Source organism: Actinoplanes awajinensis subsp. mycoplanecinus (genome assembly GCF_001509495.1).
Classification (GTDB): domain Bacteria; phylum Actinomycetota; class Actinomycetes; order Mycobacteriales; family Micromonosporaceae; genus Actinoplanes; species Actinoplanes palleronii.
On the sequence record NZ_LLZH01000145.1, the window covers coordinates 57,466 to 113,655 of the forward strand.

Below are 56,190 nucleotides of genomic sequence, written 5' to 3' on the forward strand. Positions count from 1 at the left end.
TACGACGCGACGTCGAAGATGCTGCTGCTCGGCCCGGCGCTGCAGATCACCGACAAGAACGTCGACCAGTTCAACTACTGAGCCGAAGCGAAGAGATGACCGACGAGAAGCCCAGGCTGCGCCTGACCGGGATCGCGAAGCGGTTCGGCGCGGTGCGCGCGATCCTGCAGGCCGATGTGACAGTACGGGCGGGCCGCGTGCACGCCCTGGTCGGCGAGAACGGCGCCGGCAAGTCGACGATGATCAAGATCGTGTCGGGGGCGGAGACCGCCGACACCGGCACGATCGAGTTCGACGGCGAGCCGGTGCGGATCGGCAGCACCACCGACGCGATCGGTCTCGGTATCGCCACCGTCTATCAGGAGCCGCAGCTGTTCGGCGAGCTCACCGTCGCGGAGAACATCTTCCTCGGCCGTGAGATCAAAAAAGCCGGCCGGGTCGACTGGGCGGAACAGAACAGGCGGGTGGTCGAGCTGCTGGAGCGGCTCGGCCTCCCGGCCCGCTACGCCACCGCCACGGTCGGCACGCTCTCGGTCGCCGAGCAGCAGCAGGTCTCGATCGCCAAGGCCCTCGCGGCCGAGGCGAGCGTGCTGATCCTCGACGAGCCGTCGGCGATCCTCACCGACGCCGAGATCGAGGTGCTCTTCGGCGTCGTCCGGCGGCTGACCGCGGACGGGGTGGCGGTCGTCTACATCTCGCACCGGCTGGACGAGCTGTTCCGCATCGCGGACGAGGTGACCGTGATGCGGGACGGCCGGACCATCGGCACTCATCACATTCAAGATCTTTCGGTACGACGGATAGCCGAGCTCATGGTCGGCGGCATCCTCTCCGACGAGCGCCCGCACCGCGTGGTCCCGGACGGCCCGCCCGTCCTCGAGCTGGACGGATTCGGCCGCACCGGCCGCTTCCACGACGTCGACGTGCGGGTCCGGGCCGGCGAGATCGTGGCGCTCTACGGCCTGGTCGGCTCGGGCGTCTCGGAGATCGCCGCCTGCGTCTACGGCATCGACCGGGCCACCGCCGGTGCGCTGCGGTTCGAGGGCGAGCCGGTGTCGCCGCGCTCGCCCCGCGACGCGCAGCGGCTGGGCATCGCGCTGCTCCCGGCGAACCGCAAGGTCGAGGGCATGTTCGGCTTCCAGTCGATCGCGTTCAACATCTCGGCCGGCCACCTCGAGCGGTTCTCCCGCTTCGGGGTGTTCCTGGACCGCGGCCGGGAGCGCAGCGTCGCGCTCGATCTGATCCGCCGCCTGGCGGTGAAGACCCCCAGCGAGCGGCAGCCGATCAGCGCGATGTCCGGCGGCAACGCGCAGAAGGTGGTGCTCGCCCGGCAGCTCGTCGAGCGGCCCAAGGTGCTGGTGCTCGCCGAACCGACCCAGGGCGTCGACGTGGGCGCCAAGGAGGAGATCCACCGATTGATCACCGAACTGGCCGAGGAGGGCACCGCGGTCCTGGTGGTCACGTCGGACCTGCCGGAGGCGCTGCGGATCGCGGACCGGATCCAAGTGGTCCGCGGCGGCACCACGACCGAGGAGTTCGGCCCGGACGCCTCGCAGGTCGACCTGCTGGCCGCCGCTGCGGGAGGAACGGCATGAGCACCGTCACCGCGACGATCCGCCACCGGGTGCTGCCACCCCGGCTGACCGGCCAGGAGATCGTGCTGGCCGGCGTACTGGTCGTGCTCTGGGCGGCGCTGGCGGTCAGCACCCCGGCGTTCCTGACCGCCGGGTCGATCCAGCCGTTGCTGGTGGCGACCGCGCCGATCGCGCTGGCCGGCGTCGGCATGACCATCGTGATCATCACGGGCGGCATCGACGTCTCGGTCGGTGGCGCGATCATGGTGTGTTCGGTGCTGACCGCGAAGGCCCTGGTCGGCGCGGAGGTGAGCCTGCCGGTCGCGGTGCTGCTGTCGGTCGCGGTGGGCGGGGCGCTGGGCCTGGTCAACGGCGTGCTGATCGCCTACGGCCGGGTGCACGCCATCATCATCACGTTCGGCACCGCGAACCTGTTCATGTTCCTCGGTCTGCGGATCTTCGGATCCGGGACGGTGAACGGTATCCCGGACACGCTGGCCTTCTTCGGCCGCGGCGCGGGCGGCCGCACCCTGGGCGTCCCGCACGCCTTCCTGATCACCGTGCTGATCACCGCGGCGGCCTGGTGGTACCTGCGGCACACCGCGGGCGGCCGGCACTTCTTCGCGATCGGCGGGGACGCGCAGGCGGCCCGGCTGGCCGGAGTGCGGGTGCAGCGCCGGGTCCTGCTGACGTACCTGATCACCGGGTTGCTCGTCGGGCTGGCCAGCTGTTTCGTGATCGCGCAGGGCACGTCGACGCTGGACCAGTCGGTCGGCTCCGGCAAGGAGCTCGCGGTGATCGCGGCCGTGGTGATCGGTGGCACCTCGATCATGGGTGGCCGCGGCTCGGTGCTCGGCACCCTGCTCGGCGCGCTGCTGGTGCAGTCGGTCGCCTCGGGCGTCACCCAGCTGGGCTGGCGTTCGCAACTGTCCGACCTGTTCGTCGGCGTCTTCATCATCGTGGCCGTCGGAGCGGACCTGCTGCGCACCCGGGCGAGGAGAAGCCGATGACCGCCGTGGCCGCGCAGAAAGAGGGCACCGGCGCCCGGATCCTCCGCGTCCTGCTCACCCAGCGGATCGCCCTGCTCGCGGTGCTCATCGTCGCGGTCGTGGTGACGTTCTTCATCCAGGACGCGGGCGGCTACCTGACCGCCTCCTACGACTTCGACTACATGTCCGCGTCGCTGATCAGCGCGGTCCCGCTGGCCATGCTCGGCCTGGCCGAGTTGCTGGTCATCCTGTCCGGCCGGGGCGGCATCGACCTCTCGGTGGGCGCGATCGTCTCGCTGGCCGGCATGGTCTTCGGCTTCGCGTACGGCGAGTGGGGCTGGCCGCTGTGGGCCGCGATCATCCTGACCGCCGGGTTCGGCGCGCTGTGCGGAGCGGTCAACGGCTTCCTGGTGTCGTACATCGGCTTCCCGGCGCTGATCGCCACCCTGGCCACGTACTACGCGTTCAAGTCGATCGCCATCGTGATCAACGATCAGGAGCCGATCAGCACCGCGCCGATCCAGAAGCTCTTCTCGATCAGCAAGTCGGTCGAGCTGCCGCTGTTCGGGCAGTACGTCCCGGACATCCCGCTCGGCATCTTCACGTTCCTGCTGCCCACCGTGGTCGCGGTCTGGCTGCTGCTGGCCCGCACCGCGTACGGCCGGCGGCTCTACGCGATCGGCACGAACGACGTGGCGGCCCGCTGGTCCGGTCTGCCGGTCCGGGACACCCGCTTCAAGGCGTACGTCTACGCCGGTCTGCTCGCCGGCCTGGTCGCGGTGGTGACCGTCGGCCAGTTCGCGAGCGCCCGGCCGGACGCCGGCGTCTCCGGCAACGGGATGGCCCTGCCCGCGATCACCATCGCCGTCCTCGGCGGCGTGGCGATCACCGGCGGGATCGGCCGGGTCGCCGGCGTGGTGCTGGCCACCCTGCTGATCGTCTGGCTGAACGCCGGCATCCTGCTGGCCTTCATCGGCAACGAGGGCTCGCAGTACCAGCTGCTCGCCCTGGGCGCGGTGCTGGTCTTCGCCGCCCTGCTCAACGGACTCACCAACCGCCGCTACGGAGGAACGTCATGAACCTGGACGGCCTGGACGACTTCACCGTCGAAGTGCCCAGCTGGGCCTACGGGAACTCGGGCACCCGGTTCAAGGTCTTCGCCTCGCCCGGAGTGCCGAGGAACCCGTACGAAAAAATCGCCGACGCCGCGCAGGTGCACCGGACCACCGGCCTCGCGCCGCGGGTCTCCCTGCACATCCCCTGGGACGTCGTGGACGACTGGGGTGACCTGCGGGCCTACGCCGAGAAGCAGGGTGTGCGGCTCGGCGCGGTCAACGCGAACCTGTTCCAGGACGACGACTACAAGCTCGGCTCGCTCTGCCACCCCGACCCGGCGGTCCGGGACAAGGCGGTCCGGCACCACCTGGACTGCCTGGAGATCATGCGGGCGACCGGCTCCGCCGACCTGAAGATCTGGCTGCCGGACGGCCTGAACTATCCCGGTCAGGACTCGCTGCGCGGGCGGCAGGACCGGCTCGCCGAGTCGCTGCGGCGGATCTACGACGCGCTCGGCGAGGACCAGCGGATCCTGCTCGAGTACAAGTTCTTCGAGCCGTACTTCTACAGCATGGACATCCCGGACTGGGGCACCTCGCTGCTGCACTGCCTGGCGCTGGGCGAGCGGGCCACCGTGGTGCTGGACACCGGGCACCACGCGCCCGGCACCAACATCGAGTTCATCGTGATGCAGCTGCTGCGGCAGGGCCGGCTCGGCGCGTTCGACTTCAACTCGCGGTTCTACGCCGACGACGACCTGATCGTCGGGGCGGCCGACCCGTTCCAGCTGTTCCGGATCATGTCGGAGATCGTGGCGGCCGGCGCGCACCGGCCGGAGTCCCGGGTCAACTTCATGCTCGACCAGTGCCACAACATCGAGGAGAAGATCCCCGGGCAGATCCGCTCGGTGCTCAACGTCGAGCAGGCCCTGGCCAAGGCGCTGCAGATCGATCAGGACGCGCTCGCCACGGCGCAGCGCGAGGGCGACGTGCTGGGCGCGAACGCGGTGCTGATGGACGCGTACGAAACCGATGTGCGCGGTCCGCTCGCGGACCGGCGCGAGGCCCGCGGTCTGCCGCGCGACCCGGTCGCGGCGTTCAAGGCCTCCGGGTACGCGGCGACGGTGACCGCCGAGCGGGTCGGCGGAACGCAGGCGGGCTGGGGCGCCTGAAACCTAGACTCGGCGCATGCCGGAGGACGACGAGCAGCGGCTGGCCGGAGTACGCGCCCGGATCGCGGCGATCACCGACCCGGATCCGACACCGGCCGAGCTCGCACTGGTGCTGCGCCTGCTCCGGTCGTTCGCGGCGAAGACACCCGGCGCGGTCGAGCAGCTCACCACGCTGCTGGCCGGCCGGGCGGACCCGGGCGGCATCCGCGACCGGGCGCACGCCCTGAAGGGCTCGGCGGCCAACATCGGCGCCACCGGGCTGGCCGCGGTCTGCGCGGCGCTGGAGGATCAGGCACGGGCCGGCACGGTCGCCGACCCGGCGGGCACGGCTGATCGGATCCGGTCCGAGGCCACCGGGGCGCTGCGCGCGGTGTCGGCACTGGCCGAGGAGTTCGCTCAGCGGTGCCCGGCGTAGGCGGTCGGCTTGTAGCTCGCCTTGTACGGCACCGCGGCGAGGACCTCCTCGACCAGCTCCACGGCGCGGGCGAAGGTGGTCAGCCGGTCCAGCATCAGCTCGGTGATCACGGTCTCCTTGCCGATCAGGACCAGGCCGTTGGTGGCCACCACGTCCTCGACCAGCCGCATGCCGACCTCCAGCTCGGTCACCCGGACGCTGCGCACCGAGTCCTTGACCGCGCGGACGCCCTTGAGCCGGCGCAGCGCCGCGATCACGTGCGGGTACTGGTCGTGGCGCTCCTCGATCACGTTGATCGCGTTGACGTCGGTCACCCCGCGGGTCTGCAGGCTCTCGTACGCGGTGGCCGTCCGCAGCACCGCGATCGCGTCCTCGACCAGCGCGGAGCGGCCCTCCGGACCGGCCGGCGCGCCGCTCAGGCCGCCGACGATGGCGAGCACCTCCTCCATCATCGGGATGTCGCCGAGCAGCCGCAGCGCGATCCGCGGCATGTTGTCCACCGCCGCCTGCTCGTCGGCGTTCAGCGGCAGCCCGCGTTCCATCTTCTGCATCGTGGCGGCGGGCACGGTGACCGCGCCGAGCTGGGAGGCCATCGCGGCCACCTCGATCTCCCACAGGCCGTCCATCTGCAGGATGTGGCAGAGCTCGCCGACCAGGGTGCTGATCCGACCGGCCCGCTGGAAGGCCGGCGGGTTGGACAGTTCGAGGACCCCGAACAGCGCCTGCACGCTGGTCCGCAGGGTGCGGTCGAGCAGCACCCGGTCGGCCATCGCCTCGTCGTGCTTGGTCACCGAGTCGCGGATCGCGCTGCGCAGCGCGTCGGTGTCGGCCGGTTTGGGGAGGTAGCGGTACACCCCGCCGGAGTTGATCGCGGCGACCGCGGTGGCCATGTCGCCGTACCCGGTGTGCAGCACCCGGGTGGTGTCCGGGTACTCCATCTGGACCCGGCGCAGCAGTTCGATGCCGTTCATCCCGGGCATCCGCATGTCGCTGATCACCGCGGCGGGCGCGCCCTGCTCGGACAGAACCTGCAGAGCCCGGTCACCGTCGGGGGCGGTCAGCACCCGGTACTCCCGGCCGAGCTGGAGCGAGAGCGTTTCGAGCACGGTCTCCTCGTCGTCGACGACGAGCACGACGGGCTTCTTGTCGTCGGCGTTCGCAGACTTGTACAGCTCAGTGCGCATGAGTCCTCCTCCGCCTGGCCAGGCACTAGTGATGTGCCGCGTTATATCGACTCTGCGTGACCGGCTTTGAGCGTTCAGTAACGGGGTAATCGCACGGACCGGAAGTCCTCATCCGGGCCACCCGGGTGTCGAAGACTTCCTTACCTGCACCTCGGCCCTGGGAGAGACGGATTCTGATGAGCGCAGTCGGCGATGAGACCCGTGTTGCCGCGGTGCGGAGTTATCACCTGCTCGACGCACCCCGCCCGGCGGTCCTGGACGAGTTGACCCGGCTGGCCGGCTCGGTCTTCGAGACACCGATGTCCACGGTGACGATGGTCGCCGCGGACCGGCAGTGGTTCGCCGGCAGCACCGGCATGCCCAGCGCCGGTGGCCCGCTGACCACGTCGTTCTGCGGTGTCGTGGTGGATCAGCGGATGCCGTTGATCGTGCGCGACGCCTTGTCTCACCCCGAGTACCGGGCCTGGGCGAACGTGGTCGGCGCGCCGAACATCCGGTTCTACGCCGGTGTGCCGCTGATCGACGAGGACGGCTTCACGCTGGGCACCATGTGCGTGCTCGACAACCGGCCGCGCGAGGCCGGCGACCGGCAGCTGGAACTGCTGCACACGATGGCCGGCCAGGCGGCCGGGCACCTCTCGGCGATCCGCAGCCGGCTGCTGCTGGCCGCGGTGGGTGACGAGTTGTCCCGGGCGATCAGCCGCGAGGAGGACTTCGTCGCGACCGTGTCGCACGAGCTGCGCACCCCGGTCACCACGATCCAGGGGTACCTGGAGCTGCTGGTGGAGAACGAGGAGCTCACCCCGTACCGGAGAATGATCGAACCGATCCAGCGGAACGGCGAACGTCTGGTCCGGATGGTCGACCACCTGCTCGCGGGCACCCGGCCGGCGGGCACCCCGCTGCCGCTGCTGCGGGCGCAGACCGACCTGATCGCGGTGGCCGAGACGGCGATGGCGACGTGCCGGCAGCTGGCCCAGCAGCGCGAGGTGACGTTGCGCCTCGAGCTGCAGCCCGGCGCCGACGACTTCCCGGTGCCCGGTGACCTGACCCGGCTCAGCCAGGCGGCCGAGCACCTGGTCCGCAACGCCCTGCTGTTCAGCCCGGCCGGCGCCGCGGTCCGGATCCGGGTCGACGAGACCGGCCTGTCCGTGATCGATCACGGCGCGGGCATCCCGCCCGACGAACTGCCACACGTGATCGAGCGGTTCTACCGTGGCCGGTTCTCCCGGGACCAGGCGGTTCCCGGCGTCGGCCTCGGCCTGAGCATCGCCGAACGGATCATGAAAGCGCACGACGGCGAGCTGACCGTCTTCTCGGAGGGTTCCGGAAAGGGCACCACCGCCCGGATGACCGTGATCTGCTGATCTTGTCCAGCGATCCGGCCCAGCACGGGGGTTGACCATGACGGTGCTACGGCGTCTACGGCTGGCGGGCCGGCTCGCTGCGGCGTTCGGCGTGGTGCTGGCCCTGCTCGGGGTGGCGGTCGCGATCGGCGCGATCGGCCTGAACCGGCAGTCCGACGCGGCCACCGCGACCCGGGGCCTGCTGAAGCTGCAGCACCAGGTGGACGAGCAGAAGTACTACGACGGTGACATCTCCGGCTGGCAGATCGCCTACGTCTGGGACACCCTGCGCCTCGGCCCGAAGGTCGCGGTCGCCCCGGCCACCGAGAACCGGGCCGGCTTCCTGGCCGACAAGCAGAAGCTGCTGGACCTGCTGAACGGCACCGACACCGCCTCGATGACCGCTGACGAGCGCACCGTCTTCGAGGGCCTGAAGACCACCTGGACCGCGTACTTCGACGCCGACCTGGAGGCCGTCGCGGAGTACGCGAAGGGCGACATCCCGGCCGGCGACAAGATCATCCTAGGGCCGGGCTACGAGCTGTACTTCAAGATCGTGGAAGGCACCGACGCGCTGGTCGCGTCGGTTACCGGCCGGGCCGAGAAGGCCACCTACACCGCCGAGCAGCAGGCGGCCACCGCCCGCAACTCCCTGATCATCGCGTTCGCGCTGGCCGTGGTCGCCGCGGTGCTGCTCACCGTGCTGGTCACCCGGAGCGTCACCGGCCCGGTCGGACGGCTGGTGCAGAACCTGCAGGCGATGGCCCGCGGCGACCTCACGGTCCGCGCCGACACCGACGGCGCCGACGAGATCGCGCTGATGGGCCGCGCCCTGGACGAGGCGATCATCGGGATCCGCACCACCGTCGTGGAGATCGCCGACAGCGGTGGCCGGCTGACCGAGGCGTCGGAGACCATGCGCCGGGTCAGCCACGAGATCGACGACGCGGTGGCCGAGGCCGATCAGCAGGCCGGGCTGGCCGCGCAGAGCGCCTCCGGGGTGTCCGGCAACGTGCACACGGTCGCCGCCGGCACCGACCAGATGGGCTCGGCGATCAGCGAGATCTCCCGCAACGCCGGTGACGCCGCGCAGGTCGCCTCGGACGCGGTCGCCGCGGCCCGGGCCACCAGCGCCACCATCAACCGGCTCGGCGACTCGTCGGCGCAGATCGGCGACGTGATCGCCACCATCACCGCGATCGCCGCGCAGACCAACCTGCTCGCCCTGAACGCGACGATCGAGGCGGCCCGGGCCGGCGAGTCCGGCAAGGGCTTCGCGGTGGTCGCCAGCGAGGTCAAGGACCTGGCCCAGGAGACCGCCCGGGCCACCGAGCAGATCTCCCAGCAGATCGCCGCGATCCAGAGCGACACCGGCCACGCGGTCACCGCGATCGACGAGATCAGCCGGATCATCGAGCAGATCAGCGACTACCAGACCACGATCGCGTCCGCGGTCGAGCAGCAGAGCGCCACCACCGCCGAGATGAACCGCGGGGTCAGCGAGGCGGCCGCCGGCGCCACCGACATCGCCGGCAACATCGCCAGCGTCGCGCACAGCACCGCGGCCAGCCGGGCGGCGGCCGGCCAGGCGGCCCGCACCGCTCAGGACGTGGAGACCCTCGCCGACGAGCTGCGGTCCGCGGTCCAGCGCTTCCGCTTCTAACCGGTGGCGGTGGTCAGCAGTTCCAGCACGCCGGTGGCGACCAGCGTCCGGCGCACGATCCCGCGCGGGCGCACCACCTGGAAGATCACGCCCCGGTCCCGGGCCGCGATCTGGGCGTTGATCAGCGCGTCGATGCCGGTCGAGTCGCAGAAGGTCAGCCCGGCCAGGTCCAGCACCAGCCGGAGCAGGCCGGGAGCGGCCAGCTCGGCGCTCACCTGAGCGGCCACCTGGTCGACGGTGGCCAGGTCGAGCTCACCGTGGAAGGCCATCCGCACCAGGCCGTCGACGCCGTCCCGGACGATTCTCACGCGGCGACTCCCCGGGACGGCGCAAGACCCGGGCACTGCCGCAGCGCCACCCGGACCTGCTTGCCGCCCTCGTGGTGACGCACCGTCCAGCTGTCGGCGAGGGCCTCGATCAGCGCGATGCCGCGCCCGCCCACGTCGTCCGGGTCGCGCCGCCGGGGCCGCACCGGGGAACCGTCGGCGACCGAGACCACCACGCGACCGTCCTGCGCCTCGACGTGCAGGGCGACGCAGCCGCCGCCGTACCGGACCGCGTTGGTGACCAGCTCGCTGACCACCACGGCGGCCGCGTCCAGCCAGTCCTGGTCGCTCAGACCCCAGCCGCTCAGGACGGCCACCACCGCCCGCCGGGCCGCGCCGGGCGCGCCGTGGTGCAGTGGTACGTCCAGATGGGCCGTCAACGCGCTCATGCATTACCCCGAGGCTCGCCGATATGCGGCCCGCACAGTACCCGGGCTCCCCCGATCACGAAACCTGAGTGGCCGATTGTCTGTTTTCACCAATTAAGGACTTTATGTCGCTCTAGAGTCGGGCCATGGCAGCGGTGCTGGTCGTCGAGGACAACCCGGAACATCAAGCGGTGCTCGCCGAGATCGGCCGGCGGCTGGGCCACGAGGTGACGCTCGCCGACGACGGCCGGGCCGGGCTGGCCGCCGCGCTCGCCGACCCGTTCGACCTGATCATCGCGGACGTCGACATGCCGCACCTGGACGGCGTACGGATGTGCCGCGCCCTGCGCGCCGAACCCGCCACCGCCGACGTGCCGGTCGTGCTGATCACCGGGTACCTGCCGCCGGGCGACACGCTGCTGACCGAGGCCGGCGCCACCGCCGTGGTGGCCAAGCCGTTCAGCGTCAAGGGCCTGACCGAGACGCTGCGCCAGTGCCTGCCGCTGCCGCCGGACGGCCCGTTCCTGGCCGAGCTGATGCGCGGGCTGGACGCCGGCGCGGTGGCCTGCGACCGGCAGGGCCGTACGGTCTTCGTCAACCAGGCGGTCCGCGACTTCTTCGGCGACGAGTGCGCCACCGTGCCGATCCGCGAGTGGCCGGCCCGGTTCCAGCTGCGCCACCACGACGGCGCCCCGCTGCTGCCCGAGGAGTTGCCGCTGGACCGGGCGCTGCGCGGCGAGCAGGTCTACCACGCCGACGTACGGGCCTGCGACCGCGAGCACCGGCTGCGCTGGTTCGCGATCAACGCGCGGCCGGTCCGGGACGCCGCCGGGACGCTGCTCGGCGCGGTCGCCGCGATCCACGACATCACCGGCGAGCACCAGCAGATCCAGTACGAGAAGTGCAAGGCCGAGGTGCTCCAGGCCCTGGTGCACGCGCCGGGGGTGGAGCCGGCCGGCGCGGCCGTGATGCGCAGCCTCTCGCACTGCCTGGACTGGCCGTGCCTGCGGCTGTGGATGCTCGACGAGGTGTCCGGGCGGCTGCGGCCGGTGGTCACGCACACCGCGCCGGGCGCCGAGGTGGCGCCGCTGCCGGCCGTCCTGGAACGCGGCCAGGGGCTGGCCGGGCTGTGCTGGGAGCGCGGCGAGACGGTCTGGGTGCCGGACATCCGGGCCGCCGAGTCGCCGATGCTGCCGTGGGTGGCCGAGGGCACCGGGTACCGGGCGGCCGGGGCGGTGCCGGTGCTCAGCGCCGAGCAGGTGGTCGGGGTGCTGACGTTCTTCACCCCGGACCGGCAGGACCCGGAGCCGGCCCTCGCGGTGCTGCTGACCGGGATCGCCGGGCTGTTCGGGGCGTACCTGGAACGGCGGCGCTCGGACGAGCTGGCCAACCAGCTGGCGGCCAGCATCGGCGAGTACATCGCGCTGGTCGGGCACGAGCTGCGGACGCCGCTGACCTCGATCGCCACGTACACGGATCTGATCGTCGAGTCCGGCGACGAGACCACCATCGGCGAGATCCGCGACCTGCTCGCGGTGATCGAACGCAACAACGCCCGGCTGCGTTCGCTGGTCGAACGCCTGCTCGACCTGTCCGCCCTGGAGTCCGGGCACGCGAGCCTGACCGTCGGCGCCGTCGACCTGGCCGCCGTGCTGCAGGCCGCGGTGGCCGCGGTGACCGCCGAGGCCGGCGAGCCGGGCGCGCGGGTGCTGACCGACCTGCCGGACACCCTGCCGATCCGGGGTGACCAGGCCCGGCTGCGGCAGGTCGCGGAGAACCTGATCGGCAACGCGGTCAAGTACAGCCCGCACGACTCGACCGTCACGGTCACCCTGACCGCGGACGAGGACACCGCGGTGCTCGCCGTCGCGGACGCCGGGATGGGCATCCCGGACGAGGAGCGCAACCGGCTCTTCGCCCGGCTCTACCGGGCCACCAACGCCCGGCACAGCCGGATCCCGGGCGCCGGGCTCGGGCTGGCCCTCAGCCGCGCCATCGTCGACCTGCACCGCGGCACGATCACCTTGGAGGCCGGCGACACCGGCGGCACGATCGCCACCGTCCGCCTCCCCCGCGCCCCGACCGTGGCCCCGACCGGCTGACCGGCTGGCTCTCCGGGGTGTCTCCTACGCACCGAGACACCCCTGGCGACCAGCCATGGCCTGGTCATTCGTGCGAGTGATTGCCCAGCAGCTTGGTGGCCAGCACGGCGGCCTGGGTGCGGCGCTCCAGGCCCAGCTTCGCGAGCAGGCTGGACACGTAGTTCTTCACGGTCTTCTCGGCCAGGAACATCCGGCCGGCGATCTCCCGGTTGGTCAGGCCCTCGGCCACGAACTCCAGGATCCGCCGCTCCTGGTCGGTCAGCCCGGCCAGCTCGCGCGGCTGCTCCACGCCGTTGCGGATCCGCTCCAGGACCCGCTGGGTGACCGCCGGGTCGAGCAGCGACTGCCCGCCCGCGACCCGGCGCACCGCGTCGACCAGGTCGGTGCCGCGGATCTGCTTCAGCACGTACCCGGACGCGCCCGCCATGATCGCGGCGAACAGCGCCTCGTCGTCCTCGTACGAGGTCAGGATCAACCCCTTGATCGTCGAGTCCACCGCGCGCACGTCGCGGCACACGTCGATGCCGTTGCCGTCGGGGAGCCGGGCGTCCAGCACCGCGACGTCCGGCCGCAGCGCGGGGATACGCGCCGCCGCCTCACGCGCGGAGCCGGACTCGCCCACCACCTCGATGTCGCCACCGGACTGGAGCAGATCGATCAGGCCACGGCGGACGACCTCGTGGTCGTCGAGGAGAAAAACTCGGATCATGAATCCTTTCTATCCCCGCCTGGCCCTGACACACAGGGTCTTAGGTCCCGGGTCGCCCCGGACGAGTACCGGATAATCTCGGACCGTGGTCGAACCGTCTCCCCCCTCGCTCGGTCTGAGTCCACTGTCCCGCGTCCGGCTGGACGAGTTGTTGCAGGAGATGCTCGACCGGGTCGGCGACGTGGTGAACAGCCGCGAGCGCCTGCGTGCCCTGCTCGACGCGGTCGTCGGCATCGGTTCCGACCTCGATCTGCGCAGCACCCTGCAGCGGATCGTCAAGGCCGCCTGCGCGCTCGGCGGCGCGAGGTACGGCGCTCTCGGCGTGCTCGGCCCGGATCACCGCAGCCTCTCCGACTTCATCACCCACGGGATCGACCCGGCGGTGCACGCCACCATCGGCGACCTGCCGCACGGCCGGGGCGTGCTGGGCGTGCTGATCACCGATCCGAACCCGGTGCGGTTGCCGGACATTCGGAAACACCCGCATTCGTACGGATTTCCGGCGAACCATCCGCCGATGCACAGTTTCCTCGGTGTCCCGGTGCGCACCCGCGACCACGTCTTCGGCAATCTGTACCTGGCCGAGAAGCAGGGCGCCGCGGAGTTCAGCGAGGACGACGAGGAGATCGTGGTGGCCCTGGCCGCCGCGGCCGGCGTGGCGATCGACAACGCCCGGCTCTACGAGCTGGCCCAGCGCCGGGAGGCCTGGCTCGCCGCCACCGCCGAGATCACCGGGGTGCTGCTCGGCACCGTGCACCGCACCGAGGCGCTGCGGCTGATCGCCCGCCGGGCCCGCGAGGTGGCCGGCGCCGAGCTGGTCCTGGTGCTGCTGCACGAGGAGGGCAACGCGCGGTACCGGGTCGAGGTGGCCGACGGCGCCGACCCGGCGTGCGCCGACCTGACCGGCAAGGTGCTCCCGGCCGACAGCCCGGTGGTGCGTGACTTCGGCGCCGACCGGTACCGGCAGATCCCCGACCTGCGCGCGGCCGCCGAGTGGCCCGGCCCGGTCCCGGCCGGCCCGGCGCTGGCCGCACCGCTGGCCGGGTCGGACAGCCCACAGGGCGTGCTGATCGTCTCCCAGTCGCCGGCGCACGCCGCGCTCGGCGAGCCGGACGACCCGGTGCTGCTCTCCACGTTCGCCGGGCAGGCCGCGCTGGCCCTGGAACGGGCCCGGGCCCAGGAGGAGCGCGAGCTGTTCGCGGTGCTCTCCGACCGCGAGCGGATCGCCCGGGACCTGCACGACGTGGTGATCCAGCGGCTCTTCGCGACCGGCATGCACCTGCAGAGCGCGATCGGCCCGCACACGGTCCGGCCCGAGGTGGCGAAACGGATAAACGACGCGGTCGACGACCTGGACGCCACCATCCGCGACATCCGGCGGTCGATCTTCGAGCTGCGCGCGCCGATCGGCCCGTCGCTGCGCGGCGAGCTGTGGCAGGCGGTCGACGCCGCCGAGACCACGCTCGGGTTCCGGCCCGACCTGGAGACGTCCGGGCCGGTGGACAGCGCGGTGCCGGACGACGTCGTACCGGAGCTGCTGGCCGTGCTGCAGGAGGCGTTCGCCAACGTCGCGCGGCACGCCCGGGCGCAGAACGTCCGGGTCTCGGTGCGGGTCGCCGACGGGTCCCTGCACCTGCAGGTCCGCGACGACGGCGTCGGCATCGATCCGTCGCTGGCCCGCGGCGGCGTGGTCAACATGGGCGAGCGGGCCCGGGACCTGGGCGGCGCGTTCGAGGTCGGCCCGGCCCCGGACGGCGGCACCCTGCTGGTCTGGCGGGTCCCGCTGACCTCCTGACCGCCGTGACCGGGACTTTTGGCCCTGCCCGCCGGAAGCCGCGGCGGGCACTGTGGTAAAGGTGAACGGCTACGACGAGTCAGACCTACGGCGCGCGGCAGCGGCCGGGATCCATGCACCCTCGATGCACAACACCCAGCCCTGGATCTTCCGGCTGCGGGACGGTGCGATCGAGGTGATGGCCGACCCGGCCCGCCAGCTCGGCGTCGCCGACCAGAGCGGCTGGGCGTTGCGCCTGGCCTGTGGCGCCGCCACCCTGAACGCGCGGCTCGCGCTGGCCTGGGCCGGCACCCCGGCCGACGTGCTGCTGCTGCCCGACCCCGCGGACCCGGACCTGATCGCCCGGCTCACCCCGGCACGGCACCGGCCACCGACGTACCTGGAACGCGACCTGTACGCCGCGATCGAGCGCCGGCACAGCAACCGGGACCCGTTCTGGCCCGATCCGGTGCCGGCCGACGTCCGGGTCCGGCTGATCGATGCGGCCCGCGCCGAGAACACCTGGCTGGACCTGCTGGTCGGGATGACCGCGCTGACCGGGTTCTCGGAGATCGCGCACAGCGCCGACCGGGTGCTGCGCCGCAACGACAGGTATCAGGGCGAGCTGATCAGCTGGGTGGACACCGCGGTGGCGACGGACGGTATCCCGGCGTACGCCGGCGCAGTCGTCGGCGAGCACCAGGACCTGATCCCGCAGCGGGCGTTCAGCGACCGGCGGCGCGCACCGGGCCGTGACTACGAGCCGGAACCGCTGGTCGGCATCCTGGGCACCGCCGGTGACCGGCGGCTGGACCAGGTGATGGCCGGGCAGGCGTTGCAGCGGGTGCTGCTGACCGTCACCGACGCCGGGCTGGCCGTTTCGGTGATCTCCCAGCCGATCGAGGTGCCGGCCGCCCGTGATCAGTTGCGGCGCTCGCTGGGCCGGACCGGGTTCCCGCAGATCGCGCTCCGGATCGGCTACGGCCACCCCGGTCAGGTGACCCCCCGTCGCCCGGTCGAGGAGGTGCTGAACGCCGAGGGGCGGTGAAGATCATCACTCGACTAGTTGCCAAGGATGTGCAACAGCTACCTCTGGCCAATATGCTGGCGCCGCGGGGACTTCCGGACCCCGCGAAGGGGAGGCGCCATGGACGCGCAAGCGATGCACATCGCGAACGGGATCGTGAACGGCCCGGTTTCCGCGATCTTCGTGGTCTTCGCCGTGGCGGTGCTCGCGGTCTGCGTCTGGAAGGCGCAAGCCGACCTTGACGACCGCCTCGCGCCGATGGCCGGGCTGGTGGCGGCGTTCATCTTCGCCGTCCAGATGCTCAACTTCCAGGTGCTGCCGGGCGTCTCCGGCCACCTGCTCGGCGGCACCCTCGCCGTCATCCTGGTCGGGCCATGGGTCGGCGCGCTCTGCGTCTCGACCGTCCTGATCGTGCAGTGCCTGCTCTTCGCGGACGGCGGCCTGACCGCGATCGGCCTGAACATCACCAACATGGCGATCCTCGGCACCGCCGCCGGCTACCTGCTGGTCGCCGGGCTGGTCCGGCTGCTGCCGAAGAACCCGGCCGGGCTGGGCGTCACCGCGTTCATCGCCTCGGTCATCTCCGTCGTGGTCGCCTCGCAGGGCTTCGTCCTGGAGTACGCGCTCGGCGGCACCACCCAGCTGTCCCTGCCGTGGATCTCCGGAACCATGGCCGGCACCCACGTGCTGATCGGCATCGGTGAGGGCCTGATCGCCGCGACCACCGTGGCCACCGTCGCCCGGGTCCGCCCCGACCTGGTCTACGCGCTGCGCACGTTCCGCAAGCCGGTGACCGTCGACGTGGAGGCCGTGGCATGACCAAGAAACTCGGCTGGTTCCTGGCCGGTGGCCTGCTGGTCGCCCTGCTGCTGGCCGGCGTGGTCAGCAACTTCGCCTCCGGCAGCCCGGACGGCCTGGACGCCACCGCCCGCGAGGGCTGCACGTTCGGCGCCGACGGCGAGATCACCGGAGGCACCTGCATGCTTCAGCGCGAGGAGGGCCACCAGATGGCCGACAGTCCCCTGGCCGACTACGGCATCAAGGGCATCGACAACCCGTACCTGTCGACCGGCCTGGCCGGCGCCGCCGGTGTGCTGATCACTTTCGGCCTCGGCGCCGGCGGGTTCTGGCTGGTCCGCCGCCGCGAGCAGAAGGCCGCCTGAGGTGGGCGCCGGGCACGCCCATCCGCTCTACCTGGACCGCGCCGGCCGGCTGCACCGGCTGGCCCCCGAGGTGAAGATCGCGGCGGTGCTGCTGTTCACCATCGTGGTGGTGCTGACCCCGCCCACCGAGTTCGCGGCGTTCGGCGGCTATCTGCTGCTGCTGGCCGGCGTCACCGCGGCCGCCCGGGTGCCGGTGCCGTGGCTGCTCAAACGGGCCACCATCGAGCTGCCGTTCGTGCTGCTCGCGGTGGTCCTGCCGTTCGCCGGGCACGGCGAGCGGGTCGACTGGCTGGGCATGTCGCTGTCGATCGACGGCCTGCACGGCGCGTGGAACATCTTCGCCAAGGGCACCCTGGGTGTGCTCGCGTCGCTGCTGCTCGCGGCGACCACGACGATGCGGGATCTGATCGTCGGGCTGGACCGGTTGCGGGTGCCGTCGGTGTTCACCCAGATCGCCACGTTCATGCTGCGGTACATCGACGTGCTCGCCGACGACGCGCGGCGGATGCGGATCGCCCGGCTGTCCCGCGGCTACGACCCGCGGTTCCTCTGGCAGGTGAAGGCGTTCGCGGTGGGCATCGGGTCGCTGTTCCTGCGATCGTACGAACGCGGTGAGCGCGTCTACCTCGCCATGGTCTCCCGGGGCTACACCGGCCGGCTCCCCGTCGTCGCGGGCCGGCGCGCGGCGCCCCGGGAGTGGATGGTGTCGGCCGCCCTGCCGGTCGCCTCGGCCGGCATCGCGGTCGCCGCGGCGGTGCTCGCATGAGCCCTCCGGCGCAACCCCGTCCGCGGCCCGGCCTAGCATGATCGACGTGACCGATCCCGCTCTGCGCGTCGCCGGCCTGCACTACGCGTACCCGGACGGCCGGGCCGCGCTGCGCGGCGTCGACCTGACCCTCGCCCCCGGCGAACGGGTCGCCCTGCTCGGCCCGAACGGCGCCGGCAAGACCACCCTGGTGCTGCACCTCAACGGCATCCTGCACGGCGGTGGCGGCACCGTCGAGGTCTCCGGCGCACCGGTCGTCCCCGCCGACCGCGCCGCGATCGCCGAGATCCGCCGCCGGGTCGGCATCGTCTTCCAGGACCCGGACGACCAGCTCTTCATGCCGACGGTCGCCGAGGACGTCGCGTTCGGCCCGGCCAACCTCGGTGTCCGCGGCGCCGAACTGGACGCCCGGGTCGACGAGGCCCTCGCCGCGGTCGGCATGTCCGAGCACCGCGACCACGTGCCGCACCACCTGTCGTTCGGCCAGCGCCGCCGGGTCGCGGTCGCCACCGTGCTGGCCATGCGCCCGGAGATCCTGGTCCTCGACGAGCCGTCGTCCAACCTCGACCCGGCGAGCCGCCGCGAGCTGGCCGAGATCCTCGAGACGCTCCCGGTGACCCTGCTGATGGTCACCCACGACCTGCCCTACGCGCTCGAGCTCTGCCCCCGCGCGGTCATCCTGGACACCGGCCGCATCGTCGCCGACGACGCCACCGTCACCCTGCTCGCCGACCGCGACCTGATGCGCGGCCACCGCCTCGAACTCCCCTTCGGCTTCGACCCGGTCACGGCCGCTGCCACTCGCCACCGCTGACCCCTGTTCGGTACGAGTACGGAGCGCCCGTCCGCAGGCTACGAGCCACGTCCCGCCCGTGAGGCAGACGCGACACCGCAGCCGCTCCCGACCGCAGCGCGCCTCCCGACCCTGGCTGGCTCTCAGGGGTGCCTCAAGCACCCGGAGACACCCCTGAACACCAGCCGGGCCCACGACCGTGCCGCACCTCCGGGATCCCCGGCTGGTCCCCAGGGGTGTGTCAACGGTCCGGAGACACCCCGGAGAGCCAGCCGGGGTCGCGCGTCGCGCCGCGGTCGGGAATGGCCACGGTCTCGCGCCGGCCTCACGGGCGGGACTCGGCTCGTAGCCTGCGGGCGGCCGCTCCGTATGCGTACCGAACAAGGGTCGGAAGCTCGGGCGGCCTCGCGCCTAACCGGGGGTTTTGTCGGCGGCGGCCAGCTTGATGCCGTCGCGGACCGCGGTCCGGACCACCAGGTACAACGCGCCGAGGACGGCACCGGTGCAGAGGAGGTACCAGATGCCTGTGAGCAGCAGGACCACGGCGGGATCGTAGTTGTCGAGCATGTCGGCCCCCGAATTCAAGATCAACTGAAGCCGGGAGTGTAGACCAGAAAAGCCGGCAGGTCAGCGTCGATTGAGGACGCTGACCTGCCGTTATGTCAGGCGGCCTGCTGCAGGGAGCCGACCGAGCCGCACACCAGGGCCTGCCAGGTGGGTGCGTCGACGACGCCGTCGGCGGGCAGGCCGACCGAGGACTGGAAGGCGCGGACCGCCGACTCGGTGGCCGGGCCGTAGACGCCGTCCGGGGCCGAGCCGGGCCGGAACTCGTGCTGGACGCCCCGCACCGCGTTGCCGACCGCGCCAGGGCCGACCTTCATGATCAGGGCCTGCCAGGTCTCCGCGCAGACGACGCCGTTGTCGGGGAGGCCCTTGGCACGCTGGCAGGCGCGGACCGCGTCACCGGTCTGCGCGCCGAAGACGCCGTCCACGGTTACCGTGTGGCCTCGGGCTCGCAGCAGATATTGCAGCGTGGGCACGGGATGTTGGGTCGAACCCTGCCGGGTCGTCGGCCATGGGCTGCGGGTAGCGGCCATCCGGGATCCCCTTCCTCAACGTCGAGTAGGCGTGTGCCTTTCACCTTCTCCCGGCTCGACGTCGAAAGGAAGGGTCAGCCGCCCCTTCGCCCCTACTTTCTTAGGCGAAGCGGCGGCCGGACCCCGCTAGATCAACTCTGCGCCCAGTCGCCGAGGGACCAGTCGCGCACCTCGGGCATGTCCTCCAGGTGCTCCACGACGTAGGCCTCGTGCTTCGCCAGCTGGGCCTCGCACCACGCCTTGACCTCGGTCGCGCCGCTCGGCAGCCGCCTGGCGTTGTTGATCGCGTCCATCACCAGGTGGTACCGCGACGCCTTGTTCCGCACCGTCATGTCGAACGGGGTGGTGGTGGTGCCCTGCTCGATGAAGCCGCGCACCCGGAACCGGTCGGCGTCCGGCCGGCCGTGCACCAGCTGGTGGATGGCGCCCGGATAGCCGTGGAACGAGAACACCACGTCCACGTGGTCGGTGAACAGCTCGCGGAACAACGTCTCGCTCATGCCGTGCGGGTGGTCCTTGGGCCGCGGCAGGGTCATCAGGTCGACCACGTTGACCACGCGCACCTTGAGGTTCGGCAGCTTCTCCCGCAGGATCCGGGCCGCGGCCACGGTCTCCATGGTCACCACGTCGCCGGCGCAGGCCAGCACGATGTCCGGATCGCTGGAGCCGTCGTCGGTGCCGGCCCACTCCCAGACCCCGGCGCCGATGGTGCAGTGCTCGATCGCCTGGTCCATGGTGAGGAACTGCAGCTGCGGCTGCTTGTCGATGACGATCAGGTTGATGTACGACCGCGACCGGAAGCAGTGGTCGGCCACCGAGAGCAGCGTGTTCGCGTCCGGCGGCAGGTAGACCCGGGCCACGTCGCCGCGCTGGGTCAGCACGTTCTGGATCAGGCCGGGGCCCTGGTGCGAGAACCCGTTGTGGTCGTTGCGCCAGGCGGTCGAGGTGAGCAGGATGTTCAGGCTCGGCACCTTGGCCCGCCAGTCGAGGTGGCTGGCCTCCTGCAACCACTTGCCGTGCTGAATCGTCTGCGACGCGCTGACCATGGCGAACGCCTCGTACGTGGCGAACATGCCGTGCCGGCCGGTCAGGTTGTACCCCTCGAGCCAGCCGTGGCAGTTGTGCTCGGAGAGCACCTCCATCACCCGGCCGTTGCGGCTGATCTTCACGTCGTCGGCGTTGACCGACTCCATGAACCCGCGGTCGGACACCTCGAAGACCGCGCCGAGCCGGTTGCTGTTCGTCTCGTCCGGGCAGAACAGCCGGAACCGGTCCGGGTTGCGCGTGTAGATGTCGCGCATCATCTCGCCCAGCTTGCGGGTCGACTCGGCGTGCTCGGCGGCCGGCTGCTTCACGTCGAACGCGTAGTCGCGGAAGTCCGGCAGGTCCAGGTCCTTGGTGAGCAGCCCGCCGTTGGCGTGCGGGCTGGCGCTCATCCGCAGGTCACCCTCCGGTGCCAGCTGCCTGACCAGCTCGGTCGGCGCGCCGGTCGCGTCGAACAGCTCCTCCGGCCGGTACGACTTGAGCCAGGTCTCCAGGTCCTTGAGGTGCGCGGGGTTGCCCTTGACCCCGGACAGCGGGACCTGGTGCGACCGCCAGGTGCCGGTCACCGTGATGCCGTCGATCTTCTCCGGCCCGGTCCAGCCCTTCGGCGTACGAAGAATGATCAGCGGCCAGTGCGGACGCTGCCCGTCCCAGCTGCCCTCACGTGCCGCGGTCTGAATCGAGCGGATCTTGCCCCAGGCCTCGGCGAGCGCCGCCGCGAACCGGTGGTGCATGCCGGGCAGGTCGTCCCCGCTCACCTCGATGATCTCGTAGCCGTGGCCCTCGAGGAGCTTGCGCACCTCGGCCGGGTCCTTCCGGGCCAGCACCGTCGGGCCGGCGATCTTGGCGCCGTTCAGGTGCAGGATCGGCAGGACGGCGCCGTCGTGCTCCGGGTTGATGAACGAGATGCCCTTCCACGACCCCTCGAGCGGGCCGGTCTCCGCCTCGCCGTCACCGACCATCGCGATGGTCAGCAGGTCCGGGTTGTCCATCACCGAGCCGAACGCGTGCACCAGCACGTAGCCCAGCTCGCCACCCTCGTGGATCGAGCCCGGGGTGGTCACCGAGACGTGGCTCGGGATGCCGCCCGGGCTGGAGAACTGGCGGAACAGCCGGAGCAGGCCGTCCTCGTCCTGGCTGACCTTCGGGTAGATCTCCGAGTAGGTGCCCTCGAGATATCCCGCGGCGACCAGGGCCGGCCCGCCGTGACCGGGACCGGCCAGGTAGATGGTCTCCTGCCCGGTGGTCTTGATCAGCCGGGAGACGTGGGCGTAGACGAACGACAGGCCGGGACTGGTCCCCCAGTGGCCGAGCAGCCGCGGTTTGATGTGCTCGTTCGCCAGCGGCTCACGCAGCAGCGGGTTGGCCTGCAGATAGATCTGTCCGATGGTGAGGTAGTTGTTCGCCCGCCACCATGCGTCGAGACTCGCCACCTCGGCGTCGTCGGGTTGGGCGAGCTTGCGCACCAGGTCCTCGTGGTCGAGCACAGCGGTCACGATCTTTCCTCCCCTGAAGGCTTCGTCGATCTTCACTTTTCCCGGCCTGGACCCGCGGTGGCAGGGTCCTTCGGCCCCTCCGTCCGGGACGTTACCCGGGGAGGGGCCGGGCGCACCCTCCGTTGCGAGTGAACAACCGGTACTCAGCCCAGCGGGCCCTCCCGGTCGCGCAGGACGGCGAGGACAGGGGCGTACATCCGGGTCTTGATCGCACCGAGGGTCTCGCCGGCGTTGGCGGCGAGCGACGCGGCGATCCCGATCGCGGTGGGCCGGACGGCGTCCTCGGCCACCGCCTTGTCGACGATCCCGGCGGCGAGCGCGTCGGCCCCGCCGTACCGGCGCCCGGTGGTCATCGACTCGTGCGCGGCCTGCGGGGTCAGCCGGGCCTGGATCAGCGCGGCCATCCCGGGGGTGAACGGGATGTTGATCGCCACCTCGGGCAGGCACCAGTAGCCCCGGTCGGCCCGCATCACCCGGAAGTCGTGCGCGAGCGACAGCATCGCACCGGCCGCGAACGTGTGCCCCTGCAACGCCGCAACGGTCGGCAGCGGAAGACCGAGAATCCGGGCGAAGAGCTCCTGTACGGAAAGCGCGTACTCCGCGAGGTCCCCGCCGGTGGCGCCCAGCCAGTCCAGGTCGAGCCCGTTCGAGAAGAACTTCCCGGTCGCCGTGGTGACCAGCGCCTTCGCGCCGTCCGCCTTCTCCACCTCGTCGAGCGCCGCGCCGACCGCGGTCAGCCAGTCCGGGTGGAACCGGTTCTCGGTGTCACCGAGATCGAGAACGAAGACGTCGTCGTGCCGCTCGAGCGTGGGCATGCTGCCTCCTTGAAAGACTGTTACCAGCGAGTAACTTACGGCATTCCGCCCCACCCCGCGAGCACCGAGGAGAAGCCGTGGCGATCACCGGCCATGATGGACGGCATGGCTCGGTTGCTCGGATACCTGGACGCGGTTCGCCTGCTCGGCGGGCAGGACAGCAAGCTCGTCAGCGCGGTCGAGAAGATCGTCGGCGGGGCGCTGCTGGTCGCCACGCCGGCGGCGCCGGTGCTGCTCGGCCTCTTCGACGCGAAGGGCGAGCTGGTGCGGCTCAGCCACGAGCTGGTGCGCACGCTGTCCGAGCGGCGCAGCGGCCTGTCCCGGGCCAGCCGCACCGAGCGGCTGGAGGCGGCGCACGCGGTGCTCGTGGTCACCGCGTTCTTCGAGGCGATGGAGCAGGCCCGGCTGCCGTTCCGGTTCGGTGATCTCGAGCTGACCAAGACCGAGCAGAGCTCCCTCGCCGACCGGGCGATCCCGGCGACGGTTGACCAGGCCCCGATGATGCTGCCGTCACCGCTGATCGCCCCGGAGACCTATCTGCTCAGCCTGACCGCCTATTACGGAAGCCTGGCCGGGTCGATCACCACGTTCACCGCCGGGCTCGCCGTCTGGGAGCGCCTGACCGTGGGCCGCCGGAAGACCTTCTACGACGCGATGAGCGCCGTCCCGGCCCGCGCCGTCCTGCGGTACGAGGAGTTGTTCCGCCAGCTGGCTGGCGAGTTCCCCGAGGTGGCCTGCTGGGCCAGCCAGCGGGAGCACCGGGCCACCCGGACCGCCCTGGCCGGCCTCGAGGAGACCCTGACCGCGATCTCCACCGGCCGCGCGCCGGACCAGCGCCGGGCGAGCCTGGCCCTGGCCTACCGCGCCGAGCTGGGCCGCCGCATCGTCGAGTCCGGTGACGTCCCGGACGGCATCCGGGTGCCGGAGCTGGGCGAGGGTTACGTCCCGCCCCGGTTCCGCGCGGTCGCGGTCCGGGCGAACGACCAGGTCAGCGAGGAGTCCTGGTGGGACGCGCGGCCGGTCCGCGACGACCTGCCGGAGTTCCTGCTCGGGCACCTGACCTCGCCGCAGGCGGTGCGCGCCCCGCTGCTGGTGCTGGGCCAGCCCGGGTCCGGCAAGTCGGTGCTCACCCGGGTCCTCGCCGCCCGGCTCCCGGCCGCCGACTTCCTGCCGATCCGGGTCATCCTGCGCGACGTGCCCACCCTCGACGACGTGCAGGACCAGATCGAGCACGCGATCCGCGAGGCCACCGGCGAGCGGGTGGAGTGGCCGGCGCTGGCCCGCTCGGCCGGCGACGCGATGCCGGTCGTCCTGCTCGACGGCTTCGACGAGCTGCTGCAGGCGGTCGGGGTGAGCCACACCGACTACCTGACCCGGGTCGCCCGGTTCCAGCGCCGCGAGGCCGACCAGGGCCGGCCGGTCGCGGTGATCGTCACCAGCCGGACCGCGGTCGCCGACCGGGCCCGCACCCCGGAGGAGACCGTCGCGCTGCGCCTCGAGCCGTTCGACGACGAGCGGGTGATCGCCTGGCTGGACATCTGGAACCGGGTGAACGCCGCGAACTTCGCCGCCCGGCACCTCAAGCCGCTCGCCGCGGAGACCGTGCTCGCCCACCGCGACCTGGCCGGGCAGCCGTTGCTGCTGCTGATGCTCGCGCTCTACGACGCGGACGGCAACGTGCTGCAGCGCTCCGGACCGCACCTGCGCGCCGACGAGCTCTACGAGCAGTTGCTGCGCAGCTTCGCGCTGCGCGAGATCACCAAGCACCGGGAGGGCCTGCCCGACCGGGAGCTGGCCGCCGCGGTCGAGAACGAGCTGCGCCGGCTCTCGGTGGTGGCGTTCGCGATGTTCAACCGAGCCGCGCAGTGGGTGACCGAATCCGATCTCGAGCGCGACATCGCCGCCCTGCAGATCACCGGGCCGGTCGGTCCGGGCGCCGCGTCTGGGCTGCGGGCGCCGCTTCCCGAGGCCGAGCTGACGCTCGGGCGCTTCTTCTTCATCCATCGGGCCAGGTCCGCCGGGGACGAGACCCGTTTCCAGACGTACGAGTTCCTGCACGCGACGTTCGGCGAATACCTGGTCGCGCGGCTGAGCTGGCAGGTGCTCCAGGATCTGGCGGTGCGGGACGCGGCCGCGTCGGCGTCGTTCCACCCCGGGCCGGCCGAGGACGAGCTGCTGCGGGCGCTGCTCTCGTTCCAGCCGCTGAGCGTGCGGGCGCCGGTGATCGACTTCCTGGCGCATCTGGCCGCGGCGACCGACGACCGCGAGCGGGAGCGCCTGCGCGCTCTGCTGGTGCGGCTGTTCCGGGCGATCAACCACGCTCCCCCGGCGGCCCGCTACCCGGCCTACCAGCCGCAGTCGCCGAGCGTGCCGGCGCGGTACGCGACCTACGCGGCGAACCTGCTGCTGCTGATGCTCTGCCTCGGCGACGTGCGGGGCAGCGAGCTGTATCCGGAACCACCCGACCCGGTGGATGCGTGGCACGCGCAGGCGCTGCTGTGGCGCTCCCAGCTGAGCACCGACGCCTGGACCAGCGTGGTCGAGATGGTGTCCCTGGAGCGGACCTGGGAGGGCGACCGGCGCGATCTGCGGCTGAGTCTCTACAGCGCGTCCGTCGCACCGGCTCTCGATCTGGGCTGGACGTTCGACGTGCGGCCGGCCGGTGCCTTCACCCTGCCTGACCTGCACCCTGAGCAGCTGCGGCTGAAGTCCTATTTCCAGTGCAGCGTCCTCGACGACATGGTCCACCACGCTCTGGAACCACTCGTCACCCACCTGCCGCTCACGGTCAGCACAGTCGCCGGGGACGGTGCCCACTCGGCCGCGCACCTGCTGCTGCGGATTCTGGCCGATTCCGCGCCGTCGGCCGACGACTTCCGGCGTGCCTCCGAGATTCTCGACGAGGTCCGATCCTGGGACGATACGACCCGCAGCAACTACACGCGTCTGCTGCTGGACCGCCTCCGCCGCGACGATGCTACCCCTCAGGCTACGGCGATTGAGATCCGTGATCTGGTCGAGCGGCTACTTCGGCGGGAGTGACCGGCGGGTTCTCATGGACCCCGCCGGTCACCGGGTGCTGCTAGCCCAGGGTCAGGGTGCAGCTGTCCTGGTCCGCGGCCACCTCGGTCACCGCGTCGCCCAGCTGGACCGACCATCGCAGGGCCTCGCCGCTGCGCCCGATCCGCACCTCGTCGCCGTCCCGGACCACGGTGAACACCGTGTCCGCCCCGGACGGCCCCGGCACCACCACCGCGGTCCGCCCCTCCGCGGGCGAGAACAGCCGGAGCGTCACGCCGTCCCGGTAGTCGTAGTCCGGGCGGTCCTGCCGCGCGCCCACCGGGATCACCGCACCCGGCCGCACCAGCAGCGGCACGCTGTCGAACCCGTGCGTCTCGCGCACCCAGCCCGGCCCCTGCACGACCTCGCCGGTCAGGTAGTGGGTCCAGGACCCGGCCGGTACGTAGTACTGCACGTCGCCGGCCGCGCTGAACACCGGCGCGACGAGCAGGTCCCCGCCGAGCAGGTACTGCCGGTCCAGGTAGGCCACCGCCGGGTCGCCCGGGAATCCGATCGCCATCGACCGCATCACCGGCAGGCCGGTCAGGTGCGCCTCCCGGGACGCGCCGTACAGGTACGGCATCAGCCGGTACTTGAGGTGGGTGAACGAGCGCAGCACGTCCACCGCCTCGTCGTCGAAGTTCCACGGCACCCGGTACGACTTGCTGCCGTGCAACCGGCTGTGCGACGACAGCAGCCCGAACGCCACCCAGCGCTTGAACACGGCCGGGTCCGGCAGCCCCTCGAAGCCGCCGATGTCGTGGCTCCAGAACCCGAAGCCGGACGACATCAGCGACAGCCCGCCGCGCAGGCTCTCCGCCATCGACGCAAAGTTGCCGGTGTTGTCGCCACCCCAGTGCACCGGGAACATCTGCCCGCCGACGGTCGCCGAGCGCGCGAACAGCACCGCCTCGCCCTCACCCCGGGCCTGTTTGAGCACGTCGAAGACGACCTGGTTGTAGAGCTGCGTGTAGTAGTTGTGCATCCGCTCCGGGTCGGACCCGTCGTGCCAGACGATGCCGTCGACCGGGATGCGCTCGCCGAAGTCCGACTTGAACGCGTCGACACCCATCTCGACCAGCGCGCGCAGCTTCGAGGCGTACCACTCCCGGGCGGCCGGGTTGGTGAAGTCGACCAGGGCCATCCCGGCCTGCCAGCGGTCCCACTGCCAGACGTCACCGGCCTCGGTCGTCACCAGGTAGCCGTTCGCCTTGCCCTCGGCGAACAGCGGCGAGCGCTGCGCGATGTACGGGTTGATCCACAGACAGACCTTGAGCCCCTTGTCGGCCAGCCGCTTCAGCATCCCCACCGGGTCCGGGAAGATCCGGGTGTCCCACTCGAAGTCGCACCAGTTGAACTCGCGCATCCAGAACGTGTCGAAGTGGAAGACCGACAGCGGCAGGTCCCGCTCGGCCATCCCGTCGATGAAGCTGTTCACCGTCTCCTCGTCGTACGAGGTGGTGAACGACGTGGTCAGCCACAGCCCGAAGGACCATGCCGGTGGCAGCGCCGCCCGGCCGGTCAGCGCGGTGTACTTGCGCAGCACGTCGGCCGGCGTCGGCCCGTAGATCACCAGGTACGACAGCGCCTGCCCGGCCACGCTGAACTGGGTGCGGGTGACCATCTCGGAGGCCACCTCGAACGACACCTTGCCCGGGTGGTCGACCAGGACGCCGTACCCGCCGTTGGTGAAGTAGAACGGGACGTTCTTGTACGACTGCTCGCTGCTGGTGCCGCCGTCCTCGTTCCAGATGTCGATGCTCTGGCCGTTCTTGACCAGCGGCCCGAAGCGTTCGCCGAGCCCGTACACGACCTCGCCGACACCCAGGTCGAGCTGCTCGTGCACAAAGGCGCCGTCCGGGCCGGTGACGATGCCGGTGCCCTTCCAGCCGCTGCCGGTGAGCCGCCGCCCGTCCGCGAGGAAGTCCAGTCCCCACTCGTCGCCGGTGCGGATCTGCGCGGTCAGCGCGCCCGAGGTGAACGACGTGGCGGAGACGCCGGGCTCGACCGGCTCGCCGGTGATCGCGAAGCTGGGTGTCCGCGGGCGGCCGCCCTGGAAGTGCTCGAGGGTGACCCGGATGACGTCCGGTGCCGGCGACTCCAGGCCGATCGTGATCAGCGGGGCGTCGAGCGTGTCGCCGCGGTCGAGGACCTTGCGGGTGGCGGCGTAGACGGTCAGCGAGTCCGGGCCCGGCGCGCTGTCCTGGAACTGAGCGGGGTGCAGCACCTGGTAGCCGTCGCGCTTACGCCAATAGCCGTCGGTGAACTTCATGGTTGTCCTTCTCAGGTCACTTGATGGCGCCGGCGGCGATGCCGCGCGTGAGGGTCCGCTGGAAGATCAGGAAGAAGACCATCGCCGGGATGATGCCGATCAGCGCGGACGCACTGGTGGTCGTGGCGTCCATCATCCGGTCGCCCTGCAGCACGCCGAGGGCCACCGGGACGGTCTGGTTGTCGTTGGAGATCAGGAAGACCAGCGGCAGGAAGAACTCGTTCCACGTCCAGATGAAGAAGAACGTGAACAGCACCGCGAGGGTCGGCCGGCTGACCGGCACCACCACCCGCCACAGCGACAGCCACTTGCCGGCGCCGTCGATCGACGCGGCTTCCAGCAGCTCCTTGGGGAACTCGGTGTAGACCGAGGTCAGCAGGTAGGTGCCGAACGCGCTCTGCACGACGGTGAAGATGATGATGATGGCGAGCAGGTTGTCGTAGAGGCCGATCTGCTTCGACAGGTAGTACAGCGGGTAGACCAGCACCTCCTGCGGCAGGAGGTTGGCGACCAGGAAGAACACCAGGAACCAGGTCCGGCCCTTGACCCGGCCGATGCCCAGCGCGTACGCGTTGAAGACCGACAGGACCACGCCGAGCACCGCCACCACCAGGCTGGTGATGAAGCTGTTCCAGAGCTTGAGTCCGAAGTCGACCCGGTTCCAGAAGTCGACGATGCCGGCCCAGTAGAGGTGGTGCGGCAGCGACAGCGGGCCGTTCGCGGCGTACTCGGCCGGGCTCTTGACCGCGTTGACCGCGACCACCAGCAGCGGCGCGACCATCAGCAGCAGCAGGATGAGCAGGCCGGTGAGGATGAAGAAGCGCGCCGGGTGACGTTGCCGGAGCGAGGGGCGTTCTTCGGTACGACGTCGTGGTGCACGAGTGGCGGTGACGGTCATGGGTTCAGCTCCGCTCGGCACGGTTTTGCAGCCGCAGGAAGACGATCGCCAGGATGACGATCAGGATGGTGAGTACGGTGGAGATCGCCGAGCCGTACCCGACCTGGGCCTTCTCGAAGAAGTTCTTGTACGCGAAGTACGACGGCACCAGGGTGGCGTTGCTCGGGCCGCCCCGGGTGAGCACGAAGATCTGCCCGAAGATCTTGAGGGACGCGATCGTGGTGGTCACCAGCACCACGTACAGCTCGGGCCGGATCATCGCGATGGTGATCTTCCGGAACCGCTGCCACCAGGACGCGCCGTCCAGGTCGGCCGCCTCGTACAGCTCCGGGTCGATGCGCTGCAGGCCGGACATGAACATGACGATCGGGTAGCCGAGCTGGAACCAGATCATCACGGCCATCACGCTGTACAGCGCGTACTTCGGGTCGCCGAGCCAGTTGCGGGCCAGCGAGCCGAGCCCGACGGTCTCCAGGATCTTGTTGAGCGCGCCGTAGCTGGGGTGCAGGATCCAGCCCCAGATGATGCCGGTGACCGCGACCGGGAGCACCTGCGGCAGGTAGTACCCGGAGCGCAGCACCGAGGCCCAGCGGTCGTTGAACTTCTTCGCGACGTAGTCGAACAGCACCGCGGCCAGGACCAGCCCGAGGAACGTCGGCACCACCGCCATCGCGAGGATGAGCAACAGGATGTGCCCGAAGGACGCCCAGAAGTTCGCGTCCTCGAAGAGCCGGGTGTAGTTGTCGAAGCCGACCCACCGGGGGCTGCCGATCCCGGTCCACTTGGTGAAGCTGATGTAGACCGTCATCACCAGCGGAACGATGATCACCAAGGTCGAGGCGATGATCCCGGGGATGAGGTAGACCGCGTAGCCGCGGTTCTTGGTGCTGCCGGCCATGCGCCCGGTCCTTTCCGCGGGGCGGGCGTCTGGCGCCCGCCCCGGTTCGAAACGCCTACTTACCGAGGTCGGCCAGGTTCTCGTTGTACGGTTTGGCGATCTCGTCGAGCATCGCCTTCGGCGTCTTGGACCCGTTGATCAGGCTCTGCGTGCCGCTGACCATCACGTCGTAGTAGCCCGGCGCCGGCCAGTCCGGGTAGAACGCCAGACCGTCCGAGGTCGAGATCTTGTTGAAGTTCTCGATCAGTTCCTTGTTCTTGGCGTCGGTGATCGCCGCCGGGTCGGCCGCGACCGGGACACCGCCGCTGTTGCCGAGCAGGTTCTGCACCTCGGGCGACATGGTGATGTCGATGAAGTCGTACGCCAGAGCCTTGGCCTTGCTCTTCTCCGGTACCACCCAGAGGTTGCCGCTGGAGCCGGGGTGCAGGGTGTTGCCGGGGAACAGGAACGTGCCCCACTCGAAGTTCTTCACCTCGCTGGCGAACCGGCCGTACCACCAGCTGCCGGAGATCAGGATCGGGAACTTGCCCTGCTCCCAGGAGACGCCCATGTCCTCGGCCTTGATGCCGGCCGAGTCCTTGCTGATGTAGCCCTTGGCGACCCAGTCGGCGAAGGTGTCCGCGGCGTAGGTGAGCACCGGGCCGTTGAAGTCGACCTTGTTCTTGTACAGCTGGTAGTCGTCGATGAAGGTCCGGTCGGCCTTGGAGAGCGCAAGCTCGTAGAAGATCTGCTGAGCCGGGTACTCCGCGCCGCCGACGGCCAGCGGGGTGACCTTGTTCTTGACGAAGGTGTCCATCGCCGCGGTGAACTCGGCAAGCGTGGTCGGCACGGCGATCTTGTACTTCTCGAACATCGCCTTGTTGTAATAAACCATGACGTACTCGCCGTAGTTGGGCACGCCGAAGAACTTGCCGGTGCCCATGATGCCGTCTTCGTCGTACTTGGCGGTGGTCTGCAGGCTGCCGCTCAGCTTGGAGTCCCAGCCGTACTTCGCCACCTGGTCGCTGAGGTCGGTGAGCAGACCCTGCTTGGAGAGCAGGCCGGCGGTCGCGTTGCCCTTGTTGTACTCGAGGATGTCCGGCGCGCTGTCCGAGTTCAGGATCATCTGGGCGTTCTGCTGGATCTGTTCGAAGCTCTTCTCCTCGAACTTCACCTCGACGCCCGGGTGCTTGGCCTTGAAGATCTCGATGGCCTTGGTCCAGGCGATACCCATCGCGCTGGTCGGGCCCTCGTAGTGCCACAGCGTGAGGGTCTTGGCGTCGGCGCCCTCGGTCGAGTCGGAGGAGCCACCGTCGTCACCGCACGCGGCCAGGGCGAGCGCGGCGGTCATCGCAAAGGAGCCGGCCAGCAAACCGCGCCGAGAAATAGCCATGTCGTCCTCCCAGGGGGACTGATCAAGGTGAGTTCAACCAGGAAGGGTGTCGTCGAAGCGCTTCGACAATCTCGCAGGAAATGTCGAAGCGCTTCGACAACGACCTCGCCGCAGACGCTATGAAATCAGTGACGCAGATGTCAACGGTGTGACGGCGGGATTTCGCGGCAACTCGACCGTTCGACCAGACCCGGCTCGAGCAACCGGGTGAACTCGACCCGGCGGCCGTCCAGCAACCGCATCGCGGTCTCCACCGCCAGAGTGCCGACGTCGTGCGCCGGAATGTCGATCGAGGTGAGGTTCACCGGCATGCTCATCGCCACGTCGCGCGGGCAGACCGCGACGATCGAGATGTCCTCCGGGACCCGGCGGCCGGCCGCGCGCAGCAGGTCGAGCAGCGGGCGCAGGGTCTCCTCGTTGTGCACCACCAGCGCGGTCATCCCGGGCAGCTCGGTGTCGAGGTCGGCCAGGGCGGCCCGGACGCCGTCGGCGCCCGGCTCGCACGGGTGGGTCACCGTGCGCAGCTCCAGCTCGGCCGAGGCGGTCAGGAAGCCGGCCAGGAACCGGTCCGCGTACGTCGTCTGCCGCCGGTAGACGGCAGGCGACGGGCCGATCAGGCCGATCCGCCGGTGCCCGTGCCCGGCCAGGTGCCGCAGCGCGAGCCCGGCCGCGGCCTCGAAGTCCAGGTCGACGCAGGCTATCCCGGCGTGGTCGGCGGGCATCCCGATCAGGACCGAGGGCTGCTTGAGGCGGCGGATGGCCGGCAACCGCACGTCGTCGCGCTCGATGTCCATCAGTATCAACGCGTCGACCATGGTGCTGTGCGCCACTCGTTCCAGGCCGGCGGTGCCCTCGTCCTTGGTCAGCAGCAGCACGTCGTGGTTGAACGACCGGGCCGCGGTCACCACCGCGGTGGCGAACTGCATGATCACCGGTACGTTCACGTCCAGCCGCAGCGGCGCGACCAGCGCGAGCACGTTGGTCTTGCTGCTGGCCAGGGCCCGCGCGCCGGCGTGCGGGTGGAACCCGAGCTCGGCGATGGCGGCCTGCACCCGCGCCCGGGTCTCGGCGGAGATCGGACGCCGGCCGCTCAACACGTACGACACCGTGCTGGGCGACACACCGGCCGCCCTGGCGACGTCGTTGATCGTCGGCACTGCGCCTCCCCATGTCCCCCGGTCCCTACCCAAGACCGCTCCCCTCGTCGATCCTAGCCACCTGCATGATCACGCCGGGGTCGCGGCGGGGAGCCCGCTCCCATCCGGCTCCCCGCCGCGAGTCTCATCGGATCCCGAACGACGCCAGCCGCAGCCCGGGACTGGGCAGCAGGTACACGTCCCGGCGGCCGCGCACGGCCGCCAGCGGTGCGGTGACGTCCGCGTACGTGTAGATCCCGCCGGTGTCCGGCACCGTGGCCGTGCCCAGCAGCCGCCCGCCCGGTGAGCCCAGCCGGAGCTGGACGGTCCCGGCGCCGGACGCCCGTACGGTGAAGGTCTTCCCGCCGCGCAGCGCGGCATCACGGAAAGCGATCCAGTCACCCGCAGTGACCGCGCCCACCACCGTGCCGCTCGCCTTGCTCTCGTCGAGCAGGCGCACCCCGGCGTAGTCGTCGAACGTCTCCGCCCCGGTCACCACGGACAGGTCGCGGGCCGGGATCGTCTCGCCGCGCACCGGCAGGGCCGCACGCTGCCGGATGTCGCTCGACGACGCGCCGACCAGCACGTCGTATACCGACGTCTCAGTCACCCAGCGTTGCCGGGTGACGTCCCAGCGGGCCAGGTCGGCCGGAGTGAGCGCGAACGTCACGACGGTGCTCCGCCCGGCCGCCAGGTGCACCTTGCGGAAGTCGCGCAGCTGCTTGGTCGCGGTGACGTCGCGGGAGGTGCGCTGGTGGGTGTAGAGCTGGACCACCTCGTCACCGGCCCGCTTGCCGGTGTTGGTGACGGTCACGCTGACCCTGCCGCCGGCCACCCGGAGCCCGCTGTACCGGAACGTGCTGTACGACAGCCCGTGGCCGAACGGGTAGAGCGGCTTCGCGTCGCTGTAGAGGTACGTCTGCCGGGACGTGACGATGTCGTACTCGTTGAGGTCGGCCGGCAGGTCGGCGACCGAGGAGTACCAGGTCTGCGTGAGCCGGCCGGACGGGTTCACGTCGCCGTAGAGCACGTCGGCCAGGGCGTTGCCGGTCTCCGCGCCGGCGTGCGTGGTCCAGACGATGCCCGGCACGTGCCGCTGGGCCCAGGTGATCGCCTCCGGGTAGCTGCTCTGCAGCACCACCACGGTGTGCGGGTTGGCCGCGCGGACCGCCTCGATCAGCGCTTCCTGCCGGGCGCCGAGGGCCAGCCCGGTGCGGTCGTGCGCCTCCCGGCCGGCCACGAACGGGTTCGTCCCGACCACCACGACGGCGGTCTGCTTGCCCTTCGCCGATGCCGCCGCCGCGGCCACGCCGTCGACGATCACCTCCTTGGCGAAGTGCGCGGCGCCGGCCGCGGTCGCCGAACCCAGGCCGAGTGCGCCGTCCGCGCCGACCGTCACGTAGGTGTTCGGACCGAACCAGCTCTCCTGCGTCTCGTAGCCGGCGTAGTGCAGCACCACCGTGCCGTCGGCCTGCGGCTCCACCCTGAACTGCTGCTGGACGAACCAGCCGGTCGGTGCGGTGTCGCGGGTGACGAACGGGCCCCAGTTGTAGCCGAGGTACTTGCCGTTCGCGGCGTTGCGCAGCGTCGACACCCCGTCGCCCCAGTCGACCGCGTCGAACTGGGCGGCCGCGTCCGGTCCCACCCCGGTCGCGGCGACCGCTTCCGGGTCGGCGGCGGTCACGTACCGGCCGGTGGTGACGTCCTTGAGGGCGATCCGGTCGGCGCCCGCGGCGGTGGACACCGTGCCGGCCCGCGCGGTGATGCCGTCCAGCGCGGTCACCTGGTACGGGAGCTGTCCGCCGTACCAATCGGTGAAGAGCGAGTCGGCCAGCGGACCGACCACCGCGACCGAACCGCCGGTCTTCAGCGGCAGCGCGTTGCCGTCGTTCTTCAGCAGCACCGCGGCCTCGGCCGCGGCTTCCCGAGCCAGCTTGCGGTGCGCGGGACTGTCCACGACCGACGCGGGGATCGTCGCGTACGGGCCGCCGTCCGGGTCGAACTCGCCGAGCCGGAAACGGATGCTCAGCGCGTTCCCGACCGCGGTGTCCACCTGCGCCTCGGTCAGCAGACCCCGGTCGAGCGCCTGCTGCAGCGCGGTGGTGGTCGGCTCGCCGTTGGTGTCGTTGACCGTGAAGCTGTCCAACCCGGCCGTGAGCACCGCGGCGTCCGCCTCGGCCTGGGTCGCGAAGTAGGCCTGCGAGCCGGTCAGGTTGGTCGGTGCCCAGGCGTCCGAGACGTTGAACAGCCGCCGGTCGCTCCAGCCCCGGACCAGCGTGCCCAGGTCCGGGTCCACGGTGGCCGGCCGCCCGTTGATCAGGTTGTAGGAGGCCATCACGCCGGTCGCGGCCCCGGCTTGCAGGGGGATCCGGAACGGCTCGCGGTCGTACTCGTTGAGCACCCGCTGCGGGACGTTCGACGAGGTCCGGTCGCGGAGCGTCTCGTTGTTGTACGCCGCGTAGTGCTTGAGCGTCGGCGCGGTCTTCAGGTGGTCCGGGTCGTCACCCTGCAGCCCCTGCCCGTACGCGGTGGCGATCGCCCCGGTCAGCAGCGGGTCCTCGGAGTAGCCCTCCTCGTTGCGGCCCCAGCGCGGGTCGCGCAGCAGGTTGACCACCGGCGCCCAGAGGTTCAGGCCCCACACCGTCGGGTCCTGCGCATGCAGGCCTCGGGCCTCGTCGCCGACCGCCGAGCCGACCCGCTCGATCAGCGCCGGGTCCCACGTGCTGGCCAGCCCGACCGCCTGCGGGAACACCGTCGCGGTCGCGTCGATCTTGGCGCCGCCGGCGTCGTAGTCGTTGGACCAGGCCACGCCGTGCAGTGCCTCGGTGCCGGCCTTGAACACGGCGAGGCCGAGGCGCGGGACGGCCGGCTGGTACTGGTGGAGCATCGAGAGCTTCTCCGGCAGCGTCAGCCGGGCGACCAGGTCGTCGACCCGCGCCGCCAGCGGAAGGGCCGGATCGCGGAACGGATAGGTCGCGTCGGCGCGTGCGGCTCCGGGGACGAGGGGAACGGCGAGCAGAGCGGCACCTATCAGGGCCAGGCCGCGTCTTCTGCGCATAGCGGACTCCAAAAGAATCGTTTCCAGGCACGGTGAATTGCCCGTCAGGGAGCACCCTGACCAGCGGAAACACTTTTCGAGAAATCAGTCGAAGCGCTTCGACGATCCGCCCTAGAGAACGGACTATCGACGGGGTTCGGTGTCGTCACCATAGAGCCCGGCCGATGCGACAGGCAACACCTTCCGGAAATCCGCCGGTAACAGAGCCGCTTATCCGGGCACAATGGGCGGATGCGACTGATCGTGATCGGCGGCGACGCGGCCGGGATGTCCGCGGCCTCACAGGCCCGGCGTAGACGCGGCCCCGACGACCTGGAGATCCTGGCCTTCGAGATGGGGCGGTTCGTGTCCTACTCGGCCTGCGGGATCCCCTACTGGATCGGCGGCCAGGTGGACGGGCCGGACGCGCTGATCGCCCGGACCCCCGAGGAGTTCCGCAAGAACGGGATCGCCGTGCACACCCGGCACGAGGTGACCGGCATCGACCTGGACGCCCGCACGGTCACCGTGCGGGACCTGGACGCCGGCCGGGACCGGCGCGAGGGCTTCGACGAGCTCGTCTACGCGACCGGCGCCTCCCCGGTGCGCCCGCCGTGGGCCGAGACCGACGCCGGCGGCGTGTTCGGCGTGCAGACTCTGGAGGACGGCAGCGCGCTGCGCGCGTGGCTGGACACCGAGAAACCCGAGTCGGCCGTGGTGATCGGGGCCGGCTACATCGGCATCGAGATGGCCGAAGCGATGATCAATCGCGGACTCCGGGTCACGCTCGTGGAGAGGTCCGCCCAGCCGATGGGCACCGTCGACGAGGACATGGGCACGCTGGTCGCCGACGCGGTCCGGGGCCTCGGCATCGACCTGCGCACCGGCGTCACGGTCGAGGGCCTGGAGACCGCGAACGGCAGGATCGCCGCGGTGGTCACCGACGCCGGGACGCTGCCGGCCGGCGTCGTGGTCATCGGCTTGGGCGTACGGCCGAACACCGCCCTGGCCGCCGCCGCCGGACTCCCGCTCGGCGCCACCGGTGGCCTGCGCACCGACCTGCGCCAGCGGGTGGCCGACGGGGTGTGGGCGGCCGGTGACTGCACCGAGACACACCACCGGGTCAGTGGCCGGCAGGTGCACGTCCCGCTCGGCACGCACGCCAACAAGCAGGGCCGGGTCGCCGGGATCAACCTGGGCGGCGGGTACGCCACCTTCCCCGGGATCATCGGCACCGCGGTCACCAAGGTCTGCGACCTGGAGGTGGCCCGCACCGGTCTCGGCTCCCGCGAGGCCGACCAGGCCGGCTTCCAGTACGTCACGGCCACCGTGGAGTCCACCAACCGGGCCGGCTACTACCCCGGCGCCACCCCGATGACCGTCAAGGTGCTCGCCGAGCGGGGCACCGGCATGCTGCTCGGCGCGCAGATCGTCGGGAAGGCCGAGGCCGCCAAGCGGATCGACGCGTTCGCGGTGGCGGTGTGGAACCGGATGACGGTCGGCGAGATGACCGGGCTCGACCTGGGCTACGCGCCGCCGTACGCCCCGGTCTGGGACCCGGTGCTGGTCGCCGCGCGCAAGGCCGAGGACAAGCTGAGGGGATGAGCCCGGCGGGCCCACCCCCTCATCGCCCCGCGTCGCCGGTTACCCGGTGACGGCGCCGATCGCGACGGTGCCACGGCCGACGACCGCGCCCTCGTCCGTCACGAACTGCACCTCACCGGAGAGGTGCCGGCCGGCCGGCGGGACCGCGGCCACGGTGACCGCGCCGGTGACCGTGGCGCTCGCGCCGACCCCCAGCACGATCGGGGTGCTCGGCACGCCGACCGTGCCGAGCGCCGTGCTGTAGTACGCGTCCCGGTAGTCGTACGCGGTCGAGCCGCTGGGCACCGAGTACCCGGCGATCTCCACGGTGTACCTGCCGGCGGCCGGCGAGGCGATCGAGACCGCCTCCTCCGAGTCGCCGTCGGCCTGCACCGCCACCTGGGCACCGTTCTGGTCATAAACGGTTCGGGTTCTTCTTCTTGAAGTCCACCGATCCGGTCTCACCGACCGGCAGGTACGGGTTGTCGGCCGGGGTGCAGGACGGAGGTGAACGTTCGCCGGCCCCAGTGGGATGGTTGTCTCACGTGCGGGTCCTCCGGAGGAGAGCGCGCCCGAAAGGGGTGTCCAGACGCTTCTCCCGGAGCCTCCGATCGATCGGTGTGGAAGTCACTACGATCGATAAGGTTCGTGACCTTCCCGTGACCATTGTGGACTCACCGCGGCCCCGAGCACCTCGGTGAGCCGCGCAGCGAAGGCCCGCGGGTGCGTCATGTTCCCGTTGTGCCCACCGGGGAACCGCACCGCCGGCACCCCGAGATGCCGGGCCAGCACCAGCCCGGCCTGACGGTCGAACCCGCCCACCGGACTCGTCTCCCCCACCGCCGGAACGATCCGCGCCCCGGCGGGCAGATCGCCCAGGCGCAGGTCGTCCTGGAGCGCGGCGTCCAGATCGTGGCTCAGGAAGTATTCAAAATCGGCCGCCCGCCGCTCGTCGAACGGGAACTCCCGCACCCCCGGCTCGGTCTCCTGATCCCGCGGGTCGATCCCGAGCACGGCCGCGACTGCCGCCGCCGCGGGCCCACCACCCGACTCGACGGTGCGTGTCCAGGACCGCGGTCAGGTCACGGCGGGCCCGGCCTTCGGCATCCGGGTCCAGGAAGTGCAGGGCGATCGGTTCGTGCGCCACCAGGTCCACGACGATTCCCGGGTACGACACCAGCACGCGCATGCCGATCACCGCGCCCAGGCTGAGCCCGAGCATGGCCACCGGCTCATCGGTCACCTGACCCAGCACGGCGACCAGGTCCGCGGCGTGCTCGCCCATGCCGACCGGCGCGGCTCACCGAGGTCGCCCGCCGCCGCGAGGTCGCCACCGCGGACATCTCCCCCGCCGTCACCGCCGCGCTGGCCAGCCCCACCCCGGAGTCCCTGACCGCCGTCCTGACCGCCCTCGAGACCCTCCACCGCCACCTGCCCCCGGCCACCGACAACTGACCCCGGCCGGCGCCCAGGGGTGCCTCAACCCTCCGGAGACACCCCTGATAGCCAGCCGGATTTCAGGTGGCGAGGCTCGCGAGGGCGATCGGGGTGTCCACACCGGACCACTGGGCGGTGAGCAGCGCGCCGTCGGGTGCGGCCGGCGACTGCGTGGGCGTGCGGAACAGTCGCAGGACTCCCATGGACGTACCGATGAGGGTGGTTTGTCCGTCAGTGACCTCGAGGTCAGCGACCGTGAGGTCACCCACGGTCCTTGGCGCCTCGGATCCGCTGCCCCGCAGCAGCAGATTCGGCTCGCGGACGATCACCTGATCGCCGTCGTGCAGTTCCTCGGCCGCCTGCGTGCCGCCGGTCCGGATCACGTCGGTCAGCACGGACACGAAGACCGGGTCACCGGCCGCGTCGTAGACCCAGCGCGTCCCGAGCACCCCGTGCTCGGTCGTGCCGACCAGGAACTCCTCCGCGCCGGCCAGCGGCGCGCCCCGGTACGTCAGCGGCACGTGCAGCACCGGCCCGTCACCCACCCGGACCAGCATCACCTCGAGCCCGACCACCCCGGCCGGGTCGTCGAACCGCCCCGCGGCCACCCGGCTCACCGCGAGCCCGGCAGCCCCTTCAGCCCCGGCAGCTCCCGCGGCCCAGCTCCGGCCCGGCAGCCACTCATCCAGCAGCTCGAGTTTCGTCGGTTTGATCTCCGTCTTGTGCAGAAGTGCCATGCGCTCACCCTAGGACCGCCTCCGGACGTGCACCCGGTGCGTACCATCGGGACCCGATCACGGGCCCCCAGCCAGGTTGACCAGAATGACGAACAGCACAATTCATCTTTCGAGTGAACATTTCACCCGTGGACCGCGTCAGCTCTCTGACGAACCACCTACCGCGGGGACGCAGGCATGAGAACGAGCAGGTTGTTTCGCACCGCCGCCGCAGGGACCCTGCTGGCGGTCCTCGCCGGATGCGGCAGCTCCGGCGCACACACCGCCGGCGGCCCGGAGACCCCGCCCCCGCCCGGTACCGCCCCGGCCTCCGACCCGTCCGCCGCGGCATCAGCGCCCGGCGCGTCCGGTGTCCCGGGATTCGGCATCGCCGGCACCGGCACCCCGGAGTCCGTGACGGCGGCCCTGGCCGCGCTCCCGGAGAACCTCCGCAAGCGCGTCCCCCAGTTTCCACCCGCGCCGCTCCCGGTCAAGGTGACGCTGCCACCGGCCACGGACGGCAAGGCCGCGTTCTTCAGCCGCATCCCCACCACCGAGAAGATCGCCTTCATCACGATCGACGACGGCTGGGAGAAGAACCCGCTGGCGCTGCAGCTGTTCCAGGCCGCCAACGTGCCGCAGTCCCTGTTCCTCGAGGTCAACGCGATCAAGGACAACCCGGGCTTCTTCCTCCCGCTGCAGACCGCCGGCGCCACCATCGAGAACCACACGATCACCCACGCCACGATGACCCGGCTGTCCCTGGAGGGTCAGAAGCGCGAGATCTGCGGCGGCGCCGACAAACTGGCCGCGTACTACGGCACCCGCCCGACGCTGTTCCGCCCGCCCGGCGGCTCCTGGAACAACAACACGTTGCGCGCCGCACACGCCTGCGGCATGAAAGCCGTCTTCACGTGGACCCAGACCACCGACCACGGCAAGCTCTTCTACCAGAACGAAGAGAAAGTCATCTACCCGGGCGACATCATCCTGATGCACTTCCGCCCGCGTTTCGTCGACGACTACCTGGCCGTCCTGAAAGCCATCCACAAGAACGGCCTCACCCCAGCCCGCCTCGAGGACTACATCCCCTAGCTGGCCGCCGGTGCCGGCGCCGCTTTTCGCACCGTCGCCAGCACCTCGTTCGCATAAGCCCCGGCCGCCTCGAAAAGCTGCTTGCTCCGAGCATCCAACCCACCCGGCGGGGCCGACGAAATGAACTGCACCGACACATCCAGGTTGCTGTGCCGCGCCACCAACTCAGGGATGAGCACCTGTTCACTGGAGGGCGAGCGGACATACCGATACGCCTCAGCCCCCACGCCGCCTTGCGCCTCGACCCGCTGATCCTGAGCAAAGTTCTTGGCGTCAGCACCCTTGGTATAGGCAAACTGACTCTTGGCCAAGTCAACGTCATGCCAGAACGTGATGTCGGTCGTGACCAACCCGCCGTCGGCCGTGTTCGCACCGGCCAAGCTCCGGGTGCACCGCACCGACCGGCTCGACGTCGGATCGGATCCGTGGAGCTCCGCCTTGGTCTCCCCCGCCGGAACCCCGAGCGCGGACGACAGCGCCTCATAGGACAACAGCGAGCACAAACCCTCAAGATCGACCGGCGCGGCATAGCTCCCCGGCCCGCTGGCCTCCGCGGGATCCGGCGTAGCGGCAGGCGCGGGATCATCGCCACTACAAGCGCTGATCGCGACCGAACTCAGCAGGAACAAGGACAGAGCAGCGATCCGCACTCCCATCACATGCACACCCTACGATGCCCAAGCCACTACACCCGGTAGTCGCGGCACCCACCGAGACCAGCAGGTTCCGAGGCGGGGCCCGCTTCGAAGCCATCAAGCCTGACGGGCTTCGAAGAGGGCCCCGCCTCGGAACCACCCACCTCGCGGAAGCGAAGCAAAAGCAAAAGCAAGAACTACAGCCCCATGTCCTTAGCAATGATCATCTTCATGACCTCAGACGTACCGCCGTAGATCCGGTTGACCCGGTTGTCCGCGTACAGACGAGCGATCGGGTACTCGTTGATGAACCCGTACCCACCGTGCAGCTGCAGGCACCGGTCGATCACCCGATGCGCCACCTCGGTGCAGAACAGCTTCGCCGAAGCCGCCTCGGCCGCCGTCAGCTCACCCGCGTCCAGCGCCTCGAGAGCCCGATCGGCCACCGCCTGCGCCGCGTCCACCTCGGCCTGACAGGCAGCCAGCTCGAACTTGGTGTTCTGGAACGAGGCCACGCTCTGCCCGAACACCTTGCGCTCCAACGTGTACTGCTTCGCGAACTCCACCGCCGCCGCAGCCTGCGCGTACGCACCGTACGCGATACCGAGACGCTCCTGCGGCAGGTTCTGACCGAGGTACGAGAACCCCTTGTTCTCCTCGCCGAGCAGATCCTCCACCGGTACGAGCACGTCCTGGAACGCCAGCTCAGCGGTGTCGGACGTCTTCAGCCCGAGCTTGTCGAGCTTGCGGCCCACCGAGTACCCGGGCAGCTTGGTGTCCACCACGAGCAGCGAGATCCCGAAGCGACGGTCGTCGGGCTTGGCCGGCGACGTACGAGCGCAGACGATCACCCGGTCGGCGAGCACGCCGCCGGTGATGAAGGTCTTCGCGCCGTTCAGCACGTAGTGCTTGCCGTCCTCGGTGAGCTTGGCGGTGGTGCTCATCCCGGCCAGGTCGGAGCCGGTGCCGGGCTCGGTCATCGCGATCGCGAACATCATGTCGCCGCTCACGAACGACGGCAGCCAGCGCTGCTTCTGCTCCGCCGTGGCCAGCTTCAGCAGGTACGGCAGACACAGCGCGACGTGCACACCCGAGCCGCCGAACGAGACACCGGCGCGGGTGGTCTCCTCGTACTGGATCGCGGCGAACTTGAACGAGTCGATGCCGGCGCCGCCGTACTCCTCGGGCACCTCGATGCCGAACAGGCCGAGCTCGGCGAGCTTCTTGTAGAACTCGCGCGGCACCTCACCGGCGTGGAGCCACTCGTCGTAGTTCGGGACGACCTCGGCCGCCAGGAACTCCCGCAGGGTCTCCCGGAAGGCCTCGTGGTCCTCGTTGAATACGGTGCGACGCATGTCAGGGGGTCCTTTTCCAGGCTAGAGACGGCGGCCGCCGTCGACGTACAGGGTCTGGCCGGTGACGAACGATGCGGCGTCGCCGGCCAGGAACGCAACCACCCGGGCGATGTCCTCCGGCTGCCCGACCCGGCGCAGCGGCGTGATCTCAGCTGCCTTGGCCTGCATATCGGCAGCGGAGAGCCCGATGCGAGCAGCTGTCGCGTCGGTCATCTCGGTGGCGATGAAACCGGGCGCGACCGCGTTCACGTTGATGTTGAACGGGCCGAGTTCCATCGCGAGCGTACGGGTCAGGCCCTGGATGCCGGCCTTGGCCGTGGCGTAGTTGGCCTGACCGCGATTGCCCAGCGCGGACACGCTCGAGGTATTGATGATCTTGCCGTAGCGCTTGGGCACCATGTGCCGCTGCACCGCCCGGCTGCACAGGAACGCGCCGCGCAGGTGCACGTTCATCACCAGGTCCCAGTCACCCGCGGACATCTTGTGCAGCAGGTTGTCCCGGGTGACGCCGGCGTTGTTGACCAGCACGTCGACCCCGCCCAGCTCGGCGGCGACCTTGTCGACCGCGGCGTCCACCTGCGCCTCGTCGGCGACGTCGCAGCCCAGCGCGATCGCGGTGCCGCCGGCCGCCCGGATCCGGCCGACGATGCCGGCGCAGTCGGACTCGTCGAGGTCGAGCACGGCGACGGCCGCGCCCTCGGAGGCGAACTGCAACGCGGTGGCCGCGCCGATGCCGCGCGCGGCCCCGGTCACGATGGCAACCCGGCTCATGGATGAACTCCCTTGTTCAGACGTGTTCAGAACGCGCTGATCCCGGTCAGCGCCCGGCCGATGAGCAACTTCTGGATCTGGCTGGTGCCCTCGTACAGCGTGGTGACCCGGGCGTCGCGCATGTACTTGCCGACCGGGAACTCGTCGACGTAGCCGTACCCGCCGAACACCTGGATCGCCTGGTTCGCGGCCTTGACCGCGGCCTCACTCGCGAACAGCTTGGCCATCGAGGCCGCAGTGCCGAACGGTTGACCGCGATCGACCAGATCGGCGGCGCGCCAGACGAGCAGGCGCGCGGCCTCGGTCTCCACTGCCATTTCCGCAATCATTTCCTGTACGAGCTGGTACGCGGCGATCGGCTTGCCGAACTGGGTGCGCTCCCCCGCGTACGCAATAGACGCCTCGAGACAACCGCGAGCCAGGCCCACGCTGCCCGCCGCGACCGCGATGCGGCCCTTGTCCAGCGCGCCCATAGCGATCTTGAAGCCGGCGCCCTCCGCACCCAGGCGTTCCGCGTCGGAGACGCGCACCTGGTCGAACGTCAGCTCGGCGGTGGCCTGACCGCGCAGCCCGAGCTTGCCCTTGATCTCGCGGCGGCCGAAGCCGGCCCGGTCGGTCGGCACCAGGAACGCCGAGACGCCCCGCGCACCGGGCCCGCCGGTGCGGGCGAAGACCAGCGCCACCCCGGCCCACGTCCCGTTGGTGATGAAGATCTTCTCGCCGCTGATCAGCCAGTCGTCGCCGTCGCGGACCGCGCGGGTGACCAGGTTGCCGGCGTCCGAGCCGGTGCCGGGCTCGGTCAGCGCGAAGCAGCCGAGCGTCTCGCCGGCGCACAGGGCCGGCAGCCAGCGCTGCTTCTGCTCCGCGTCGCCGAAGGCCTGGATGCTCTTGGCGACCAGCCCGAGGGAGACCGAGACGATGCCGCGCACCGAGGTGTCGCCGCGGCCAAGCTCCTCCATCAGCAACGCGTAGTCGAGGAAGTCGCCACCCGAGCCGCCGTGCTCCTCGGTGATTCCCAGACCGAGAAAGCCCAGCTCGGCGAGTTTCCCGACGATCTTCGGGTCGACCTGCTCGATCCGGTCCCACTCGGTGGCGTGCGGGACGACCTCGCGCTCCACCCAATCCCGGGCGAGGTCACGCAGCTGCTGCTGTTCCTCCGAGAGGGTGAGGTCCACGGCCGTCTCCTAAATTGAACGCTGTCAGGTTTCCCCGGCCATGTTAACTTAACAGTGTTAGGCAATTCAACGGTCAGGAGAAACAGCCATGCCGCGGCCGACGACCCCGCTGCTCAGCAAGCCCGGCATCCGGGCGGCCGCGCTGGAGATCATCGACCGGGACGGTCTCGACGGCCTGAGCATGCGCAAACTGGCCACCGCGCTGACCGTGAGCGCCCCCGCGCTGTATTTCCACTACCTCACCAAGGAACAGCTGCTCGACGACGTGGCCAGCGAGATCATGGAGCAGGTCGACGTCAGCGCGTTCGCACTCGGCTGGCGCGACGGCCTGCTCGGCTGGGCCCGCTCCTACCGCGCGGCGCTGGCCGGCCACCCGAACATCGTCCCGTTCCTGGCACACGGCCCCGGCCAGCGCGACGCCTCGCTGCGCCGCGCCGACGCCATCCACGGCGGCCTGGTCGCCGCCGGCTGGCCCGCCCGCGACGCCACCATGATCGGCGCCTCCACCAAATACCTGGTGGTCGGCGCCGCCATGGGCTCGTTCTCCCGCGGCTTCACCGACGACGTCCAGGTCTACCTCGACCGCTACCCGTCCCTCAACGACGCCCACCGCCTCCGCGAACACGCCGACGCCGTCGACCGGGACAGCTTCGAGTTCGCCCTGCTCACCTTCGTCGACGGCCTGACCACCCGCCTCGCCCGCGCGGCCCGCCGGGACGATCTCCCCGGATGACCGGTGTCCTGTTCGCCGGCCTCTGCACACTGGACGTCCTCCAGTTCGTCGAGCGGTACCCGGCCGACAACGAGAAGGTCACCGCGCTCACGCAGACCGTCGCCGCCGGTGGGCCGGCCACCAACGCCGCCGCGACCGCTGCTCATCTGGGCGGTACGGCCACGCTGCTGACCGCGGTCGGCAGCCATCCGCTCGCCGCCGGCATCCACGCCGACCTGGCCGCGCGCGGTGTCCACCTGATCGACCTGGCCGCCGGGGACCCGGGTCCCCCGCCGGTGTCCAGCATCGTGGTCAGTGCCGGCACCGGGAACCGCGCGGTCGTCTCCACCAACGGTGCCACCCGCACCCTGACCGTTCCTGATCTGCCCGCCCTGGTGCGGGGACAGCGCGCGGTCCAGGTCGACGGCCACTATCCGGAACTGGCCGTCGCGGTCCTGACCGAGGCCCGCCGGCAGGGCATCCCCACGCTGCTGGACGCCGGCAGCTGGAAGCCGGCCCTCCCGGCCCTGCTGCCGCTGCTGGACGTCGTCGTCTGCTCCGCCGACTTCCGCCCGCCGTCGGCGCACGACCCCGCCGCCGTGGCCGGTTTCCTGGCCGGCCACGGCGTCCGCTGGATCGCCGTCAGCCAGGGTCCCGGCCCGCTCCTGCGCTGGACCGGCAACGGCTTCGCGACCCATCCGGTGCCACCGGCCGACGTCGTGGACACCCTCGGCGCCGGCGACGTCCTGCACGGCGCCCTCACCCTGGCCACGGCCCGCCGCCGGCCCCTGACCGACACCACCTTCGCCACGTCCCTCGACGAGGCGGCCGCGATCGCCACCCGATCCTGCACCAGTTTCGGCACCCGAACCTGGATGTCCGATGTCGATCGTCACGGGGCAACGTAGGAGACCCCGTCGCCGAACCGGCGGGTGATCGTCACCCGGGGCTCCGCGGTGTGAGTGATCGTCTTGCCGTCCCAGCGCCAGCCCGCCACCGCAAGTCGCGGCCGAAGCATCAGCCAGGCAAGGTTCGCGCAGCCCCTACCCCCCGGGCTTCCAGCCCAGAGCGGGACCCAGGTGCGTGGCCATATCGGTCAGGATCTGCACGTAGTCGTCGTGGTCGAAGGTGAACGGCAGAGCGAACGCCACCTCGTCGATCTCCCGGAACGCCGCATGTCCCTCCAGCCGTTCGGCGATCTCCGCCGACGACCCCACGATGTCCGGTGCGAACATCATCCGCGCCGGCCCCTGCGGCGAGCGGGTGCGGGGCGTCCGCTGCTCCGCGTACGCGAGGTACTTGGCGCGCTGTTCAGCAGACGCGGAGTCGGTCGGGATCACCACCAGGCCCTGCGAGACCCGGGCCTTGTCACCGTCGGGATGCGCCGCCCGGAACGCCCGCACGTGGGACAACTGGATCTCCGCGAAGTCCTCCGACTCCTCGGCTTTCACCACGCTGCTGGTCAGGAAGTTCATCCCGTGCTCACCGGCCCACTGCGCCGACCGCAGACTGCCCCCGCCATACCAGAGCCTCGACGCCAGACCGGGCGAGTGCGGCTGCACCCGGCGGGAGAACTGTTCGAACCCCACGGTGCCCTCGAAGTCGGTGACCTGCTCACCTCGTACCGAAGAAAGCAACCTCTCGACCCGGGCGTAGCTGAAGTCTTCCGCATCGGCCGTGTCCGGATAGATCGCGTCCTTGACGCGGTCGAAGTTCATCGGCGGCCCCACGCTGAGGCCCGGGTTCAGCCGCCCGCCGCTCAGCAGGTCGACCGTCGCCAGGTCCTCGGCCAGGCGCAGCGGGTTCTCCCAGCCGAGCGGGATGACCGCGGTGCCCAGCTCGATCCGGCTGGTCCGCTGGGACGCCGCGGCCAGCACCGCGACCGGCGACGAGATGCCGAACTGCAGGTGCCGGTGGCGGAGCCAGGCACTGTCGAAGCCGAGGCGCTCGCCCAGCTCGATGATTTCCAGGGTGGATTCGTGTCCCCGGGCGGGGTCGGCCTCGTCGAACAGGCCGATCGTGAGAAAGCCCAGCTTGCGCAGCATGTCAAAAACCCTATCCGCCAGATGTGAACGAGTCTCCGTTCAAAAGATCTCTCATTTTTTGATCGAGCGCGGGGGCGGTGGCTAGTCTGGGCCGATGCCTGGCGCCCGGACCCGTGTGTACCTGACGGCCGCGGCCGTCGCCGTGGTCCTCGCCACCGGCGCGGCCGTCGGTCTGGCCAACGGGCGGGACACCACCGCCGCCGATGAGCAGTGGGTGGCTCCCTCCGCGCCGCCGGCGACGCTCCCGGTGTCACCGACCGCTTCGGCCGGGCCGCTCAAGCTGGTCAAGGCACCCGACGACCTGCCGATCATCTCGTACGCGAAGGGGCCCCGCGGCCTGCCCGCCGACCCGGCGAAGAACTCCACCGTCGCACCCACCGAGGGCCTGCACCCGACGAAGAAGGTCGCGCTCTACGACGCACCGGGTGGCACACCCCGCGCGTTCCTGCCCCCGGAGATCAGCGGGCTGCGCACCGTCGTCCCGATCGTCGCCGAGGACCGCGGCTGGGTCGCGGTGCTCGTCCCGTCGGTGAACCGGCGGATCGGCTGGGTGCCGCCGGGTGGCTGGCAGACCGCGGTGCTGCACGACCAGCTCGTGCTGCAGCGGTCCCAGCACACCCTGACCTGGCTGCGCGACGGCCAGGAGCACCAGCGCTGGACCGTGGCGGTCGGCTCGCGAGCCACCCCGACACCGGTCGGGCGCACCTACGTGATGGGCACGACCAGGATGTCCGGCAGCCCCTACCTCGGGCTGGACGCGCTGGTGCTGGGCTCGATCCCGGAGGAGCCGGAGAAGATGGCGGCCGTCTTCCAGCTGGCGCACACCGGCATCCACGCGTGGTACAAGGCCGACGTGTTCGGCACGAGCGTGTCGAACGGATGCATCCGGATGCCGAAGGCCGCGCAGCAGAAGCTGCTCGACGAGATCGGCCCCGGCACCCCGCTGACCGTGATCGCCTGACCTTCTGAACGCGGTCGGTCAGCAGGTCACGGTCAGACGCGCGAGCCGCGCGCACCCGAGGGCCGTGCGCGGACGACCCGCACCCCGGCGCAGCCGCAGCGTGGTCCCGTGCCGGAGTCCGGCGGCCGGGCGGACCGGCGCGACCCGGGCGACCGGCGCCACCGGGGCGGCCCGGCGCATGGTCTGCGGGGCGCCCTGGCGCAGCATCTCGTCGCGGACCAGGTCGAGCAGGTCGGTCATCGGCAGGCCGAGAGCCCGGCAGATCGCCGCGAGGATCTCCGACGACGCCTCCTTGGTGCCGCGTTCCACCTCCGACAGGTAGGGCAGCGACACCCCGGCCGCGCCGGCCACCTCTTTCAGCGTGCGGCCCTGGCGCTGACGCACGCGGCGCAGCACGGCTCCGATGATCCGGCGCAACAGTGGCATTCCCGTCCCCTCCCCGTGGCGTGTGACGTCCATCCTGCCCTACTGGGCGGAATCCGCGAACGGTGCTACGGTGGGCGCATCTCGGATGCCGGTGGATGTCCCCGCCCGGGAGCTTTTCCTCAACTCTGACGAGCCTTCAGTGCCGTCACCTTTCCCATACCCGGGCTGTTGTCGCGCCCGGCTAGGAGTCTTCCCTTGACGACAGTCACCCGTACCCGAAAAACACCCTCAACCGAGGAGACCGTCGCGGTCGACGCCCTCCTCGACGTCGTCGACGACCGTGCCTGGCTGCGTGCCGACGGTTACCTGCCCGGCGGTGACGACCTGCCGCTCGCCATGGCCGAGGTACGGCGGCTCGGCCTGCGCCGCGGCGACCGGGTGACCGGGTTCGCCCGGATCGACCGGCCCGGCCGTCCCGCTCACCTGCAGGTCACCGCGATCAACGGCCGCGATCCCGGCCCACGGCCGGACTTCTACCGGCTGACCGCGATCTACCCGCAGGAGCGGCTGCGCCTGGAGACCGACCAGGACGTGCTCACCACCCGGGTGATCGACCTGCTGATGCCGATCGGCAAGGGCCAGCGCGCCCTGATCGTGGCGCCGCCGAAGGCCGGCAAGACCACCGTGCTGCAGCAGGTCGCCAACGCGATCAGCCGCAACAACCCGGAGTGCCACCTGATGGTGGTGCTGGTCGACGAGCGACCCGAAGAGGTCACCGACATGCGCCGCACGGTCAAGGCGGAGATCGTGGCGGCCACCTTCGACCGGCCGCCGCAGGATCACACCGCGGTCGCCGAACTCGCCATCGAACGCGCGAAACGCCTGGCCGAGCTCGGCGAGGACGTGGTGGTGCTGCTCGACTCGATCACCAGGCTCGGGCGGGCGTACAACCTGACCGCGCCGGCCGGGCGCGGCCGCACCCTCTCCGGCGGGCTGGACAGCACCGCGCTGCAGCCGCCGAAACGCCTGCTCGGCGCGGCCCGCAACCTCGAGGGCGGCGGCTCGCTGACGATCATCGCCACCGCCCTGGTGGAGAACGGCTCGGCGCTGGACACGGTGATCTTCGAGGAGTTCAAGAGCACCGGGAACGCCGAGCTGAAGCTGGACCGTTCGCTGGCCGAGGCCCGGATCTTCCCGGCCATCGACCTGGCGGTCAGCGGCACCCGGCACGACGAGCTGCTGCTGTCGCCGGCCGAGCTGACCGTTGTCGGTCAGGTGCGGCGCGCGCTCGGCGGTCAGGAGCGCCGCGAGGCCATGCCGCAACTGCTGACGCAGTTGCGCACCACCGCGAGCAACGCGGAATTCCTGCGGCGTGTCGCACGATCGATCGCCTGACCCTCCCTTTAGTACGTCCGACCTGGGTATGCTGGCCTCGATTACTCGCCGCGGCTCCACTGAGGACACTCGTGGTCCGCGCCCTACTCGAGGACGTGCGCGTGGCTGACGACCCGACCGACGCTCCCAAGCTCGACACGAGCGTTCCGCAGACCGCCCGGATCTGGAACTACCTGCTCGGCGGCAAGGACAACTTCGAGGTCGACCGTGCCGTCGGTGACCAGATCATCGCGTCGCTGCCGCACTTCGCCGAGCACGCCCGGCTCTCCCGGCAATATCTGGCCCGCGCGGTGCGCTTCCTGGCCGGCGAGGCCGGGGTGACCCAGTTCCTGGACATCGGCACCGGGCTGCCCACCGCCGACAACACGCACGAGGTCGCGCAGGACACCAACCCGCACGCGAAGATCGTGTATGTCGACAACGACCCGCTCGTGCTCGCGCACGCCCGGGCGCTGCTGACCAGCACCCCGGAGGGCGAGACCGCGTACATCGACGCGGACCTGCACCACCCGGAGCGGATCCTGGAAAAGGCCGGCGAGACACTCGACCTCACCAAGCCGGTGGCGTTGATGCTGATGGGCATCCTCGGTCACGTCGAGGACGACGCCGAGGCCAAGCGGATCGTCGACACGTTGCTGGCCGCGCTCCCCTCCGGCAGCTACTTCGCGATGTACGACGGCAGCGACATCGACCCGGACGTCCGTGAGGCGGCTCGGATCTGGAACATCTCGGCGAACCCGAAATACCACCTGCGCTCACCGGAACGTTTCGCCGCGCTCTTCGACGGCCTGGAACTGGTCGAGCCCGGGGTGACCTCGGTGACCCGCTGGCGGCCGGACCCGGAGGGCAAGGACGCCGCGGAGATCAGTCAGTACTGTGCTGTCGGTCGCAAGCCCTAGTCAGTAATCTAGGCTCCCTCGAGGAGGTCTCCTTGGCGGAGGAATACGACGGCGGTGGTTCGACGGTGCGCCGGCTTCAGGTCGGCGCCCATCTGCGTGCCCTGCGGCGGGCCAGCGGGCTGAGCCGGGAACAGGCGGGGTACGTCATCCGTGCCTCAGAATCCAAGATCAGCCGGATGGAGCTGGGCCGGGTCGGGTTCAAGGAACGCGACATCGTCGACCTGCTCAAGCTGTACGGCGTCGACGACCTGACCGAGCACACCCGGCTGCTCGCCCTGGCCCGCGAGGCGAACGCGCCGAGCTGGTGGCAGGCGTATGCCGACGTGCTCAACACCTGGTTCCAGAACTATCTGGACCTGGAGCAGGCCGCCGAGCTGATCCGGACGTACGAGGTGCAGTTCGTCCCGGGGCTGCTGCAGACCGACGCGTACGCCCGTGCGGTGATCCGGCTGGGCCACGTCAACGCCGGCCCGGACGAGATCGACCGCCGCGCGGGCCTGCGGATGGAGCGCAAACAGGTGCTGGCCCGGCCGGACGCGCCCCGGGTCTGGGCGGTGATCGACGAGGCGGTGCTGCGCCGGCCGATCGGCGGGAAGGCGGTGCTGCGCGAGCAGATCCTCGCGCTGATCGCGGTCTGCGAGTCGCCGACCGTGCGCCTGCAGGTGATCCCGTTCGGGTCCGGCGGGCACGCGGCGGCCGGCGGCGCGTTCAGCATCCTGCGGTTCCCGCACGAGGAGCTGCCCGACGTGGTCTACATCGAGCACCTGACGAGTGCGCTCTACCTCGACAAGCGCGACGAGGTGGACAACTACGCGGCGGCGATCGGCCGGCTCTTCATCGAGGCCGAGCCGCCGTCCGAGACCCCGAAGATCCTCACCGACATCCTCAACGAGCTGGACGCCGGCAAACTCTGACCCGCGCAGCCGCGCCCCGGCTCTCGGCCGTGGGCACGCTCACGGCTCCGGCTGGTGCTCAGGGGTGCCTCCCGGGCCGGGAGGCACCCCTGAGCACCAGCCACCATCGTGAGCTGACCGGCTACGCCGGGCCGGGAGCGGTCAGGGCGATGGTCGCGGCGCGGGCCGCGGCCAGCACCTCCTCGTCGCCGGCCGGCTGAGCCTGCGCGGCGAAGAGCGCCGCGCTCACCGAGTCGAACGCCATCCGGGCCAGCAACCGCTCGGACACCGGCGCTCCCGGCGGCAGGATCCGGTTGATCACGTCGTCGAACCAGCTGCGGATGTTGCCGCCCTGCGCCGCCAGCCGCGCCATCATCGGCCCGTTCGCGTGGGCGAACCGCATCGCCATGATCCGCTGCGGGGTGGTCGACTCGACCCAGCGCAGCGCCGCCCCGCGCAGCAGTTCGGGGCCCGGCTCCTGGGTGTCGATCCAGCTCATCAGGTCGTCGAACTCGGCGCGGCGGGAGTCCAGCAGCGCCTGGATGATCGCCTCCTTGCCGTCGAAGTGGTAGTAGAGCGACGACTTCGTCATGCCGAGCGCCTCGGCGATGTCCCGGATCGAGGCGCCCTCGAATCCGCGCTCGGTGAACAGCTCCAGCGCCACCCGCAGGATCTCCGCGCGGGTCTCGCTGCCCGGCCGTCGTGTCGTCGTCATACCCCCAGGCTACTTGACGAACGGTCGTTCGGCAGCTTACCGTCGAGTCGCCTAACGAACGGTCGTTCGGTAGATGACCACCGAGGAGAGATCATGGAAATCGCGATCATCGGAGCCGGCCCCGGCGGGCTCACCTGCGCCCGGGTGCTGCAGAAGGCCGGCATGCCGGTCACCGTCTACGACGCGGACACCGCGCTCACCGCCCGCGACCAGGGCGGCACCCTGGACATCCACGCCGACACCGGCCAGATCGCCCTGGCCGACGCCGGGCTGACCGCGGAGTTCGCCGCGCTGGCCCGTCCGGAGGGCCAGTCGAAGCGGATGCTCGACCCGTCCGGCGCCGTGGTGATGGAGCACCTGGTCGATGACGACGAGGACACCGCACCCGAGATCGACCGTGCCCAGCTGCGCGGGCTGCTCGCCGCGTCGCTCGCCCCGGGCACGATCCGCTGGGGCCACCGGGTCACCGAGGTCCGGCCGGGCGGCGAGGTCGTCCTCGCGGACCGGCCCCCGATCACCGCCGACCTGGTGATCGGCGCGGACGGCGCCTGGTCCCGGGTCCGGCCGCTGCTCACCCCGGCGACGCCGGAGTACACCGGGATCAGCTTCGTCGAGGTGCGCTTCACCGAGGTGGACGAGCGGCACCCGGCAATCGCCGAGCTGGTCGGCCAGGGGCACATGTGGGCCAACGGCGACGGGCAGAACCTGATCCTGCAGCGCAACAGCGGCGGCCACGTCCGCGGGTACGTCGGGATCCGCGCCGAGCTGGACTGGCTGGCCCGGGCCGGGCTGGGCCGCGCCGACGGCCGGGGCGGCGTGGTCGACGCGAACGGCGTGCAGGCCCTGGACACCGAGCGGGTCCGCGCCGAGCTGCTGGAGCGGTTCGCGCACTTCGCCGCGCCGCTGCGCCGGGTGATCACGGACAGCGAGGGTGACCTGGTGAACCGGCCGATCTTCGCGCTGCCCGCGCCGCTGGCCTGGCCGCACCGCCCGGGGCTGACCCTGCTCGGCGACGCCGCCCACCTGATGTCACCGTTCGGCGGCGAGGGCGTGAACCTGGCCATGCTGGACGGCGCCGAACTGGCCCGGGAGATCGCCGCCGGCGGTGCGCCGGACGAGGCGGTGACCCGCTACGAGACCCGGATGCTGGCGCGGTCCGGGCCGGTGGCGGCCGGCGCCAACGGCGCCATCAAGGAGTTCTTCGAGGGCGGCTTCGACCTGGCCGACGTCCCGGACTTCGCCGAGGAGACCGAGCAGTGGAAAGCGAACGCGGCGGCCTACCTGGCGGGACGGGAGAACTAGAAGCGGATCGCGGCCCGCGTCCGGCTCACCAACGCCACACTGCACCGCGCCCGGTGCAGCAGATGCCGCCCCACCGACGGCCGCAGCACGGCCCGCAGCGCCCGGCGCCCGCGTGCCCCCGCCACCACCAGCTGTGCCCCGGCGGTGGCCTGCGCGAGCACCTCCCCCGGCGACCCGACCACCACCTCGGCGCTGACCGCGACACCCGGGAACCGGCGCTGCCAGCAGCTCACCATCGCCTCCAGCCGGCCGCGCTCCTCGGCGACCGCGCGCAGGTTCACGTCGCAGAGCAGGTCCCGCCCGTCCGGCGGGGACCAGCCGTGCACCGCGCGGACCGGCACACCCCGGACCGCGGCCTGTTCGAACGCGAAGCCGAGCACCACCCCGCCGGCCTCCGGCTCGTCCACGCCGGCCACCACCGGGTCGGTCGCCCGGGGCTCGCCGCGGACCACCACCACCGGGCAGCGGGCGTGCGCGCTGACCGAGCCGCTGGTCGAGCCGAGCCAGGCGCGCATCCCGGACGGGCGGCGTCCGCCGAGCACCACCAGGGACGCGTCGGCGGCCCGCTGGATCAGGGCGACCGCCGCGGTGGAGTGCTCGACCCGGGCCCAGACGCGTACGCCGGGGTGGGTGTCGTCGGCGTCGTCGACCGCGCGCCCGAGCATCTCGGCGACCGCGAGGTCGGTGTCGGCGTCCGGGTAGACCGCCGCCGCGGGCATCATCGCGGCGGCCGGCACGTAGCTCGGCCATTCGTACGCATAGACCAGCTCCACCGGCACGTCGCTCCGGTAGGCCTCGTCGAGTGCCCAGCGAGCCGCCTTGCGGGCTTCCGCCGAGCCGTCGTAGCCCACGACGATCCTCTGGTTCTGCACGGCGTTCGCCTCCTCCCGCGCTGCTTCCACTGCATCGTCGTTGCTGGACCGCTCGGGGGCAATAGTGTGGGGCCCGTCACATTGTGAACCTATTGCTTCGATGTGGACGGGTGACGCCAGGGTTACCGGGATCACTCGTCCGCTGTACGGGATCGGAAACATAGATTTGATCTTCGGTGGTTAGCCTCCTCGCGCCGCGCCAGGGTCGTCCGGCACTGCCATCCGGCGCCGTTTTTCTTGGAGGAGAATTCATGGCTGTCAAGGCCGAGTACCTGTGGGTCGACGGAACCCAGCCGACCGCGAAGCTCCGGTCGAAGACCAAGATCCTGGCCGACGGCGAGACGCCGCCGATCTGGGGCTTCGACGGTTCGAGCACCAACCAGGCGCCCGGTGACAAGTCGGACTGTGTGCTCCGGCCGGTCTTCACCTGTCCGGACCCGATCCGCGGCGGCAGCAACATCATCGTGCTGTGCGAGGTCGAGCTGATCGACGGCACCCCGCACCCGACGAACACCCGGGCCGCGTGCCGCGAGGTCGCCGACAAGTACGCCGACCAGAAGCCGATCTTCGGCATCGAGCAGGAGTACACGTTCTTCAAGGACGGCCGCCCGCTCGGCTTCCCGGTCGGCGGTGGCTACCCGGCCCCGCAGGGCGGCTACTACTGCGGCGTCGGCGCGGACGAGGTCTTCGGCCGCGAGATCGTCGAGGCGCACATGGACGCCTGCCTCGAGGCCGGTCTGCACCTGTCCGGCATCAACGCCGAGGTCATGCCGGGTCAGTGGGAATTCCAGATCGGCCCGGTCGGCGCGCCGCAGGTCGCCGACGAGCTGTGGGTGGCCCGGTGGCTGCTCTACCGCATCTCCGAGGACTACGGCGTCTCCGCGACCCTGGACCCGAAGCCGGTCAAGGGTGACTGGAACGGCGCAGGCGCGCACACCAACTTCTCCACCGCCGCGATGCGGGAGAGCTACGACGCGATCATCACGGCCGCCGAGTCGCTGGGCAAGAAGCGCCAGGAGCACGTGGACGGCTACGGCGCCGGCATCGACCAGCGCCTGACCGGCCTGCACGAGACCGCCCCGTGGACCGAGTACAGCTACGGCGTCTCCGACCGTGGTGCCTCGGTGCGCATCCCGTGGCAGGTTGAGAAGGACGGCAAGGGTTACATCGAAGACCGTCGCCCGAACGCGAACGTGGACCCGTACGTGGTCACCCGCCTGATCATCGGCACCTGCTGTGAGGCGCTCGCCCAGGCCTGACGGGTAGCGGACGTACGCGCGGGGGCCGGCCAAGCGGCACCCGCGCGTATTCCTTCCGGCCCCGGATCACCGCGGCAGGCGCGCTTCGCGTCCCGTGGTGTCATGATGGGCCCGAGCAGGAATCCCCCCGCAGGGAAAGGTACGGCGGTCGATGGCGAGCTTCGAGGCGAGGACGGCCACCGCGCCGGGCCGGATCACGCTGATCCTGTCCGGTGACTGCGACCTGACCGTCCGCGACAAGTTGACCGTCGCCCTGCTGGACGCGGTGAGCCGGTCCACGACGATTTTCGTCGATGTCGGCGGGGTCGGTTTCCTCGACTCCACCGGCGTGCACGCCCTGGTCACCGCCCATCACGCGGCGCTGGCCCGCAGCAGCCGGCTCTACGTGATCAACGCCACCGGCGCGGTCGCCGCGGTGCTCGACCTGACCGGTCTGGGCACCCTGCTGCAGG

52 protein-coding genes (2 of these 52 cut by a window edge) are annotated in these 56,190 nt (G+C 70.8%); 27 read left to right on the plus strand and 25 right to left on the minus strand.

Annotated features, from left to right (window positions below; genetic code table 11):
- The 6 genes in view from ADL15_RS17880 to ADL15_RS17905 are tightly spaced (at most 16 nt apart) and all read left to right on the plus strand, a layout consistent with a single transcriptional unit that may run on beyond the window.
- Positions 1-81, plus strand: partial view of an autoinducer 2 ABC transporter substrate-binding protein gene (locus ADL15_RS17880; protein ID WP_067691973.1) — the 3' portion only. It extends 948 nt beyond the left edge of the window; the window shows 81 of its 1,029 coding nt (coding positions 949-1,029); the start codon falls outside the window, past its left edge; it ends in the stop codon at positions 79-81.
- 14 nt (positions 82-95) lie between these two features.
- Positions 96-1,595, plus strand: a complete 1,500-nt coding sequence (locus ADL15_RS17885) for a sugar ABC transporter ATP-binding protein (protein WP_067691976.1) — start codon at positions 96-98, stop codon at positions 1,593-1,595.
- Positions 1,592-2,584: an ABC transporter permease gene (locus tag ADL15_RS17890; RefSeq protein ID WP_067691979.1), complete on the plus strand. Its 993-nt coding sequence runs from the start codon at positions 1,592-1,594 to the stop codon at positions 2,582-2,584. The genes ADL15_RS17885 and ADL15_RS17890 overlap by 4 nt, the downstream gene beginning before the upstream one ends.
- On the plus strand, positions 2,581-3,642 hold the full coding sequence (locus tag ADL15_RS17895) for an ABC transporter permease (RefSeq protein WP_067691982.1): 1,062 nt from the start codon (positions 2,581-2,583) through the stop codon (positions 3,640-3,642). The genes ADL15_RS17890 and ADL15_RS17895 overlap by 4 nt, the downstream gene beginning before the upstream one ends.
- Complete coding sequence (gene rhaI, locus ADL15_RS17900) at positions 3,639-4,790, plus strand: L-rhamnose isomerase (RefSeq protein WP_067691985.1); 1,152 nt, start codon at positions 3,639-3,641, stop codon at positions 4,788-4,790. Before ADL15_RS17895 ends, rhaI begins: the two co-directional genes overlap by 4 nt.
- Positions 4,791-4,806: 16 nt before the next feature.
- Complete coding sequence (locus tag ADL15_RS17905) at positions 4,807-5,205, plus strand: Hpt domain-containing protein (RefSeq protein ID WP_067691988.1); 399 nt, start codon at positions 4,807-4,809, stop codon at positions 5,203-5,205.
- Here ADL15_RS17905 and ADL15_RS17910 read toward each other — a convergent pair.
- Complete coding sequence (locus ADL15_RS17910) at positions 5,187-6,389, minus strand: response regulator (protein ID WP_067691991.1); 1,203 nt, start codon at positions 6,387-6,389, stop codon at positions 5,187-5,189. The genes ADL15_RS17905 and ADL15_RS17910 overlap by 19 nt on opposite strands.
- 176 nt (positions 6,390-6,565) lie before the next feature.
- Here ADL15_RS17910 and ADL15_RS17915 point away from each other — a divergent pair, with 176 nt between their 5' ends.
- Together ADL15_RS17915 and ADL15_RS17920 are read left to right on the plus strand one after the other, a co-directional pair.
- Entirely contained in the window at positions 6,566-7,756 is a 1,191-nt protein-coding gene (locus ADL15_RS17915) for a sensor histidine kinase (protein ID WP_067691994.1), read from the plus strand.
- Positions 7,757-7,793: 37 nt separating this feature from the next.
- Positions 7,794-9,398: a methyl-accepting chemotaxis protein gene (locus tag ADL15_RS17920; RefSeq protein WP_067692132.1), complete on the plus strand. Its 1,605-nt coding sequence runs from the start codon at positions 7,794-7,796 to the stop codon at positions 9,396-9,398.
- Here ADL15_RS17920 and ADL15_RS17925 read toward each other — a convergent pair.
- Both ADL15_RS17925 and ADL15_RS17930 read right to left on the minus strand, forming a co-directional pair.
- Positions 9,395-9,706: an STAS domain-containing protein gene (locus ADL15_RS17925; RefSeq protein ID WP_083971390.1), complete on the minus strand. Its 312-nt coding sequence runs from the start codon at positions 9,704-9,706 to the stop codon at positions 9,395-9,397. The genes ADL15_RS17920 and ADL15_RS17925 overlap by 4 nt on opposite strands.
- On the minus strand, positions 9,703-10,113 hold the full coding sequence (locus tag ADL15_RS17930) for an ATP-binding protein (RefSeq protein WP_067691997.1): 411 nt from the start codon (positions 10,111-10,113) through the stop codon (positions 9,703-9,705). The genes ADL15_RS17925 and ADL15_RS17930 overlap by 4 nt, the downstream gene beginning before the upstream one ends.
- Positions 10,114-10,238: 125 nt before the next feature.
- Between ADL15_RS17930 and ADL15_RS17935 the strand changes: the two genes are divergently transcribed.
- Positions 10,239-12,194, plus strand: a complete 1,956-nt coding sequence (locus tag ADL15_RS17935) for an ATP-binding protein (protein ID WP_067691999.1) — start codon at positions 10,239-10,241, stop codon at positions 12,192-12,194.
- Between the two features lie 64 nt (positions 12,195-12,258).
- On the opposite strand, the gene ADL15_RS17940 is transcribed toward ADL15_RS17935, so the two are convergent.
- Positions 12,259-12,903 carry a response regulator gene (locus ADL15_RS17940; RefSeq protein WP_067692002.1) on the minus strand — a complete coding sequence of 215 codons (645 nt, stop codon included), beginning with the start codon at positions 12,901-12,903 and terminating at the stop codon, positions 12,259-12,261.
- A 160-nt stretch (positions 12,904-13,063) separates the two neighbouring features.
- Here ADL15_RS17940 and ADL15_RS17945 point away from each other — a divergent pair, with 160 nt between their 5' ends.
- From ADL15_RS17945 to ADL15_RS17970, 6 genes are all read left to right on the plus strand, one after another.
- Positions 13,064-14,698: a GAF domain-containing sensor histidine kinase gene (locus ADL15_RS17945; protein ID WP_083971392.1), complete on the plus strand. Its 1,635-nt coding sequence runs from the start codon at positions 13,064-13,066 to the stop codon at positions 14,696-14,698.
- A gap of 61 nt (positions 14,699-14,759) precedes the next feature.
- Positions 14,760-15,725, plus strand: a complete 966-nt coding sequence (locus tag ADL15_RS17950; protein ID WP_067692009.1) for an Acg family FMN-binding oxidoreductase — start codon at positions 14,760-14,762, stop codon at positions 15,723-15,725.
- A gap of 99 nt (positions 15,726-15,824) precedes the next feature.
- On the plus strand, positions 15,825-16,523 hold the full coding sequence (locus tag ADL15_RS17955; RefSeq protein WP_067692012.1) for an energy-coupling factor ABC transporter permease: 699 nt from the start codon (positions 15,825-15,827) through the stop codon (positions 16,521-16,523).
- Positions 16,520-16,867 (plus strand): PDGLE domain-containing protein, encoded by a 348-nt coding sequence (locus tag ADL15_RS17960; RefSeq protein WP_067692015.1) that lies wholly within the window; start codon positions 16,520-16,522, stop codon positions 16,865-16,867. The genes ADL15_RS17955 and ADL15_RS17960 overlap by 4 nt, the downstream gene beginning before the upstream one ends.
- Position 16,868: 1 nt before the next feature.
- Positions 16,869-17,633 (plus strand): cobalt ECF transporter T component CbiQ, encoded by a 765-nt coding sequence (cbiQ, locus tag ADL15_RS17965; RefSeq protein ID WP_067692018.1) that lies wholly within the window; start codon positions 16,869-16,871, stop codon positions 17,631-17,633.
- Between the two features lie 37 nt (positions 17,634-17,670).
- On the plus strand, positions 17,671-18,447 hold the full coding sequence (locus ADL15_RS17970) for an energy-coupling factor ABC transporter ATP-binding protein (RefSeq protein ID WP_067692022.1): 777 nt from the start codon (positions 17,671-17,673) through the stop codon (positions 18,445-18,447).
- A 390-nt stretch (positions 18,448-18,837) separates the two neighbouring features.
- On the opposite strand, the gene ADL15_RS53010 is transcribed toward ADL15_RS17970, so the two are convergent.
- The 4 genes from ADL15_RS53010 to ADL15_RS17985 form a co-directional block, all read right to left on the minus strand.
- Positions 18,838-18,993, minus strand: a complete 156-nt coding sequence (locus ADL15_RS53010) for a hypothetical protein (RefSeq protein ID WP_157441441.1) — start codon at positions 18,991-18,993, stop codon at positions 18,838-18,840.
- Positions 18,994-19,088: 95 nt separating this feature from the next.
- Positions 19,089-19,466, minus strand: a complete 378-nt coding sequence (locus tag ADL15_RS17975) for a peptidoglycan-binding domain-containing protein (RefSeq protein ID WP_232344191.1) — start codon at positions 19,464-19,466, stop codon at positions 19,089-19,091.
- A 188-nt stretch (positions 19,467-19,654) separates the two neighbouring features.
- Positions 19,655-22,063 carry a phosphoketolase family protein gene (locus ADL15_RS17980; RefSeq protein WP_067692138.1) on the minus strand — a complete coding sequence of 803 codons (2,409 nt, stop codon included), beginning with the start codon at positions 22,061-22,063 and terminating at the stop codon, positions 19,655-19,657.
- 143 nt (positions 22,064-22,206) lie between these two features.
- Complete coding sequence (locus tag ADL15_RS17985; RefSeq protein ID WP_067692027.1) at positions 22,207-22,878, minus strand: enoyl-CoA hydratase-related protein; 672 nt, start codon at positions 22,876-22,878, stop codon at positions 22,207-22,209.
- Between the two features lie 105 nt (positions 22,879-22,983).
- Between ADL15_RS17985 and ADL15_RS17990 the strand changes: the two genes are divergently transcribed.
- Positions 22,984-25,920: an NACHT domain-containing protein gene (locus tag ADL15_RS17990; RefSeq protein WP_157441442.1), complete on the plus strand. Its 2,937-nt coding sequence runs from the start codon at positions 22,984-22,986 to the stop codon at positions 25,918-25,920.
- Positions 25,921-25,960: 40 nt separating this feature from the next.
- On the opposite strand, the gene yicI is transcribed toward ADL15_RS17990, so the two are convergent.
- From yicI to ADL15_RS18020, 6 genes are all read right to left on the minus strand, one after another.
- Positions 25,961-28,210, minus strand: coding sequence for an alpha-xylosidase (gene yicI, locus ADL15_RS17995; RefSeq protein ID WP_067692033.1), 2,250 nt, complete (start codon positions 28,208-28,210; stop codon positions 25,961-25,963).
- Positions 28,211-28,226: 16 nt separating this feature from the next.
- On the minus strand, positions 28,227-29,108 hold the full coding sequence (locus ADL15_RS18000) for a carbohydrate ABC transporter permease (protein WP_067692036.1): 882 nt from the start codon (positions 29,106-29,108) through the stop codon (positions 28,227-28,229).
- Between the two features lie 4 nt (positions 29,109-29,112).
- Positions 29,113-30,006: a carbohydrate ABC transporter permease gene (locus ADL15_RS18005; protein ID WP_067692039.1), complete on the minus strand. Its 894-nt coding sequence runs from the start codon at positions 30,004-30,006 to the stop codon at positions 29,113-29,115.
- A 55-nt stretch (positions 30,007-30,061) separates the two neighbouring features.
- Complete coding sequence (locus ADL15_RS18010) at positions 30,062-31,378, minus strand: extracellular solute-binding protein (protein ID WP_067692042.1); 1,317 nt, start codon at positions 31,376-31,378, stop codon at positions 30,062-30,064.
- Between the two features lie 140 nt (positions 31,379-31,518).
- Complete coding sequence (locus ADL15_RS18015) at positions 31,519-32,535, minus strand: LacI family DNA-binding transcriptional regulator (protein WP_067692045.1); 1,017 nt, start codon at positions 32,533-32,535, stop codon at positions 31,519-31,521.
- A gap of 124 nt (positions 32,536-32,659) precedes the next feature.
- Positions 32,660-35,572 carry a glycoside hydrolase family 3 protein gene (locus ADL15_RS18020; protein ID WP_067692048.1) on the minus strand — a complete coding sequence of 971 codons (2,913 nt, stop codon included), beginning with the start codon at positions 35,570-35,572 and terminating at the stop codon, positions 32,660-32,662.
- A gap of 231 nt (positions 35,573-35,803) precedes the next feature.
- Between ADL15_RS18020 and ADL15_RS18025 the strand changes: the two genes are divergently transcribed.
- Complete coding sequence (locus ADL15_RS18025; RefSeq protein ID WP_067692050.1) at positions 35,804-37,156, plus strand: FAD-dependent oxidoreductase; 1,353 nt, start codon at positions 35,804-35,806, stop codon at positions 37,154-37,156.
- Positions 37,157-37,195: 39 nt separating this feature from the next.
- Here ADL15_RS18025 and ADL15_RS18030 read toward each other — a convergent pair whose 3' ends face one another.
- The 3 genes from ADL15_RS18030 to ADL15_RS18040 form a co-directional block, all read right to left on the minus strand.
- A complete protein-coding gene (locus ADL15_RS18030; RefSeq protein WP_067692053.1) occupies positions 37,196-37,534 on the minus strand; it encodes a hypothetical protein in 339 nt (112 codons plus the stop codon).
- Positions 37,535-37,765: 231 nt separating this feature from the next.
- Positions 37,766-38,149 carry a hypothetical protein gene (locus ADL15_RS18035; RefSeq protein WP_067692056.1) on the minus strand — a complete coding sequence of 128 codons (384 nt, stop codon included), beginning with the start codon at positions 38,147-38,149 and terminating at the stop codon, positions 37,766-37,768.
- 503 nt (positions 38,150-38,652) lie between these two features.
- Entirely contained in the window at positions 38,653-39,309 is a 657-nt protein-coding gene (locus ADL15_RS18040; protein ID WP_067692060.1) for a maltokinase N-terminal cap-like domain-containing protein, read from the minus strand.
- A 177-nt stretch (positions 39,310-39,486) separates the two neighbouring features.
- Here ADL15_RS18040 and ADL15_RS18045 point away from each other — a divergent pair, with 177 nt between their 5' ends.
- Positions 39,487-40,383: a polysaccharide deacetylase family protein gene (locus tag ADL15_RS18045; RefSeq protein ID WP_067692063.1), complete on the plus strand. Its 897-nt coding sequence runs from the start codon at positions 39,487-39,489 to the stop codon at positions 40,381-40,383.
- Here ADL15_RS18045 and ADL15_RS18050 read toward each other — a convergent pair.
- From ADL15_RS18050 to ADL15_RS18065, 4 genes are all read right to left on the minus strand, one after another.
- The gene (locus ADL15_RS18050) at positions 40,380-41,039 is read right to left on the minus strand and encodes a hypothetical protein (RefSeq protein WP_157441445.1); all 660 of its coding nucleotides are present in this window, start codon (positions 41,037-41,039) and stop codon (positions 40,380-40,382) included. The genes ADL15_RS18045 and ADL15_RS18050 overlap by 4 nt on opposite strands.
- A gap of 176 nt (positions 41,040-41,215) precedes the next feature.
- A complete protein-coding gene (locus ADL15_RS18055; protein ID WP_067692069.1) occupies positions 41,216-42,373 on the minus strand; it encodes an acyl-CoA dehydrogenase family protein in 1,158 nt (385 codons plus the stop codon).
- 21 nt (positions 42,374-42,394) lie between these two features.
- Complete coding sequence (gene fabG / locus ADL15_RS18060) at positions 42,395-43,144, minus strand: 3-oxoacyl-ACP reductase FabG (protein WP_232344192.1); 750 nt, start codon at positions 43,142-43,144, stop codon at positions 42,395-42,397.
- A 26-nt stretch (positions 43,145-43,170) separates the two neighbouring features.
- On the minus strand, positions 43,171-44,319 hold the full coding sequence (locus tag ADL15_RS18065; RefSeq protein ID WP_067692075.1) for an acyl-CoA dehydrogenase family protein: 1,149 nt from the start codon (positions 44,317-44,319) through the stop codon (positions 43,171-43,173).
- 88 nt (positions 44,320-44,407) lie between these two features.
- Here ADL15_RS18065 and ADL15_RS18070 point away from each other — a divergent pair, with 88 nt between their 5' ends.
- Entirely contained in the window at positions 44,408-45,052 is a 645-nt protein-coding gene (locus ADL15_RS18070) for a TetR family transcriptional regulator (protein ID WP_067692077.1), read from the plus strand.
- A complete protein-coding gene (locus ADL15_RS18075; protein WP_067692079.1) occupies positions 45,049-45,939 on the plus strand; it encodes a PfkB family carbohydrate kinase in 891 nt (296 codons plus the stop codon). Before ADL15_RS18070 ends, ADL15_RS18075 begins: the two co-directional genes overlap by 4 nt.
- A 135-nt stretch (positions 45,940-46,074) precedes the next feature.
- Here the strand turns inward: ADL15_RS18075 and ADL15_RS18080 are convergent, their stop codons facing one another.
- Positions 46,075-47,076: an LLM class flavin-dependent oxidoreductase gene (locus tag ADL15_RS18080; protein WP_067692082.1), complete on the minus strand. Its 1,002-nt coding sequence runs from the start codon at positions 47,074-47,076 to the stop codon at positions 46,075-46,077.
- A 94-nt stretch (positions 47,077-47,170) separates the two neighbouring features.
- On the opposite strand from ADL15_RS18080, the gene ADL15_RS18085 reads away from it, so the two are divergent.
- On the plus strand, positions 47,171-48,037 hold the full coding sequence (locus ADL15_RS18085) for a L,D-transpeptidase (protein ID WP_067692085.1): 867 nt from the start codon (positions 47,171-47,173) through the stop codon (positions 48,035-48,037).
- Positions 48,038-48,055: 18 nt separating this feature from the next.
- Here the strand turns inward: ADL15_RS18085 and ADL15_RS57080 are convergent, their stop codons facing one another.
- Positions 48,056-48,463, minus strand: a complete 408-nt coding sequence (locus ADL15_RS57080; RefSeq protein WP_083971393.1) for a helix-turn-helix domain-containing protein — start codon at positions 48,461-48,463, stop codon at positions 48,056-48,058.
- A gap of 195 nt (positions 48,464-48,658) precedes the next feature.
- On the opposite strand from ADL15_RS57080, the gene rho reads away from it, so the two are divergent.
- From rho to ADL15_RS18105, 3 genes are all read left to right on the plus strand, one after another.
- A complete protein-coding gene (gene rho, locus ADL15_RS18095; RefSeq protein WP_067692087.1) occupies positions 48,659-49,798 on the plus strand; it encodes a transcription termination factor Rho in 1,140 nt (379 codons plus the stop codon).
- A gap of 101 nt (positions 49,799-49,899) precedes the next feature.
- Positions 49,900-50,697, plus strand: coding sequence for an SAM-dependent methyltransferase (locus tag ADL15_RS18100; protein ID WP_067692141.1), 798 nt, complete (start codon positions 49,900-49,902; stop codon positions 50,695-50,697).
- A gap of 32 nt (positions 50,698-50,729) precedes the next feature.
- A complete protein-coding gene (locus ADL15_RS18105) occupies positions 50,730-51,611 on the plus strand; it encodes a helix-turn-helix domain-containing protein (RefSeq protein WP_067692090.1) in 882 nt (293 codons plus the stop codon).
- 121 nt (positions 51,612-51,732) lie between these two features.
- On the opposite strand, the gene ADL15_RS18110 is transcribed toward ADL15_RS18105, so the two are convergent.
- Positions 51,733-52,305, minus strand: a complete 573-nt coding sequence (locus ADL15_RS18110) for a TetR/AcrR family transcriptional regulator (RefSeq protein WP_067692093.1) — start codon at positions 52,303-52,305, stop codon at positions 51,733-51,735.
- A 93-nt stretch (positions 52,306-52,398) separates the two neighbouring features.
- Between ADL15_RS18110 and ADL15_RS18115 the strand changes: the two genes are divergently transcribed.
- Positions 52,399-53,607, plus strand: coding sequence for an FAD-dependent oxidoreductase (locus ADL15_RS18115; protein WP_067692096.1), 1,209 nt, complete (start codon positions 52,399-52,401; stop codon positions 53,605-53,607).
- Here ADL15_RS18115 and ADL15_RS18120 read toward each other — a convergent pair.
- Positions 53,604-54,479, minus strand: coding sequence for a universal stress protein (locus ADL15_RS18120; RefSeq protein WP_067692144.1), 876 nt, complete (start codon positions 54,477-54,479; stop codon positions 53,604-53,606). The genes ADL15_RS18115 and ADL15_RS18120 overlap by 4 nt on opposite strands.
- Positions 54,480-54,730: 251 nt before the next feature.
- Between ADL15_RS18120 and glnII the strand changes: the two genes are divergently transcribed.
- Both glnII and ADL15_RS18130 read left to right on the plus strand, forming a co-directional pair.
- On the plus strand, positions 54,731-55,738 hold the full coding sequence (gene glnII, locus ADL15_RS18125; protein ID WP_067692099.1) for a glutamine synthetase: 1,008 nt from the start codon (positions 54,731-54,733) through the stop codon (positions 55,736-55,738).
- A 151-nt stretch (positions 55,739-55,889) separates the two neighbouring features.
- Positions 55,890-56,190, plus strand: the 5' portion of a protein-coding gene (locus tag ADL15_RS18130; RefSeq protein ID WP_067692102.1) for an STAS domain-containing protein. The gene runs 29 nt beyond the window's last position; only the first 301 of its 330 coding nucleotides appear in the window; it begins with the start codon at positions 55,890-55,892; its stop codon lies beyond the right edge, outside the window.

Excerpts from the sequence above, each read along its gene's own strand:
- ADL15_RS17930 (WP_067691997.1), bottom strand. The coding sequence starts at position 10,113 with ATGAGCGCGTTGACGGCCCATCTGGACGTACCACTGCACCACGGCGCG.
- rhaI (WP_067691985.1), top strand. The coding sequence starts at position 3,639 with ATGAACCTGGACGGCCTGGACGACTTCACCGTCGAAGTGCCCAGCTGG.
- ADL15_RS17890 (WP_067691979.1), top strand. The coding sequence starts at position 1,592 with ATGAGCACCGTCACCGCGACGATCCGCCACCGGGTGCTGCCACCCCGG.
- ADL15_RS18070 (WP_067692077.1), top strand. The coding sequence starts at position 44,408 with ATGCCGCGGCCGACGACCCCGCTGCTCAGCAAGCCCGGCATCCGGGCG.
- ADL15_RS17895 (WP_067691982.1), top strand. The coding sequence starts at position 2,581 with ATGACCGCCGTGGCCGCGCAGAAAGAGGGCACCGGCGCCCGGATCCTC.
- ADL15_RS17945 (WP_083971392.1), top strand. The coding sequence starts at position 13,064 with ATGCTCGACCGGGTCGGCGACGTGGTGAACAGCCGCGAGCGCCTGCGT.
- ADL15_RS18055 (WP_067692069.1), bottom strand. The coding sequence starts at position 42,373 with ATGCGTCGCACCGTATTCAACGAGGACCACGAGGCCTTCCGGGAGACC.
- ADL15_RS18010 (WP_067692042.1), bottom strand. The coding sequence starts at position 31,378 with ATGGCTATTTCTCGGCGCGGTTTGCTGGCCGGCTCCTTTGCGATGACC.
- glnII (WP_067692099.1), top strand. The coding sequence starts at position 54,731 with ATGGCTGTCAAGGCCGAGTACCTGTGGGTCGACGGAACCCAGCCGACC.
- ADL15_RS18110 (WP_067692093.1), bottom strand. The coding sequence starts at position 52,305 with ATGACGACGACACGACGGCCGGGCAGCGAGACCCGCGCGGAGATCCTG.
- yicI (WP_067692033.1), bottom strand. The coding sequence starts at position 28,210 with ATGAAGTTCACCGACGGCTATTGGCGTAAGCGCGACGGCTACCAGGTG.
- ADL15_RS18045 (WP_067692063.1), top strand. The coding sequence starts at position 39,487 with ATGAGAACGAGCAGGTTGTTTCGCACCGCCGCCGCAGGGACCCTGCTG.
- ADL15_RS18075 (WP_067692079.1), top strand. The coding sequence starts at position 45,049 with ATGACCGGTGTCCTGTTCGCCGGCCTCTGCACACTGGACGTCCTCCAG.
- ADL15_RS18080 (WP_067692082.1), bottom strand. The coding sequence starts at position 47,076 with ATGCTGCGCAAGCTGGGCTTTCTCACGATCGGCCTGTTCGACGAGGCC.
- ADL15_RS17885 (WP_067691976.1), top strand. The coding sequence starts at position 96 with ATGACCGACGAGAAGCCCAGGCTGCGCCTGACCGGGATCGCGAAGCGG.
- ADL15_RS17960 (WP_067692015.1), top strand. The coding sequence starts at position 16,520 with ATGACCAAGAAACTCGGCTGGTTCCTGGCCGGTGGCCTGCTGGTCGCC.
- ADL15_RS18040 (WP_067692060.1), bottom strand. The coding sequence starts at position 39,309 with ATGGCACTTCTGCACAAGACGGAGATCAAACCGACGAAACTCGAGCTG.
- ADL15_RS17985 (WP_067692027.1), bottom strand. The coding sequence starts at position 22,878 with ATGCCCACGCTCGAGCGGCACGACGACGTCTTCGTTCTCGATCTCGGT.
- ADL15_RS17940 (WP_067692002.1), bottom strand. The coding sequence starts at position 12,903 with ATGATCCGAGTTTTTCTCCTCGACGACCACGAGGTCGTCCGCCGTGGC.
- ADL15_RS18025 (WP_067692050.1), top strand. The coding sequence starts at position 35,804 with ATGCGACTGATCGTGATCGGCGGCGACGCGGCCGGGATGTCCGCGGCC.
- ADL15_RS18000 (WP_067692036.1), bottom strand. The coding sequence starts at position 29,108 with ATGACCGTCACCGCCACTCGTGCACCACGACGTCGTACCGAAGAACGC.
- ADL15_RS18115 (WP_067692096.1), top strand. The coding sequence starts at position 52,399 with ATGGAAATCGCGATCATCGGAGCCGGCCCCGGCGGGCTCACCTGCGCC.
- ADL15_RS17990 (WP_157441442.1), top strand. The coding sequence starts at position 22,984 with ATGGCTCGGTTGCTCGGATACCTGGACGCGGTTCGCCTGCTCGGCGGG.
- ADL15_RS18050 (WP_157441445.1), bottom strand. The coding sequence starts at position 41,039 with ATGGGAGTGCGGATCGCTGCTCTGTCCTTGTTCCTGCTGAGTTCGGTC.
- ADL15_RS17905 (WP_067691988.1), top strand. The coding sequence starts at position 4,807 with ATGCCGGAGGACGACGAGCAGCGGCTGGCCGGAGTACGCGCCCGGATC.
- fabG (WP_232344192.1), bottom strand. The coding sequence starts at position 43,144 with ATGAGCCGGGTTGCCATCGTGACCGGGGCCGCGCGCGGCATCGGCGCG.
- ADL15_RS17915 (WP_067691994.1), top strand. The coding sequence starts at position 6,566 with ATGAGCGCAGTCGGCGATGAGACCCGTGTTGCCGCGGTGCGGAGTTAT.
- ADL15_RS17910 (WP_067691991.1), bottom strand. The coding sequence starts at position 6,389 with ATGCGCACTGAGCTGTACAAGTCTGCGAACGCCGACGACAAGAAGCCC.
- ADL15_RS17935 (WP_067691999.1), top strand. The coding sequence starts at position 10,239 with ATGGCAGCGGTGCTGGTCGTCGAGGACAACCCGGAACATCAAGCGGTG.
- ADL15_RS53010 (WP_157441441.1), bottom strand. The coding sequence starts at position 18,993 with ATGCTCGACAACTACGATCCCGCCGTGGTCCTGCTGCTCACAGGCATC.
- ADL15_RS17955 (WP_067692012.1), top strand. The coding sequence starts at position 15,825 with ATGGACGCGCAAGCGATGCACATCGCGAACGGGATCGTGAACGGCCCG.
- ADL15_RS57080 (WP_083971393.1), bottom strand. The coding sequence starts at position 48,463 with ATGCCACTGTTGCGCCGGATCATCGGAGCCGTGCTGCGCCGCGTGCGT.
- ADL15_RS17920 (WP_067692132.1), top strand. The coding sequence starts at position 7,794 with ATGACGGTGCTACGGCGTCTACGGCTGGCGGGCCGGCTCGCTGCGGCG.
- ADL15_RS18085 (WP_067692085.1), top strand. The coding sequence starts at position 47,171 with ATGCCTGGCGCCCGGACCCGTGTGTACCTGACGGCCGCGGCCGTCGCC.
- ADL15_RS18020 (WP_067692048.1), bottom strand. The coding sequence starts at position 35,572 with ATGCGCAGAAGACGCGGCCTGGCCCTGATAGGTGCCGCTCTGCTCGCC.
- ADL15_RS17970 (WP_067692022.1), top strand. The coding sequence starts at position 17,671 with ATGATCGACGTGACCGATCCCGCTCTGCGCGTCGCCGGCCTGCACTAC.
- ADL15_RS18005 (WP_067692039.1), bottom strand. The coding sequence starts at position 30,006 with ATGGCCGGCAGCACCAAGAACCGCGGCTACGCGGTCTACCTCATCCCC.